Source organism: Microbulbifer sp. ABM4_008, assembly GCF_056311705.1.
The window spans coordinates 117,715-175,385 of the sequence record NZ_CM149970.1 but is presented as its reverse complement, the minus strand read 5'-3'; the positions used below and the strand labels follow the sequence as shown (position 1 = coordinate 175,385).

Here is a 57,671-nt window from a genome sequence, read left to right as displayed (position 1 = left end):
TGCGCCCGCAGAGGTCATGGTAATGTCAGTAACCTGCGCCGGCGCTAATAATTGGGTGGAAGTGCTAGTCAGTGCGCAGTGGAGAATCGGGCCCAGCGCTGCATTTTCTATTACTGCGCCCAGAATGCCCTCAAAGTTGACTCCCTGTCCCTCACGGGTCGAGAGGGCGGCGCCAAATGCATGCCCCCGATCACTCACATGAATACGATCAATCGGGGCGCTATAGGCTTGCAGAGCAGGCCAGAGCCCAAGCTCCGCAAATAACTGCAAGCTGCCTGCGGCAATGGCCGTGGCTCGCGTGTCGAAACTCGGCAACTGAATACTGGCAGCGGCATCCGGCAGTGCTCTCTGCTCCAGGAGCACCACACTGAGTTGAGGACAAAAATGTGACAACATTAATGCCAGGCTGGCTCCCGCCATACCGCCACCGACAATGGCCACATCTACTTTACGCGCCGACTCACCCATCCCAATTCCCCCTTTGATTATTCGGCATTGAAATATTATTGGCCGAACAATCCAACAATCACTTCTAACGGGTCAGTAAGTCCCGCCCGTGAAGCATGGTGTATTCAATATCTTCAATCGCTTTTGGAGCCGCTGCTGAGAGGATCTGAGGCCCTCTATTGGTAAGTGCGACATCATCTTCGATTCGAATCCCGATCCCGCGAAATTCTGCGGGAATACTCTCATCGTCCTCTGGGACATAAATTCCGGGTTCGACCGTCATTACCATTCCGGCTTCCAGCTGGCGCCAGGCTCCATGAATGCGATAATCACCCACATCGTGCACATCCATGCCCAGCCAATGGCCAACCCGGTGCATATAAAACTGCCGATAAGCGCCAGACTCTATCAACCCCTGGGTGTCGCCTCGCAACAGTCCTAAATCGACCAACCCCTGAGTGATTACCTCAACACTGGCAGCGTGGGGATGATCCCAGTGATTGCCCACTGAAACCTGTTCAATCGCCACTTGCTGTGCCGCCAAAACGATCTCATAAAGTGCGCGCTGCGGTCCGCTAAATGAACCATTAACCGGATAGGTGCGAGTAATATCGGCCACATAACCACGGTACTCACACCCCGCATCCACCAGCACCAAGTCCCCATCGCGCAACTGGGCATTATTACTGCAATAGTGCATCACCAACGCATTGCCACCACCCCCAACGATAGTGGGGTAGGCTGTTTCCCGGGCTCCGGAGTCGACAAAGGTATGCAGGAGGGCAGCCTCCAGCTGGTATTCGTAAAGGCCCGGCTGGCATCGGGTCATAGCCCGGCTGTGTGCCTCGGCACTGATTTTCGCCGCCTGCTCCATTAAGCGAATTTCCTGGGCCGACTTAATCAGCCGCATTTCCCGCAACTGGTAATCGAGGTCGACCATTTCCGGTGCACCCCCGGTATTCGGTGCTGCGGTAATCCGCTCCAGGTAATTGCGGAGTCGCTTATCCAAATGGGCGTAGCGGCCCATGGGGAAATAGAGCAGCTCGCGCCCTTCTAGCAGCCCCGGCAAAATATCATCGAGATCACCGATGGGAAATGCATCGTTCAAGCCGCACTGCTGCACCGCGCGCTCCGGCCCCAGGCGCGGGCCATCCCACTTTTCTTTTTCCGCATCGCGCTCGCGACAGAACAACAAGGTTTCTCCCTGTGTTCGTCCCGGCACCAAAACCAGCAGCGCTTCCGGTTCATCAAACCCAGTGAGATACAAAAAATCACTGTCCTGGCGAAACGGAAAATAAGTATCCCGGGAACGCAGTTGCTCCCCAGCAGATGACACGATTGCCAAACTACCTGCGGGCAATTCTGCCATCAGGCGGTTGCGTCGGCGGGCGTACTCAGATCGACTGATTCCCGCTGTGGTTTTCGGGGTCTTAGACATCAGTGAATGGTGGGCTCGCTATTGGAGTCCTTACCCTTTACCTCAGTAAATATATTGAGTACGGCTACGCGCACGTATTCCTGCAGTTCCACCAGTTGCAGCTCAGTCTCCTCACCCTCTTCAACATGCTCGGCATCCAATTGGGCGATGGCACTAATATCTTTTAAAGCTTCATCACTGGTGGGCATCAATTTTTCCCGGGCCCCGCCGACACCAAAGCCGTGCAGGAACCCATCGCACCAATGACCCAGCGCCAGAGCGCGGGAGACAACATCTTCGTCATCGCACAACACCAACTGAAAATCGAAGTTAGAGCCGTCGAGCTGCTTGTGGCTTTCCTCAGTCAGCTGGAAAAAATCCCGATTGAGATCTGCCGGCACCGCCTCCACATCGAGCAATCCGGCCAGCTCATTCTGCCAACGCTGTTTGTCCGGTCGCTCGCCCGCCGCCAAAATGCCACAGATAAAACCGTGCAATTCACTGGGATCAGCCTGCCCCCCAGCTGAGAGAATGGCGTTGGCGAGGAGTTCAAATCGGCTAGCTTCAGAAGTCATGGTTACCGTACAGCTTTTTGTAAATTAGGCTTTTCAATCCGGCCGTCACACTGGTGCCAAACCGGGAATTTGAGGCATTAAGAGACAATTTTGTGATTGTCCGCGCAGGTGCAGCGATTGACCCACCAATACGCCGGCAATATAGTAGCGGAATCCCTCGCAGTCTGTCGTGTTGCGAACTCAGACGTCGACCTCAAATGCAGGAAATATGGATAAGCTGCAAGCGCTAGAAAGCACCGTGGATTCACTCATTGCCCGCTGTCAACAATTGGCGGATGACAATCGTGAATTACGCCGGCAGGAAGCCGACTGGCTGCGTGAACGCCAGCGCCTGATAAAAAATAACGAGGCCGCCCGCTCGCGGGTAGAAGCTATGATTAACCGTCTTAAGGGGCTAACGCAAGATACCTGATGTCTGAAACCGCATCACCCTCCGAAACTGTAACTGTTTCTATTCTCGATAAAGAGTACCGTGTCGCCTGCGCGGAAAGCGAGCGTGCCGGACTACAGGCTTCGGCACACCTGCTACACGAACGCATGTCCCGCATCCGCGCAACAGGTACTGTCATCGGCTTAGAGCGTATCGCCGTAATGGCAGCGCTTAATATTGCCCACGAGCTTATCCAGGCGAAAGCTGAGCTCAGCTCCATTCCCCTGCAAGAGGAAATGTTGGAGCGACTTACTGATAAGGTGCAAAGTGCACTGGGCGAAATAGACTCGGAAGAAAAACTTCAGGAGTAAGGTGACAAGAAGCCACTTTCTGCTACCGGTCACTTCATTTAAATTTCTGGTTAACAGCCCCCCGCTCTACAAGTTATAATTGGTTCATACCCTGGGGTGTTGGCCAGCAGACTATGTCCTTGAGCCGATAATCTTACCCCGGTGGTTTCCAGCGGGTGCTGGTGAGCAAGTCCGCCTTGTAGCGGAAAGCCTTATGTACTCCGGATCCCACCACCTTGAACCTTACGGTTCAAGGCTCCGTCTACAGCCGCACACTCGGGGTACCCTATTTCTTCACGCTCTTCTCTTCCCACAATGACTGAAACCAAAACGCAACTGCGCCGCCGTATGCGCGCGGGGCGACGGGAACTCAGCGCCTATCAACAGCGTTTGCATGGCCGTGCAGCCATCACTCTCCTGAGCCGTATCCCACAAATGAATCGAGCAGCTCATGTCGGTATCTATTGGCCGACTGATGGCGAGCTGGATGTCCGCTACCTGCTGCAACGTTTTCCACAAAAACATTTTTATTTGCCACAGCTGCCGGCAGAACCACACCCCCACCTCCGGTTCAGGCGTTGGCAAGGCGAACCCCTGGCTTTTCGCAATCGCTATCGCATTCCGGAGCCTGTGCGCACAACTTACCGCGCTCCCAAGCTCCTGGATCTTGTTTTGGTTCCTCTGGTCGCCTTCGACCCCAGCGGAGCGCGCTTGGGTATGGGGGCCGGTTTCTACGATCGGACTTTTGAGCGCAAACAGTTATTACCAGGCACTGGACCACAACTTATCGGCGCGGCGCACCATCTACAATGTGTGGATAACCTGCCCACAGACAATTGGGATATTCCACTGGATATGGTGGTTACAGAGCAAAGGATTTACCGCTGCCGCTAAAAAGTGGATAGTGGAGCACAAAAAAAGCCGGACACCTAAATGTCCGGCTTTTTTTGTGTTTGCTCGTGGGCAGAGCGCCCCCCCGGCATCAGCCTAACGGGTAACCACTCCCTGTTGCAGAGCAGCCGGCGGTTCAGCTTCGGAAGAAAATACCTCAGATAAACCACTGGTACTCAACAGAACGCCCGCGACAAAGACAACCACAGCGATTGTCAGCGCATCGGCTTTCATTGGGACCATCCTGTACGATAATTTTGTTTTTATATGCGTTTCGCCCCGCTTATGACCAGAGCCACAGCAAAAGTTCCACGCGAATAGACAATACTCAAGAAGCGGCGTAATAGTAACCGTTTATTGGATATTTTATGAGTTTTTTGTCTCAAAATTAGACAAGCAAGTTCGACAAAACAGGATTTGCAGTCTATACACGTTTCGATAAATGAGACGTCTTTCTCAGGTATCGGGAAGCGATGGTTTAAGCGCCCAAAAATAACCGATAAGCCGGATTCTGTGTTTCATCCCAAAAACGAAATTGAAGCTGGTGTAATAGTGTCTGTAGTTCGTCCCTCGCTGCCGGCTCCACCTGCAATCCCACAAGAACACGCCCATAAGCTGCCCCGTGATTGCGATAGTGAAACAGCGTTATATTCCAACGCCCGGCGAGATGCTCGAGGAACTTGCGCAAGGCCCCCGGGCGCTCGGGAAATTCAAAGCGGTAAATGACTTCGTCGGGCAAGCCCGGCACTCTACCTCCCACTAAATGGCGAATATGCAGTTTCGCCATTTCGTTATCGGTAAGATCGGTAACCTGATAATCTTTGGACTCAAGCTGACTGACCAATTGGCTGCGGTCTTCCTCAGATACCACCTGCAAACCCACAAAGATATGCGCTTCGTTATCACTGGCAAAACGATAGTTAAACTCAGTAATTGAGCGGTCCCCTAAATCCCGGCAGAACTGCAGGTAACTTCCCGGTTGCTCAGCAATTTTTACTGCGAGGACCGCCTCGCGCTTTTCACCGATCTCAGTGCGCTCACTAATGTAGCGCAGGCGATCAAAATTAATATTGGCTCCACTGCACACTGTGGCGAAGGTGCCATTGCGATTGTCGTTTTGCTCCAGATATTTCTTCAGCCCCGCCAAACCGACGGCCCCGGCCGGCTCAGCGATAGAGCGTGTATCTTCGAATATATCCTTAATGGCCGCACAGATTTCATCGGTACTAACAGTGATAACCCCATCCACGGTTTCGCGCAGAACCCGGAAGGTCTCCTCACCGATTTGTGCAACGGCAACACCATCGGCAAACAAGCCCACCTCCGCTAGCCGAGCGCGCTCGCCGGCTTTCAGCGCGGCCTCCAGACAGGCAGCATCCTGCGGCTCTACACCGTAGACTTTGGTTTCCGGACGTACATATTTGATATAGGCGGCCATACCCGCAGCTAAACCACCCCCTCCGACCGGAATAAACACCGCGTCCAGGTTACCCGAGTGCTGTCGCAGCATCTCCATAGCCACGGTGCCCTGGCCGGCGATTACATCGGGGTCATCGTAGGGGTGGATAAATACCAGCCCCCGCTCTTCAACCAGCTCGCGAGCCCTCGCCGCCGCTTCATCAAAAGTATCCCCATGTAGCACGACTTCGGCACCGCGCATGCGCACAGCACTCACCTTAATTTGCGGGGTGGTTTTGGGCATCACTATAGTGGCGCGCACTCCCATTTGGGCAGCGCTCAGGGCAAGCCCCTGGGCATGGTTACCCGCCGATGCAGCAATCACTCCCCGGGCCCGCTCCTCGGCGGGCAACTGCAGGAGCTTGTTGTATGCCCCTCGAATCTTGAAGGAAAACACCGGCTGCAGATCTTCGCGCTTCAACAGAATCCGGTTGTTAAACCGATGGGAGAGTTGGCGCATTTGCTCCAATGGCGTCTCGGTAGCGACATCGTAAATACGTGCGTCTAAAATGCGCTTGATATAGGACTTGGGCATGACGTGTTTGACGGCCGTAGCGGTTAATTACTGTGCGCGACTCAGCGTAGACTAATAGCAGGGTTACAAAGGCCCTGTGTGAAGCGCAGCACCGGCATGACAGTCTAAGCCTTGAGAAGCACATTTGCCACAAAAAACAACCAGACGCGCTTTTTTTTATCGTCAGATACAAATTAAGGCGAAATAATTGCAAAGGAAACTATCCAGAGTATGACCCAGGATGAATTGAAACAGGCGACAGCTCGCGCCGCTATCGACTATATCGCCCCGCGCCTGGAGGACAATTCCATTGTCGGCGTAGGTACCGGTTCCACAGCTAACTTCTTTATCGATTACCTGGCGGAGATCAAAGGTACCTTTGACGGTACTGTGGCCAGTTCTGAAGCCTCCGCACAGCGACTCAAATCCCACGGCATTCCCGTTTATGAGCTTAATGCCGTCGACAGCATCCAGTTCTATGTGGATGGTGCCGATGAAGTGAATCCGGCCCTTGAAATGATCAAAGGTGGTGGTGCTGCATTGACTAGAGAAAAAATCGTGGCGGCCTGCTCTGAAGAATTTATCTGCATTGCCGATGAGAGCAAGTGGGTAAAAGTCCTGGGAGAGTTTCCCCTACCGGTTGAAGTTATCCCCATGGCACGCTCGCTGGTTGCCCGGGAGCTGGTTAAACTGGGCGGTGATCCGGTTTATCGTCAAGGTGTGATCACAGATAATGGCAATGCCATTCTCGATGTATACAATCTGCGTATCGAACACCCCACTGTCCTTGAAGAAACCATCAATAACATTACCGGTGTGGTGACCAACGGTATCTTTGCCAAGCGCTCCGCCGATATTTTACTGCTTGGCACCAGTGCCGGAGTGAAGACCATTACCGTTTAAACATGTCGTAAATAGTTATGCACAAAAAAAATAAAAAATGCGGACTGCTGGTTTTGCTCAGTGCTGTTGCACTGAGCAGCGGCTGTGCAACCGCACCTCCAAGTAATCTCGACAACGTCTGCTCTATTTTCCAGGAAAAAAAGAAGTGGTACGGCGAAGCAAAAGACGCGGAGGAAAAATGGGGCTCTCCAATTGCAGTGATGATGGCAATCATGCACCAGGAATCCCGTTTTGTGCATGATGCCAAGCCCCCGCGCACCAAGATCCTGGGCTTTATCCCCGGCCCGAGGCCTTCCGATGCCTACGGTTATCCCCAGGCTCTGGGGACCACTTGGCGCCACTACCAAAGGTCTTCCTTTAACTACGGTGCCGATCGGGATGATTTTGGCGACGCCATCGATTTTATCGGCTGGTATAACAACACCAGTGCACGCCAGTGCCAGATACGCGCCAATGACACCTACAGCCTTTACCTCGCCTACCACGAGGGGCACGGTGGTTTTAATCGGCGCACTTTCCAGAATAAAGCCTGGCTAAAGAATGTATCCCACAAGGTATCTGCCAGGGCGCAAAAATATCAGCAACAACTCAATAGCTGCGAACAGTCGCTGAAAAAACGCAAGAAATTTCTCTGGATTTTCTAGCTGATCACAACGACCGTTAGTCGCAAGGCCCACCTCGGTTTAAATCCGGTGCAGTTTTCCTGCATTATGAGCGGCGACAGCCGCTCGCTAAATTTTATGACCTCACAACCACTCCAGGAAAAATTCTCCTTGCTGGCGGAAAAAGGCGCTACAAGGCGCCAGAAACTGACTACGCTGAAGACTAATAGCTACCCGCTTTAGACTTGGTACAGGTCACTAAAGCTCCGCCACAAGCATAAATTTACAGCCCCAACGTGACGCTGGGTGCTCCCTCTGAGAAGCAAAAGCGTCCTTATACTTTTTGGAGTGCCCGATGAAGCTCTTTTTGAAATACCTGGCTGTATTGGCAATATCACTCAGCGTGCCGATGACCTTCGCACAACCTGCTACCAGCCAAACAACCGCCCCCAAAGCTTCGTTTAGCGAACCGCAGCTCAAGCAATTTGCCAACGCCTATCGCTCTATCGTGATGCTGAGTCGAGAATACGCTCCCAAACTGAAAGCGGCTGCCGATATCAAGGAAGCGGAAGCGATCAACAAAGAAGCACAGGGAAAAATGATCGCCGCAATTGAAAAAGCCGGCCTTTCCAAAACCAAATACCAGGAAATTGCCAACAGCATTAAATCGAATCCCGCCCTACTGGAGAAAGTGAACAAAATTCTTCAGCAAAGCCATGCGCCACAGCAGTAATCCAACTTTGTGAGTGGCGCTCTGATCAGCTCATTGCGTCACTCAAATCCAGCTTTACATCTAACACCTGGCAAATAATCGGCAAATTGGTTTTCACCCAATTCTTGTCAAAAGACCCCCAATCACGCAGCAGGTAGTAGCCGTCATTGTGGCGCACGCCCTCCTGAATGAACTCTACAACTGTGCCATGCCCCGGCAATCCTTTCGCAATAATGTCCTGCACCGTACGGCGAGGCCATCCAGTTGCCTCCTCCAAAGTAGGATTATTGGGACGCGGAATATGCTCGATCAGGTAAGCAATCAACATTCGCCGGCAGATGGTCGGGTTTAACAGACTTGCAACAGACGTCGGTGACATTTGACCAGTCCTTCACTAACGGAATTTTTCCTATTGTTGACGAATATGACTTACAGGTCGAGGAAATAGTGATTCACTATCGCTATCAAACTTTAAAAGAACTGTCAGTCCACAGAGGAACAAGCATAGAAAATTGTTGAGAGCAAAACTGGGATTTTCAGTCGTTAACGCAAAAAATACACATTAAAAGACAGAAATAGACAACTTTTATTCCATAAGCCCATCAAGTTCGAAACTGTCACCACTAATAAAAGCACAGGCAGTTGCATATAAATTAAGCAGAAGCCTGACTTTCTCTCTCTGTTTGCGCATAATCCATACCGTAATACAGCAGCAGACAGAAAATAATTGTGAGGCTGAAAGAGTGGACAATGAAAACCCCAAACTCCGCGAAGCGGGGCTAGGTATTCCCGCCGCTGCGGTAAAGGCCCATCTGGTTGGTGCACAAGCGACCGGACTGGATTGCCAACAACTACTCATCGATAGCGGAATCGCCCCCGCCCAGCTAGATGATCCCGATAGCCGCGTTGGCCGGGAGCAGATGGCCAACTTGTTACGCCTTGAGTGGGATTTTCTGAACGATGAGTCAGGAGGATTCCTGGCGCGCCCTTGGCTGCCGGGCACTTTTGCCATGATGGGGCACGCTTGTATCACCTGTCCCAACCTGCGCCGAGCTCTGCTTCGCTCTAGCCGCTTTATCAGCATGGTGAGTGACGACTTGCACATCAAGCTGGTCGAGGACGGTGAAGAAGCTCGACTGATCATTCACCACACCAATGAAAAAAAATTGCCCAACCAAATTTTCGTCGAATCTATCGCGGTAATCTGGTTGCGCTTTTTTAGCTGGCTGATCGACCGTACCATTTTATTAGAGCGCGTTCTTCTGGCGTTTCCCCCGCCCGACTACAACGAAGACTACAGCGATATGTTCCCTTGCAGGCACTACTTTAACCAAGGTGAAACCTGCCTGGTATTTAACACTCGCTATTTGCAAATGCCCCTGGTACGCGATGAGCAACAGCTGGCAGACTTCCTGTCCCGCGCCCCCGAGTGCCTGTTGACCCAATACAAATCCGACCACAGTTTCACCGGTCGTATTCGCCGTATGCTGCAACAGCAAAACAGTATCGAAAATCTGTCACTGGATGATGTCGCCGCACGTTTATACACATCTCCACAGACGCTGCGCCGCCGCCTCAAAGAGGAGGGCAACAGCTGGCAGGATATTAAAGACTCTGTTCGGCGGGATATGGCGGTTTACCAGTTGAAGCAGCAGGAAACTGCTGTAGCTGAAATTGCCGAGCGCCTGGGCTTTTCCGAACCCAGCGCTTTTAATCGCGCATTTAAAAAGTGGACGGGGCTAGCCCCCGGAGCTTACAGGGATAAATTCCGTAGTTAAGGCGACACTAAAAATCCCGGTCAAAAGACCGGGATTTTTTATAAATGAAATCTACCTTGGAAAATATCCTTCAAAGGGATTCCCGTATCCCGGCTACTCCTGAGAGTTTGTCACTACCCGGATACTAACTCGCTCAACATTAAGGGCTTTTTGGTCCCTCTTCTCTGACATGTCTTCCGGGACAAGCTTAGCCGAGCCCATTCCTGTTGCAGTGATACGATTTGCCGCTATCCCCTTCTTCAATAGAAGTTCTTTCACTACATCCGCGCGTTCTTGGGAAATTTCCTGCTCTGCAATTTCATTGCCCTCACCTTTAACATGCCCTTCAATCGCAATGGTTAAGTTGGGGTTGTCTTGCATGATTTTTGCCAGAGCATCGATATCCTCAGCTGCAGGGTTGGTGATTTTTGCGGTTCCCTTTTCAAAGTTCACCCGCATGGGGAATTCCCGGTCGGGATTGTCTGAAAAGCTCTTGAGATAATCACGTAAATTACTGGAAAAGTTATCGGGGCCCAGTTGCGCTTCCTCTTCCGCTTTCTCAAGGGGGGAATCCCCTACCGGCTGTGAAGCGGACTCCATAAAGCTCGCTTCCTGGGAGGTCATGGAAGGATTACTTTCTGAATTTTCCTTTTTTCCTTTCAACATACACATATTCAATGCGTAGAGAACCACAAGTACCAACAGCAAAGGAAAAAACCAGCTACTGAAACTAACCGGTTTACGTTTTTCTTCGGGCCCCTGAATTGCTGTAGCCCGAGGTTCCTGGGGTTTGGCGTGGCCATGGGTAACCAGAGCGTCTCCCAACTTCCCAAAATCTGGAACGTCGATTGCTTGAAGAAGGTTATCCGGTATATACCCCTGTAAATGCTCCCGCTGCCCAATCAGGAATGAAGCCAAGTCGGAAACATCCATTTTTTGAGCTTTGGCCTGGCTTTGCATCAACGAAGTAACTATCGGTGCGGATACACTCAATAGATCTCCGCCCTCTTTCCCCAAATTATTCGCTGCAACTTCCAGGACCTCTTTTTTACGGCTGCTGAAAATTTTTTCCAGCATTTTCTCACCGATGTCTGTAATTGACTTCAACTTTTCTGGTGAGGAAATAGCGGTGGCGAATTTAGACAAATCCAGCGCTTCACTTTCAGAAATTAAATTAAATAAATAACCCATTCCTGTTTTACTACTGGCCCTGTTCAACATACCAGCCAGTATGTAAGCAACGCCTGAGCAGAGTGCAGCTTCACCTTGCCCTGCCGGCAAATTCAAAGCCTTTGTCAGCGCATCAATACCCCCGGAGCCCAATTGGCCGGTAGCCATATCCAAAACATTATCCGCCATAGCCAAACCTCGCTCACCACCTCAGGGACCGTCAAAGTACATTTATTTGTCCGGGGTCACCCGTGTGTTACCCATTCAAATTTTTCTCAGCTGCCCTGAATCACCCATTACCCTGCCTGACATGGAATTCCTCCAGCCGCAAAGATAATTTAAGTGCCAATTTACCGTGCCAAAATTTCAATAGATTTAGGCGCCTTACTTGAGTGTACGGCAGTACCTCCACATGGTTAGGTTAATTTGGAATAAATAAAAAGATATTTGACTAGGAATTTTTCGGTAGTACCTGGAAGCTGAGTCATCTTCCGTGGCAATTTTTATCATTGAACCCAAGCTGCACCGCACTATGGTAATAAGCGAAACCATAAAATAAAAAGAGGCTAAAACCGTGCCAACCGAAGCCTACATCTACGATGCTATCCGCACCCCGCGGGGCAGAGGCAAATCCAGCGGTGCCCTTCACGAAGTCAAACCTATCACCCTGCTTTCAGATCTCCTGAAAGAATTACAGACCCGCAATAGATTCGACACTGCCAAAGTGGACGATATCGTTATGGGCTGTGTTACACCGATCGGAGATCAGGGTGCCGATATCGCAAAAGTTGCAGCTTTAGCTGCCAATTGGGACTGGGATATCGGTGGCGTAACTCTGAATCGCTTCTGTGCCTCCGGTGCCGAAGCGGTCAATCTCGCCGCTACCAAAGTTCGCTCCGGGTGGGAGCATCTGGTAGTGGCCGGAGGTGTAGAGTCCATGTCGCGGGTGCCCATGGGCAGCGATGGCGGCGCCTGGGCGATGGACCCACGCACAGCAATAGATACTGGATTTGCACCCCAGGGCATTGGCGCGGACTTGATCGCTACACTCGGCGGATTTTCCCGCGAGGATGTGGATAACTTTGCGCTGGACTCTCAGCACAAGGCGGCAGCCGCCTGGAAGCGCGGTGCTTTCGAAAAATCTGTGATTCCCGTACGCGACCAAAATGGCCTGACCATTCTCGATCACGACCAGCTGGTGCGCCCAGATGCGTCCATAGAGGCCCTGGCACAACTCAAGCCGTCCTTTGCCGGGATGGGTGACCTGTGCTTCGACAGCATTGCCATATCCCGTTACCCACAGGTCGAATCAATCAACCATGTTCACACTGCGGGAAATTCCTCAGGCATCGTCGATGGCGCAGCCGCCCTGCTGATCGGCAGTGAACAGGCCGGGCGGGATCTGGGGCTCAGCCCCCGCGCCCGTATTGTCTCCGCTGCGGTGGTGGGCACTGAGCCTACTATCATGCTCACAGGCCCCGCGCCCGCCACTCGCAAAGCCCTGAAGGCCGCAGGCCTGACGGTGCAGGATATTGACCTCTTTGAGGTGAATGAAGCCTTCGCGGCAGTGGTGATGCGTTTCCAACACGAGTTAGACGTGGACCCACAAAAACTCAACGTTAACGGCGGCTCAATCGCTATGGGCCACCCCCTCGGCGCGACCGGTGCAATGCTGATCGGCACAGTACTGGATGAGCTGGAACAACGGCAACTTCGCTACGGCCTGGTCACACTATGTGTGGGCGGCGGTATGGGTGTAGCAACCATTATCGAAAGAGTTTAGGGGGCAGACTATGAAATCCATTCGCCTGGAAAAAGACGATCACAATATTGTCCACCTGATCATGGACAACCCCAATGCCTCAGCCAATGTGATGGACCGGGATTTTACCGAGTCACTGAGCGCAGCGGTTGAACAACTCAAGCAGCAAGAATTTTCTGGAATTATTGTTCGCTCCACAAAAAATACCTTTTTTGCCGGCGGCGACCTCAAATCTTTATTTGCGGCAAAAATTGAAGAAGCTAAACCTTTCTTCGAATCTTGCGAATCAATGAAAGCCAACCTGCGCTGGTTGGAAACCCAGGGTAAACCCGTCGTTGCTGCGATTAATGGCACAGCTTTGGGCGGTGGCTGGGAAATTGCCCTCAGCTGCCATCAGCGTATTGTTATCGATAGCACCGCAATAAAACTGGGATTGCCTGAAGTCACATTAGGCTTACTACCTGGTGGTGGCGGCTGTGTACGTATGCCCCGCCTTTTAGGCATCCAGGAGTCTCTACCCTACTTACTGGAAGGAAAACAGGTGAGGCCGCAACAGGCTCTCAAAGCCGGTCTGGTACATCAGCTCGTTACCAGTGAAAATGAATTACTAGAGAAGGCTGTCACTTATATTCGAGAGAATAGTGAGCAACCTGTTGCTCAGCCTTGGGATCAACCGGATTACCGGATGCCGGGAGGGGACGCAAAGAACCCTAAAAATGCGCAGTTACTGATGATCGCCCCAGCAATGCTGGAGAAAAAAACCAAGGGATGTCTGCCGGCGCCAGAGTCGATAATGGCAACCGTTGTCGAAGGGTCAAGGGTCGACTTCGAAACTGCTACGCGAATTGAATCCCGACATTTTGTAGGCCTCGCTTGCGGGCAGGTTGCCAAAAACATGATCGGTACTTTCTGGTTTGCACTCAATGAGGTCAAAGCCGGAGCATCACTGCCCGCCGCCGCCCGCGATCATAAAACGTCGCCCATGCAAAAAATTGGCATACTCGGCGCCGGCATGATGGGCTCAGCCATTGCCTACGCCTGTGCCAGTAAAGGTGTTGATGTCGTATTAAAAGATGTATCCATGGAAGGTGCCTTAGCCGGCAAACAATATGCAGAGAAATCCCTGCAAAAACGCTTACAGCGGGGTCGCATTACCGAGGACAAGGTCAATCAGATCCTCTCCCGTATCACGCCCACAGACAGCAATACCGACCTGGCTGATTGTGAGTTGGTGATAGAAGCAGTTTTCGAAGACCGGGAACTCAAGCGTAAAGTTACCCAGGAAGCCGAAGCACAGCTGCCGAAAAATGCAGTATTTGCCTCCAACACTTCGACACTGCCGATCACTGGGCTCGCTCAAGCTTCCGACCGTCCCCAGCAATTTATCGGTCTACATTTCTTCTCCCCTGCCGACAAGATGCCACTGGTGGAAATTATCTGTGGGGAGCAAACCAGTGATGAGACTCTCGCCCAAGCCTTCGCCTTTGTATTGCAGATTGGCAAGACTCCTATCGTTGTTAACGACAGCCGTGGCTTCTTCACCTCAAGGGTATTCGGCTGCTTTACCAATGAAGGTATCGGCATGCTCAGCGAAGGGGTTAATCCCGCCACCATTGAAAATGCCGCAGCCCTAGCTGGCTTCCCAGTCGGCCCTCTAGCTGTTAGTGACGAGGTCTCCCTAACGCTGATGAGCCGGATACGCCAGCAGACCATCAATGACCTGCAAAAAGAGGGTAAACCCGCCCCCACGCATCCCGCCGACGGAGTGATCGACCGAATGCTTGAAGTTGGTCGCGCTGGTAAGGCCGCAGGTGGCGGCTTCTATACTTACCCTGAGGGCGGGAAAAAGCACTTATGGAGTGGCCTTGAGAAGGAGTTCCCCGCCAAAGAGGCACTGCCGATAGAAGATGTGAAGGAACGGCTGCTGTTTATTATGGCTCTGGAGACACTTCGCTGTTATCAAGAGGATGTGCTACGCAGCGTACGCGATGCCAATATTGGCTCTATCTTCGGTATCGGCTTCCCACCCTGGACCGGTGGTGCATTGCAATACATCAGCCAGTTTGGCCTGAAAGCGTTTACCCAACGCGCCCAGCAACTGGCTGATGCCTATGGAGATCGATTTGCCCCGCCAGCAATTTTGCTGGATCTGGCAGAGTCAGGAAAAGCTCTGGCGGACAACCCTTAACCCAGGGGTTTGAGCGATGTAAACAGGCTTTTAAAGTCTTGCTGTTTACATCGCCAATCAAAACACTGGTTCAATTTTTCAGTAATAAAATGCGGTGGTGTAAGGATGGTACCAAGAACTGTTTACAACGAAGATCACGAACAGTTTCGAGAAACTTTACGTAAATTTTTAGAAAATGAAGCTGTACCCTACCACCATCAGTGGGAAAAAGATGGTCAGATAGATCGTAAACTGTGGAATAAAGCTGGAGAAATGGGCTTTCTGTGTCCGCAAGTTGACGAAAAGTATGGTGGCTTGGGGCTGGACTATGGCTACAACTCCATTATTGATGAGGAGGTGGCCCGAGCGGGACTTTCCGGTATTGGCTGGGGCCTGCACTCCAATATCGCCGTGCCCTACATTATTAATTACGGTACAGAAGAACAGAAGAAAAAATACCTACCTAAATGCATTAGCGGGGAAATGATTACCGCGATTGCTATGTCGGAACCCGGTGCCGGGTCGGATCTCCAGGGGGTGAGAACTACAGCCGTACGCAAGGGAGATCATTACCTGTTAAATGGTTCCAAGATTTTTATTACCAATGGGCAACAAGCAGATCTGGTTATCGTAGTAGCCAAAACTGACCCTCACGAAGGGGCCTCTGGAGTCAGTTTATTCCTTGTAGAGGCAGCTAGCCCAGGATTCAAGAAAGGTAGTAATCTGGAAAAAATAGGCATGAAGGCACAGGATACTTCAGAGCTATTTTTTGATGATGTCAGAGTTCCTGTGGATAACCTTCTCGGAGGAGAGGGGCAAGGATTTATTTATTTAATGCAGGAATTGCCCCAGGAACGATTGAGTGTAGCAATTTATGCAATAGCTAATGCAGAAGCAGCCCTGCAATGGACTATTGATTATGTGCGGGACCGCAAGGCTTTCGGTAAACCTATTGCTGCCTTTCAAAATACGCAATTCAAACTGGCTGAACTGGACAGTGAGTTAACCGCTCTTCGGGTATTTATCGATCGCTGCTTGGAGCTTCACTATAAAAAGAAACTCGACGTTGCAACTGCAGCGAAAGCCAAGTTATTGAGTACAGATTTCCAATGCAAACTTTTGGATGAATGTGTTCAGTTACATGGCGGCTATGGCTATATGTGGGAATACCCCATCGCCCGGTCTTGGGCCGATGCTCGTGTAGCACGTATTTATGCCGGAACCAATGAAATTATGAAATTAATTATTTCCCGGGACCTCCTGCGCGATGACTAAATTAAAGTGCTAGATTGAAATTCCTGTTCTCAATTAAAATAATGAAATAAAAAGTGAAACAGCAAACGAAGAATCATTGCGCCCCTCTTGAGGGGCTTAAAGTACTCGACTTTTCTACCCTACTTCCCGGTCCCTATGCCACTATGCTATTGGCGGACTTGGGCGCCGAAGTACTAAGAATCGAGTCTCCCACACGCCCAGATTTACTACGGGGCTTTCCGCCTTTAGTCGATGACACGGCTTCCCTATCCGCCGCCCACGCAACCATTAACCGCAACAAACGCTCCCTGGCGATCGATCTTAAAAATCCAAAGGCGCAAGTGGTGATTCACCGATTGCTTCAGCAATACGATATTGTGATCGAGCAATTCCGCCCGGGAGTGATGGATAGGCTGGGCCTTGGCCACCAAAGCTTAAGCCAACAGCGCGCAGACATTATTTACTGTTCGATTACCGGATATGGACAGACTGGACCATTAAAGCAACGTGCCGGGCACGATATCAATTATCTCGCACTATCTGGCCTGGCCAGCTATTCCGGCAACCGTGACCATGGCCCCTGCCTGAGCGGCACACAGATAGCAGACATCGCCGGCGGTTCACACCATGCGGTTATGTCGATACTGGCTGCGGTATATCATCGTCAGAGAACCGGTGAAGGCAGTTATATCGATATCAGTATGACGGACTGTAGTTTCGCGTTAAACGCAATTAGTGGGGCCAATGCACTGGCTTTAAATACCGATCCCAAGCTGGAATCCGAGCTGCTAAACGGTGGAAGTTATTATGATTATTATCGCACGGCAGATAACCGCTATCTTTCTGTGGGAAGTTTAGAGCCACAATTTGCTGAGCAATTTTTAACAAAAATAGGCCGAAAGGAGTGGCTGACTCGCATTGTCCAAGACGGACAACAAGAAACACTTAAGAAAGATATTGCAGAAATTATTGCCACAAAAAGCCAGAAAGAATGGATTGATATATTTCAGGATATTGATGCGTGTATTGAACCCGTACTTAATTTTAAAGAAGCTGCTGATAGCGATCTTATCCAATCCAGAGAGATGATCTGTTCTGTGAATGGAGATATTAAACAGATCAACACACCCTTTAGATTTAACGGCCAAAAGCCCCACTTATTTAACCGAGGGGCAGCTCTGGGAGAGCACAATCACGCTGTGCTGGGTGAGCTCGGCTTTAGCGCTGAAGAAATTGAAGAGCTTTGCGAGGTTCAGGGTGTCACTCATTAATCACCTTGAACAGGGTTGCTAGAGCAGTGATAGCTGCCTCTAGCTGCCACCCCCGCCACAGCCCCCACCACAACTGCTTCCAAAATCTGAAGAGGAGCCACCACCCCAAATTCCAGAGAAGGCACTGCCGGAAGTTCCGCCTTGACAGCTCGCGGCACAACCAATATGACTGGCACAGTGATCCGCAGCGGGACTATTTCTCGATCGACAGTTTAGCGAATAATGAAATCCATCTTTAATCCCCAACTTTTTATCAATTGAGAAAACCAGAGGTAACGACTTTGGCTTGGATGGACTTATACCACTTCGAGCACAAGCAATTCGCCACACCCTCTTAATCCCCTCACTAGCTGTATCCTTATCTGGCAAAACTTCATTGGGTGTGTGGTGCAGAAAATGTCCAAAAGCTTTATTACAAAAATTGCGATACATCTGTGTGCTTAATATAAATTCATGCCAAGCGACATCAAGCACTTGAGATGGCATAGCGACCATTTGTCTACCAGCCGTTTGACAGATAATAAAATATTCCCTTAACCCATCGAGTACCATGCCCAGCTGCTTGTCGCTGAGATGAGGGTAATTTTTCTTCACTCTTTGTTTGAGAGACGGATGGAATTGATAGTCTCTTAAAAATCGTTCCCGCTGTGATTTTCGGTAAAAGAAAAAAAGCATAGTACTTACGATCAATAGACAAATTGCTATAAAACCTTCAAATACCATAGTAACCCCCGCTTTTAAACACTTATTACTCTAAATCAAGTCGTAAAAATGCATCATCTCAATGTAATATCAGTAATACTCTTATACCTCTCTATTTTAAGAGTTGAGAGTACCAAGTGAGTGCTTATAGGTTGGGACTTGAAGTATTTTTGAATCTTTATTAAGCTAACACTTAACAACTTTTCTTTTTGGAGCTATCTACGCCAATGAATTAAGCCTTGCACACACTGGAGATAAACCGGTTTCTTAAGAGGCCATCAATTCCCGTGCAAGTGGCGTACTCCATTCTCTACAACTTTCTCTCAAGATCATGGTATTGCGCCACCCATTCCGACTACCGGAGGGTGACATGCAGAGCATTTGTTCTATAAAAAATCTTTACTTAAACGTCCCTGAGAAATCTCTATTTAAGGGGATCCATCTTGACTTCCCTCCGGGATTTACTGGCTTAGTGGGAAATAATGGCAGTGGAAAGTCGACTTTTTTAGAGGCTTTGATTGGGAAACTAAAGCCTGAACAGGGAAGTATTACTTGGTATACGGACTACCTTAAAGTGGATCAAGTGAGCAGCAATTCCAACAAGCGAATTGTAGATTTATTCGACCCTACGGGCCTCTATGACTGTTTTTCACGTATTGAGTCTGGCAATCAGAGTGAGGAAGATCTGATACGTGTCTCAGATTCATGGGAGCTACCTACAATTTGGCAACAGCATTTATACAGCGCCGGAATAAACCTCACGTTAGACACTCCTATCGGCAATCTTAGCGGTGGTGAAAGAGTCCGACTGGCTTTAATCAATGCCTTCTCTCATAAAAAACACTACCTGCTACTGGATGAGCCTAGTAATCACCTAGATTCAGACGGTAGAAAATGGTTACAGCAGAAAATTAGAAACCATTCTGCCGGAATCCTAATGGTCAGTCATGACCGAAGCTTACTCCAACAAGCTGACACGATAGTGGAACTAGATTCAGGAAAACTACGCACATATGGTGGTAACTATTCACACTACAAGAAAGAAAAAGAGATACAGAGACAGTCTGTAGAAAAGAAAATTGAAAGCACCAAAAAGAATATAGAAAGCCTAAACAAACTTAAGAAAAGTTCTGCTGAAAAAACTACAACCAGAAAAAACCAGGGTAAGAAATTAAAAGGTTCCCAATGTAAATCGCTACTAGATGCGAAAAAAGATCGTGCAGGGCAAAGTTTAGGCAAGCTGACTAGAAACCTGGATCGTCAGCACCATAAGTTAAAGCTAGATTTAGAAAGTTGCCAAAAGGACTATAAGAGTCATAAGCTCCCAAATATGCAACTTAGCAAAACAGGGCTAACGGGTGGTATTCGTCTGCATGTTGAGGATCTCAAACTGCCCTACGGTATTCAGAGTGATCCCATATCACTTACCATGCACAGTGGCGATCGCTGGCATATTTGTGGCGCCAATGGTAGCGGAAAGACAACGCTACTAAAGATCATTGCTGGTCGAGTTAAACCTCGCAGCGGTTTGTGTAAAACTTTTGGCAGCTGTTTTTATCTGGATCAGAACCTGAGTCAACTAAATGGAAATCTATCTGCCTTGGAAACTTTATCCCGCCTGCACCCTGATAAAGATACCAACTTCTGGCGCACTGCCCTAGCCACAATGAATATTCGAGGTGATTCTGCACTTCGCTCTACCAATACGTTAAGTGGAGGGGAGCGACTAAAGGTTGCTTTACTTGCCGCTACTCGTGGCACTGAGGCACCAGACCTGCTACTACTGGACGAACCGGACAATCACTTGGATCTGGAGTCGCGTATAGCGCTAGAAACTGCGCTGGTAGAATACCCTGGAACATTTTTATTGATCTCCCATGACTCTACTTTTATAGAAAATGTGGGAGTGAATAGAAGGGTCTATCTATAGGCATATTAAGATCTAAATAAAGGAAGTGAGATGTGAAAACGCTGCGCGTGCTATTAGGAGATCAATTGAACCAAAAACACTCCTGGTTTAGAGGTAACCAGGAGGATAAGATCTACTTTATGGCTGAAATGCGCCAAGAGACCGATTACGTTGTTCACCACATCCAAAAAATCGTTGCCTTTTTTGAAGCTATGCAGATTTTCTCAGAGTGGCTTAAAAATAGGGGCTGCAATGTCATCTACTATCGAATAGACGATAAAAACAACAAACAAAACCTTACAAAAAATATCGAAGATATTATTAGAAAGCACAAAATTGAAAAATTTGAGTACCAACTTCCCGATGAGTACCGACTAGATCAGCAGCTGCTACAACTAGAAAAGAGATTATCAATAGAATTTCAAGCCTACGACACTGAGCATTTTTTAACCACCCGAAAAGAGCTGGCAAACTTCTTCCAGGGGAAAAAATCTCTACTTATGGAAAGCTTCTACCATTATATGCGGAAGAAGCATGACATTCTGATGAACAATGGAAAACCTGAAGGGGGAAAGTGGAATTTCGACCAAAGCAATAGAAAAAAATGGAATGGAAAGCTGGGCAAACCCAAGCAGGGAAAAATAACAAGTAATGTCACTTCAACTTTATCCCGTATAAAAAAGTCTGGAGTTAAGAGTATTGGAGAGATTGATCCAGAGGATTTTATATGGCCAACCAGCAGGGAGGAATCTATAAAACTACTTCGTCATTTTTGTAAACATCTACTTGCTCATTTTGGCGATTTTCAGGACGCAATGGATCCAGATGAAGCCTTTCTTTATCACAGCCGAATTAGCTTCTCCCTAAATAGTAAACTCATATCTCCAAAAGAGGCTATCGATACAGCGATAAAATCTTGGGAAGATGGAAAAATTTCAATAGGACTTAACCAGATTGAAGGTTTTGTACGCCAAATATTGGGCTGGCGAGAATATATGCGCGGTGTCTACTGGATGTCTATGCCCAGTTATGAGCATCAGAATAAGTTGAAGAATAAAAATAATTTACCAGATTTTTTCTGGGATGCCAAAACATCCATGAACTGCCTTCACAACACCATCAGAAATAGCTTGGAAAATGCCTATGCTCACCATATCCAAAGGCTTATGATTACCGGTAATTTTGCGCTATTAACACAAACTGACCCTGACCAGGTGGAAAGTTGGTATCTCGGTATTTACATAGATGCTATTCAGTGGGTTGAGATGCCTAACACCCGGGGAATGAGCCAGTTCGCCGATGGTGGGCTGGTTGCAACAAAGCCCTATATTAGTAGTGGCTCCTATATCAACAAAATGAGTAACTATTGCAGCGACTGTATTTATGACGTCAAACAACGAACTGGAGAAAAGGCCTGCCCATTTAACAGCCTCTACTGGAATTTCTTAATTGAAAAAAGAAAAATACTAGAGGGCAATCATAGAATGACAATGATGTTCAGCCTTTTGGATAAGCTTGAGAAGAGTGAAGTGACAGCAATAAAAAAAAGGGCAAAGCAATTTATGACAAAGAAATCGTAATCTCTATATAGATCATAAAATCCTTTATCGAAGGCTTCCTTAATCATTACTAAACTAAGCCAATACTCGCCTCAATAGACTCTGGTCATGAAGACTGCAATCATTACCCTCGATTTTATCAACGATATTTGTCATCCAAAGGGAAAAATATCAGCGGCGGCCCCAAGAGTCTATAAGAATAGAGTTATTGAGAACACCAATAAACTCCTTACGTGGGGAAGAGCACGACGTCATCTTATTTGCCATATCAGGGTCGCTTTTTCCACCGACTACAGGGAAGCTTCCTCTAACTCTCCTCTCTTCAGCTATATCAAAGATATAGGCGCCCTCCGTCAGAAAAGCTGGGGCACTGCTTTTGTTGATGAACTCAATATTACTGATAGCGATATATCTATTTATAAGAGGCGTGTCAGTGGCTTCTATGGGACCGAACTCCCAGTACTTATTACTAGCCACAATATAGAAAGGATTGTTCTCTGTGGGGTATCAACACAAAATACAGTCGAACTGACAGCCAGGGAAGCTCACGATAGAGACTTTTCAGTATTCATTGCCTCAGATGCCTGTGAATCTGCCACGGAAAACAATAAACAGAATAGCCTGGACTTCCTCACAAAGATAGCCAGTGTAAAAACTGTCGATGAGATTATTGCTAGTGAGGGCGCTAGTAAATCATGAATACCCGCATTTCCAATAGAGAATTTGCCCTAAGTGTCATTACCGCAATTCTGGCGGCCAGCTGTATGTCGCTAACCGGACTATTTGGTAAAGAACTAACTACTTTTAGCTCCTTATCCCTGGTGGTCTTTATTCGTTTCTTTGCCCCATTTTTACTCCTAACCTGGATTTGCCTCGTTGTTTTCGATGAAAACCCTGTGACTCATCGAATAGATAGGATTGATGGTGCAAGGGCGTTATTCACTTGTCTCGCTCAGTATTGCCTGTTTTATTATTTGTCCAAAGGCTCTCTACTTGTCGCCGCCCTTCTATTTTCAACGTCAGGTTTATTTCTCCCTTTTATTACCCGGTTTGCCAAAAAGGATCCGATAAAAAAGAAGACACTAGCGGCCTGTTTAATCAGCTTTATCGGCGTTGCTTTTATATTGAAGCCAACTGCTGGCTTTGATAGCTATATGATAGTGGGCCTGCTATCGGGCTTCTTTGGAGCTTGTTCACAGTTTGTAATGCACCACTCTTCAAAGAAGCAAAATACGATATCTTCAACCACCAAGATGTTCGGCCTATCCAGCCTCTATATGCTTGCTATTTTATTGATTGAAGGAAATCTTGGGGAGCTTACAAAAGTCGCGGTATCTCTATCGGACTCGGTAAGTTTTGTGATTGTGATTATTGCTTTTAGCCTGTCGACAATCAGCAATCAATCCTTACGCACTAAAGCCTATCGTCGGGTAAACAGACCTGCCAGCTTATCTCCCTATTTATATACAAGCCTGATTTTCTCCGGCATATTGGATTGGTTGGTCTATAACACACTCCCAACCTGGAATACTTATGCCGGCAGCTTACTGATAGTAATAGGAGGTATTATTCAGGCAATCAGAACTCAACCCCAGATTAAGGCATCGCATTCTTAGCAAGGATAAGGGAGGGCTAGGAATAGCCGGAGAAACCCAGCCCTACAGATTCAACTATCTGCAGGGCCCAGACGATTACTTGAACATCAGTTCAGGATTAACCATCGTTTTCATTTCCAGAACGTTGCCATTTGGATCTTCGATAAAAAAGGTTTCCTGTTCGTATTCATTGCCGACAAAGCGACGGTAAGGCTTGTCCAGGTATTCCAGCCCGGCAGCTTCGATACGGCCTTTTAGTGCCTGAAACTCATCTTCCGGCAGGTGAATGCCAAAATGAGGAACAGCCACTTCTCCCATATCCACCTTGTGGCGAACATTGGGGAGCTTCTCCTCACTCTGGTGCAGGGTGAGTTCGTTACCCCAAAAGTCGATATCTACCCAGCGACCTTCTTCACTGTTGCCGGTCTTGCAGCCTAAGACATCGCAATAGAATTTCTTGGCGGTTTCCAGGTCCCCTGCCGGAATCGCAAGGTGCAAACAATTCGATTTCATATAGCCTCCAGCCTTTGCTAGCTCCTCATAGAGATCAAAAATTGATTGACTGACATCTGCTAGTCATTAGCCCTTCAACCCTCCCCCCTAACAGCATTAACATTTACTTTGCCGTCGGAGCCACCCAAAGGATACAAATAAGATCAAGTGATCCCGTTAATTATTTAAATAAAAGTGGCCGCTTTACGCGCTGGCAACTTATACCGGGAATATTCCTAATATTAGGGCCCATAGCTTTAGCTAAAGAGCCCGAACTCAGGGAGTATACAGATGCATATCATCGCACCCCACCCCGAAATGGAATATCCTCCTAGCCTAGGAGTACACTTTAACATATATATTTCAATCTCTAATATCGAACCCGCGGAGAAACTTCTTAGTTATTGAACGTACTCCTCGACACTTCAGCGCCAAATCCTTATAGTGCGGCCCCCACATCACGCCTCCTATTTTGGCGAAACTGGCTTACCAGAGCCCATTTGTAATCCTCAGGAATACGCTCTTGATCTCCACCGCGAATATCACCATGCAGTTTGGTGCCCAACCACTGTTTGAAAACATTTCTGTAAAGTTCGGCAATGGCAACCGATATGGCCTTATCGGGGCCAATGGATGTGGAAAGTCAACCTTTATGAAGATCCTGAGTGGTGCCTTGGCGCCCTCGGCCGGCAACGTATCCATTGAGCCTGGATGCACCTTGGGTACTTTGAGCCAAGACCAGTTTGCATTTGAAGAGTACACCGTCGTCGATGCGGTCATCATGGGAGATGTCCGCCTGTGGGAAATTAAACAGGAACGTGACCGCATATACTCGCTACCGGAAATGAGCGAAGAAGACGGCATGCGCGTAGCCGAGCTTGAAGTCCAATTTGCTGAGCTGGATGGATATAGTGCAGAGAGCCGTGCGGGAGAAATCCTGCTTGAAGCTGGCATCGACGAATCCCTGCATTTTGGCCTGATGAAACAGGTAGCTCCCGGCTGGAAATTGCGTGTATTACTCGCCCAAGCGCTATTTGCCGACCCGGATATTTTATTGTTGGATGAGCCGACCAATAACCTGGACATCCACACCATCAAGTGGTTGGCAGATGTACTGAATCAACGCAAAAGCACAATGGTCATCATTTCCCACGATCGCCACTTCCTTAACTCTGTCTGCACCCATATGGCCGACATAGATTATGGTGAATTACGGGTTTTCCCCGGCAATTATGAGGACTTTGTTGCGGCCTCCACGCTAATACAAGAACAACTTCACGCAGAGAATGCCAAGAAAAGTGCCGAACTGGACGAGCTACAGAGCTTTGTGAACCGCTTTTCTGCCAATGCATCCAAAGCCAAGCAAGCCAGCTCCCGCGCGAAGAAGATGGAAAAAATCAAGCTGGACGAAATCAAACCCTCCAGTCGGGTCAGCCCTTATATTACGTTTAACCAGTGTAAAAAATTGCACCGTCAGGCGCTGACTCTTGAGGGGCTTACCCATGGTTTTGACAGTGAAACGCTATTTCAAGGTGGCGAAATGCTGCTGGAAGCCGGTGCGCGCCTGGCAATTATCGGTGAGAACGGCGTTGGTAAAACAACCTTCCTGCGCTGTCTTGTCAATGAGATCCAAGCAAACAGCGGAGTCGTCAAGTGGTCAGAAAATGCCGCTATCGGCTACTGTCCGCAAGACAGTAGTGCAGATTTTGATGGTGACCTGACAATATTTGAGTGGATGTCCCAATGGCGCACCCCCAAGCACGATGATCTGGCCGTGCGGGGTATTCTGGGCCGACTATTATTTACCGCAGATGATGCCAATAAAAAGGCAAAGGTCTGCTCTGGCGGCGAGAAAAATCGCCTGCTGTTTGGCAAGCTAATGATGATGGACACCAATGTGCTCATCATGGATGAGCCAACCAACCACTTGGACATGGAAGCCATCGAAGCCCTAAACAAGGCACTGGAGAAATATGAGGGCACACTTATTTTTGTGAGTCACGATCGTCAGTTTGTCTCATCCCTGGCAACCCGAGTTATTGAAATCAAAGATCAAGCACTGATTGATTTTCAAGGCACTTACGAGGAATACCTGGCGCACCAGTCAAGTACAGAACAACAGGTAGCCTGATTCCAAACTCGAACCGGAAAAGACATACTGGGGCGATAACAATACTCGCCCCAGGTCTCAAAAGCTGCAAAGTGTAACCAATCACCACCAGATAATACGGGGCTCGGTAGGCATCACCTGCGCCCCCCCTAAAGTCGCCCCCCGCTACTGCAATCCCATCCAGACTCCTTCATGGGCCAATTTCCTACGAACTAGCAAAAAAACCAAACAGCCAAATAATTTTTATACAGGTTAAAAGTCGATTTACTTTTTCCAACCATCACCATCGACCTCAGGCCGATGCCTGCCTATATAAGGAAAGCGCTCAGAAGATACATTTAAACCATCCTTATTCTGCTACCAAGCGGATGACTTCCTGTGTCATCAAAGTTAAACAACATCTATTATCGCGAACCCTAAAAGCACCAAAAGTATTCATGTTGCCTGTGCAAGCACCACTGGGGAGCAGATGCCGACTTTCTGGACTATTTACCTAATTTGCCCCTGCAATGTAGCGATTCCCTACTATCAAACCAATTAAACAATACTTTTTTGCTACACCGACCCATCGCTAACCAATAAATGAGTATCTCGTTTTCCCCAAGCGTGATTTTTTGGTGCAGAGTTACTTAAAAAGCTCGGAAAAAAGCGTAAATGCCGAGAAAAAACACTGGAAAACAGGGGTTAAGTTCTGGTACATTCCGCGACTATTTTTTAACCAACTGCCGATTTTCTCATCGGCCGCCAGTGCGAAATTCGCCTGTCGCTGTAACAGAGGTAATAGAATGAAACCAACCAAGCCCCTGCTACTGCTGGCCTCTAGCCTGTTGTGCGTAGCTGCCCAAGCTGAGATGACCTGGAGTGACAACAGCCTGAGCCTTCTTTACGGCCGCGATTACGAGGTTAACTACAGCCTCAACACGGATGACTCTGAAAGATCCGTAGTAACTTTCGAGCACGCCAGTGGCCACAGCTGGGGTGACCTCTTTATTTTTGCCGACTACCTGGACTCGGAAGATGGCTCCAATGAGCTGTATAGTGAGATCTCTCCCCGCCTGAGCTTAGGCAAGCTCAGCGGCAGTGAGCTGGCTTTCGGACCGGTTACCGATGTGCTTGTCGCCACAACTGTGGAGATAGGCAATATGGATGACCCGGATCACCTGACGGCCACAGGCCCCCACTTCACCAATTTCCTGACAGGTGTGGGCTTTGATCTCGCGGTACCCGGCTTCTCCTTTGTACAGGCGAATGTTTACCATCGCGATAACGATGACAAGGCCAGCAACGAGCAGCTGACCCTGGTTTGGGCCATGCCTTTTACCCTGGGTGATGCCAGCTTTGTCTACGACGGGTTTATCGATTGGACCAGCGCTTCTGAAGATGCCAATCCAAGCACAAACTTTACCTCCCAGCTGAAATGGGATGCCGGCGCCTCTTGGGGTGAACCCAAGACCCTGTACGCGGGTATTGAGTACGTACACTGGAACGACAAGTTCGGAATTGTCGGTGTCGATTTCGACGAACGCAACGTTAACCTGCTAGTAAAGTACCACTTCTGATATGAAACCCACTGATATCCAAACATCGGCGACCCCAGGGTCCGACATCCCGCAGGTGGGAGGCAATGCCTCATTCCTGGAGAAGTTGTTCAAGCTCTCAGAGCGCCAGACGAATGTTCGCCGGGAAGTGATTGCCGGCGTTACCACATTCCTGACGATGGCCTACATCATTTTTGTGAACCCCAATATCCTGGCTGCAGCAGGTATGGATAAGGGCGCTGTGTTTATGGCGACCTGTCTTGCAGCCGCTATTGGCTGCCTGATTATGGGGCTCTACGCCAACTACCCCATCGCATTGGCGCCAGGTATGGGCCTCAATGCCTTCTTCGCCTACGTTGTCGTCGGTGAAATGGGCTACAGCTGGCAAGTAGCCCTGGGTGCGGTGTTTATATCAGGGGTAATCTTCCTGCTGCTCAGTATCTTCAAGCTGCGAGAGTGGATTATCGATAGTATCCCCCTCTCCCTGCGACAATCCCTGGCAGCGGGTATCGGCCTGTTCCTGGCGATCATTGCCCTGAAGAGTGCCGGTATCGTTGTGGCCAGCCCCGCTACTCTGGTAACCCTGGGCGACCTCAAGTCAATTGAGGCGATCCTGGCAGCACTGGGCTTCTTTATTATTGTGGCGCTGTCCTACCGCCGTATGCTGGGCTCAGTGATGATCGGTATCCTTGCGGTAACCGTCATCGCCCTGGCAATTGGTAAGGTAGAGTTCACCGGTCTGGTATCCGCACCTCCCAGCCTGGCACCGACTTACCTGGAGCTGGATATCGCTGGCGCCTTCGAAGTAGGCATGATCAGCGTGATCTTTGCCTTCCTGTTTGTTGACCTGTTCGACACCGCAGGCACCCTGTTAAGCGTTTCTGATCGCGCCAAACTGCTGGATAAAGATGGCAAGTTGCCTGGAATGGGCAAGGCCCTGATGGCCGACAGCTCCGCATCTGTCGTTGGTTCTGTGCTGGGCTCCTCCACTACTACCTGTTATGTAGAGAGTACTGCAGGTATAACCGCCGGTGGTCGCACAGGCCTGACCGCTGTGGTTTGCGCCGGGCTATTCCTGTTGGCGACCTTCTTCTCGCCCCTAATCGGTATGATTCCGGCCTATGCAACCGCAGGTGCTCTGCTGTATGTTGGCGTCCTGATGACTTCCGGTATGTCATCTATTGATTGGGATGACATTACCGAGGCCGCACCGGCAGTAATCGCCGCAGTGATGATGCCTTTGTCGTTCTCGATCGCGCACGGAATCGCCCTGGGCTTTATTTCCTACGCAGTTATTAAAACGCTGAGCGGACGTAGCAAAGACGTCAGCATCAGTGTCTACGTGTTAGCGGCACTCTTTGTTGCCAAGTTTGCCTTTTTCTGAGGGGTACATTGATGAAAAAGCACTTTATTAGCGCACAGCAGCTCCTGATAGACTCTTATGCTCTCGCCGAGCAAATCTATAAGGACGGCTTTCGCCCAAACTATATTGTCGGTGTTTGGCGCGGTGGCGCTCCTGTGGGCATCGCTGTACAAGAGCTGCTGCACGTGATGGGAGTGGATGCAGACCATATCGCTATCCGCACTTCCTCCTATCTCGGTATCGGTGAGCGCGATAAGAAAGTGCGCGTGCATGGCCTGAACTACCTGATCAAGCGCCTGGAGTCCCACGACTCCCTGTTGATCGTGGACGATGTGCACGACTCTGGCCTGAGTATTGAGCAAACTATCGAAGACCTGCGCGCTGCCTGTAAGAAGAACACGCCGGAGATTCGTATCGCGACCCCTTACTACAAGCCGAAGAACAACAAGGCCAAGCGCGAGCCGGATTACTTTATCCACAAGACCGAAGAGTGGTTGGTATTCCCCCACGAGATCGACGGTCTGTCCCGGCAGGAGATTCTGGAGAACAAACCAGAACTCGCCCCCTATGTGGACAGAATCGCCACTGCTGTTTAATCAGCAATATTACCGGGGGCTAATGCCCCCGGTTCTCTTTTCCTCTCATCTCCCTCTCTCCCTCAGGCCATTCCGGCAAACCCTCCCCCGGCACTCAACTCCTGCCATAGGCAATACTTCAATACTCTATTAATAAATCCCACTTATGAAACTAAAGTTAGTGAGAATCAATTTATAAAGTAGAAAAGTTGGTCCAAAATTAATGCGATAAGGCCAAATGTCGGAAAATAAAAATGAACGACAAATCAGCGGGACTTAGTAAATCGCAGCTCGATGCTTACTGGATGCCTTTTACCGGGAATCGCCAATTCAAAAGAGATCCCCGTATTATTACCTCAGCCAGCGGCTGCTATTACCTAAGTGCTGATGGCCGCCCCATATTCGATGGTCTCTCTGGCTTGTGGACCTGTGGTGCCGGACACAACCGCCCGGAGATAATTGACTCCATTACCCGGCAAGCAGCCCTTCTGGATTACGCCCCCGCTTTCCAATATGGCCACCCGGGAGCCTTCCAACTAGCGGAGCGTGTCAGCCAGATGATGCCCATGGGGCTCAATCGTATTTTCTTTACAAACTCCGGCTCTGAATCCGCAGAAACCTCTCTAAAAATAGCTAGAGCCTACTGGCAGAAGATGGGCGCTCCAGGGAAAACAAAATTCATCGGACGCGTGAAAGGCTATCACGGAGTTAATTTTGGCGGTCTTAGTGTGGGCGGTATTAGTGCTAATCGAGCAATCTTTGGCTCATCTTTAGATTCTGACCACCTTCGCCACACCCTTTTACCCCACAACCGCTTTGCTAAAGGACAGCCTGAACAGGGAAGTTTCCTGGCAGACGAGTTGCTGGAACTTATCAAACTGCACGGTTCTGAAAACATTGCCGCTGTTATTGTCGAGCCCGTAGCGGGGTCTGCAGGGGTATTGCCCCCACCAAAAGGCTATCTCCATCGCCTTAGGGAAATATGTACTCAATACGACATATTGCTGATATTTGATGAAGTCATTACCGCTTTCGGACGCATGGGGAAAGCCACCGGAGCAGAGTTTTTTGGAGTGACCCCGGATATGCTCAATACAGCCAAACAGCTTACAAATGGCGCTGTTCCCATGGGCGCTGTGGCTGTGCGTCAAGATATCTACGAGATATTCATGGAAAATGGAGGACCTCAATACCAACTGGAGCTTCCCCACGGCTATACCTACTCTGGGCACCCACTAGCCTGCGCAGCGGCATTGGCGACACTGGATATTTTAAAGAAAGAAAATTTATTTGAGCGATCTGCGGAGCTTGCCCATATCCTGGAAGACCATATCCATCAACTCAATGGATTACCGTTAATAGAAGATATTCGTAATTGTGGACTCGCCGCAGGCCTGACAATCGAATCAGCTCCGGATGAGCCATTACTCAGGCCTTACTTAATTGCTATGAAGATGTGGGAAAAAGGCTTTTATATTCGCTACGGCGGCGACACACTGCAAATCGGCGTCCCATTTATAGCACAGGCAGAGGAGATTGACGGAGTTATCAACGCATTAGCAGAATCAATTACTGAGGTCGCAAACGGCCAGTAGCCAGAACCTATTCCTTCTCACTCTGTATAAAAGATTCCCCCTCCTGATACGGAAATTTATATCGCCACCTAGCTATCTTTAATGATACAAAGTAAATCGCAAATAGTAATTCAATAACTCTATATTAAAAATAGCACCATGAACTAATATATTCGCCTTACAAATGTATTACTAAAGTACAAAGTGGTTATAGCGATTCTATGTGGTATTTTATTAAGTTCCTGTGAGCAAAGAACTACTAAGCAAGAAATAAGCTCACCAGCAAAGAAAATTTCATCTCCTATTAGAACCACAGCCCCAGGACTTTCAGAATCTTATGCTGACATTCGTCGTCAGCAAATTGCTGAAGTGGACTATCGGCTGAGCATCAATCTGGATAGTCAAGCTAAGAACTTCTCCGGAATTATGCACGCAGATATCAATTTTAGAAAAATACTTGAACAGCCGCTCACTATCGATTTTTCCGGTGGTGCGGTTGATTCAATCCAGGTCGATGGAAGATCTGTTCCATTTGAGTACAACAACTACTTTATTTCTATTGATTATCAAAACCTACCGGAAAAATCCCACACGATTACGGTGAATTATCAACACCCGTACTCTAACAATGGCTCAGGATTACATCACTTTAAAGACCCCAAAGATGAAAAGGTCTATTTATATACGGACTTTGAACCTTATGATGCCAATCGCCTATTCCCACATTTTGACCAACCCAATTTGAAAGCACGCTACACCCTGGATGTAAAGGCTCCAAAAGACTGGGTAGTAGTTAGCGCGGAAAGAGAGGAGAGAGGAGAAGAGAAAAGAAAATCAAACCACTGGTTTTTTCCTCAAACCAAGAAATTCTCATCTTACATATTCTCTTTACATGCAGGTCCTTACCACATCTGGGAAGACAAGGCAGGAGATATTCCCCTTCGCTTAATGGCAAGACAGAGCCTGGCAAATTACGTAAAAACAGAAGACTGGTTTACCTTCACCAAACAATCCTTTGAGTTCTTTCAGCCCTACTTTGAAATTGATTATCCATTTAAAAAATATGATCAAATACTAGTACCTGATTTTAACGCCGGCGCTATGGAAAATGTTGGGGCTGTAACATTTAACGATTCTTACATATCCCGAGGAAAAAAGACCCAGGCCCAGCGGATGCGCCTCGCCAATGTTATTGCCCATGAGCTGGCCCATCAATGGTTTGGTAATTTGGTCACCATGAATTGGTGGGATGACCTTTGGCTCAATGAGAGTTTTGCCACTTATATGGCCAATCTGGCTCTAGCCGAAAATAGCGAATTCACTACCGCTTGGGAGAACTATTATTTAGGCGCCAAGCAATGGGCTTACCACACTGATCAACGCCCCACTACCCACGCTATTCAACTACCAGTCAACAATACTGACGAAGCCTTTGCCAATTTTGATGGAATTACTTATGGCAAAGGCGGCTCAGTACTCAAGCAATTGCCCTACTATTTGGGCAAAGAAGAATTTCGCAAAGGCGTCAGTAATTACTTAAAGGCTTTGTCTTATAACAATTCAACCCTCAATGACTTTATCAACCACCTGGGCAAAGCTGCGGATAAAGATCTTAATTCCTGGCAGCAACAGTGGCTTTACCAGGCCGGCCTCAACACAATTTAGGCCAGTTTCCAGTGCCAGGGCATCTTTTCTATACTCCTCTGAGTATTGTTTACGAGCGTTTTTGGTTGGTTTATTTGATCTTGTCTAGAGCACCTCTGCTGCATAGTTTATCGCATAAGAGTGTGTCCGTCGTTGGTGGGTAGGATCAGGTCGTTAGTGAGGATGAACAATTTCTTTAAATAACATTACCTTCCGGATGGACCATTTGGCTGCTATATAATATCAGGGATTTTCATAACAAACTTAATAAGTTATCGAAATAAATGGAGCCAATTTATTTAAAATCGATACTTTTAAAGAAGATTCAGACCTGCCAGAATCTTTACATATTGACCCCTGAGTGAAATTTTATCTACATGGATTTGTAGTAATTAGTTCTAGATTTTTTCTGTTATTTTTTTATTTGAGCTTTGATTAATGTTTACAGCTATCCATATCACTACAAGAACGTGAGTGAAAACTTATGAAAAGTACAGCAATGCATCTTACCTCAGTGACGATTTTAATTGGCACATTAGCCGTCCCCATAGTTGCCAGTGCCGTTAGCTGTGGCGACGTTATCACAACCTCGGAAACTCTCACAGAAGACCTATCCTGTGATTCAACTATTTTTAACCCATCTCTTACTATTGAGGGACCTTCGGGCCGCCTTGATATGGGTGGTTACACTTTAATGTGTGTAAACGCGACAGGTGATGGGATACTTTTAACGGGTACTGCAGCCAGGCTCAGCAATGGTGATATTCAGGAGTGTTTTGACTCCATACAGATAGAGGGTACTGGAAGCCATAGAGTATCTACAATCAATATAATTGACTCAGATGATGATGCCATTGTTATCAATAGTAGCTTCAATACAGTAACCGATACCTCCTCTTTCAATACCGATGATGATGGAATAGATATTGGATCCAGTTCAAATTCCAACATAATCACTAATAATATTATTGATACGGTTGATGATGAAGGTATCGAACTTGATGGAGATGGTAACTTTATTTCTGGTAATGAAATACTAAATACTGAAGATGGGATTGATCTTGATGGATCATTTAATGTCGTTGTTTTAAATACAATAGATTCTAATGACGAAGCAGGGATTGAGCTTAGGAGTGAATTTACTACAGTCGTCAATAATTCTATAAACAATAATAACGTGGGTATAGAAATATACGATGCTGACAATAATACTATTACTGGCAATGAAGCTAGTGACAATACATCTTATGGCATCTATCTGCTCGACTTAAATGCTACTCAAAATGTAATTGTGTCGAATACAGCAATTGATAATGGTATTTTTGATTTATTTTCACCTCTGGATCTAGACTGCAGTAGTAGTAACGTATGGGCGGGAAATATTTTTGTTACTTCAGATCCAGCCTGCTTGGATTAATTAAAGTTTGGGCATAGTGAGTGATCGCTCTGCTCAAACTCTAATTCTCCACTTTTTAACGAATGCATTAATTAATACATAGCCTCTGGCGGTAGTGTTCAGAATTCTGTATCACTTCTTTACTATTAACCCGGAGGCCCAATAGTTCATCTATGCTGCATATTAAATTTCCTTATGCTTAGAGTAGGAAACTACGCGCGCAGGCTTCTTCTGTAGCGTTCTCATGTGAGAAAGTAGTTTTTTCTAACTTTTTTTGAATTGTATTGGAATCCCACTATATACACCCCCTTTAAGATCGAAGTTCAAATACTCATCTGGGTTCAATTCAGGTGAATACGATGACAAATAAAATTTTTCTATCTCATCCTCATGCTCTGACAGCCAAGCTTTAATCACTCGGGCATGATGTACCCTAAGGTTATCTAGAATGAGGTAAACCTTTCTGCCTGCGGTTTTAATTAATCGCTTAAGAAAGCCAATTAATCTGTCGGCATTCATGCTTCCTTCGTAAATTTGAAAGCGCACTGTCCCTTGATTTGTAATCGCTAAGATCATGTTGAGTGAAGCTCGCTTTGCGGTTAACTTCACAATGGGTGGTTTTCCTTTTGGCGCATAGCCGCGTTCATGCTGACAATCACTGCGAATGTCCGTTTCATCACCCCAGTAAATTTCTGCACCTTCCTTTTTGGCACGTTGTTTAATATATGGATAGTCTTCTTCCATCCATTTTTTAACTACTTTGGGGTTTTGCTCATAGGCGCGTATGGCGGGCTTCTGAGGTGTAAAATCCCAGCGCTTCAGATAATCACCGACCGTTCGAATTGACATTTTTATGCCAAACTCACGTTCGATTAGCTCCATGAAAGTCTTACAAGTCCACAGAGCATAGTTAAGTTTGAGCTGTTCAGCTACGATTTTTTTGAAGCTGCTTTTCTTGCTCTGCCGTTAGGCTGCGATTCACCACTTTCAAATAGCCGCGCTTTTAAGCGGCTAATGCCTCGAATCCGTCAAATTTGTAAGCCTTAATCCAATTTTGCACAGCACGGCTGGAAACATCCAGTGTTCTTGCAATTTCTACTGTAGGCTCCGATTTCTTCCAAAGCTTTACCGCAGTTCGACGTTTCTCCTCCTGAGCGGAAGCGAGTAATCTTCATGCATCAATAATATTCATTCGAACATTATACAGAACTATAAGGTCGCCGAGCTAGTGAAAGAAAAACCACAACTTAAGCCCACATTGGTAAAAGCATTAAAAAATCATCGCTACTCCGGTGAACGCTGTATCAATATCGGGAAGCGATTACTCTAAATCTTCTTTAAACTAGCTATTAATGTTGAACTAAGTGCAATATCCAGCCCTTAGTTCCCCTTGCCAGGCTTTTGGCAGGGTATTACGCGTAATAAAACGGTGCAAAAATTATATATTTTATCTCAATGCCCCCTAATAAAGCATATCTATTGCACCAGCCAACTTATACTTATCCTTCTCTAAAAATCTTGTTACAGTGACATTTCAAAGCCTAAAAAATTAACGGGCGTTCCTGCTTAAGCCATTATTTTAAAAAGAAAGACAATCAAATAAAGATGTATATATCAGTACAATTAGACGATCTGTCCGACGGTTCCATTAACAATCTTCTCGAAACTCATCTACGGGAAATGTACCGACATTCCCCACCTGGAAGCGTTCACGCACTAAATCCTGATGAGTTAAATGACCCCATGATTACCTTTTGGGGGGCAAGAATTGATGGAGTTTTGGCCGGATGTGCTGCTCTAAAAGAGATCGACCCTAACTTGGGTGAAATAAAATCCATGAAAACTCATCCTCTGTTTCTGCGCAAAGGCGTTGCCCGCGCCTTGATAGAAAGAATATTGGAGGAGGCAAAGCAGCGTAAATATAAAGAGATAAAGCTGGAGACAGGCCGCACTGAAGCTTTTGCTCCCGCAATCGCTCTCTATCGCCATTATGGATTTGACGATTGCGACCCTTTCAGTCACTATAAAAATGACCCTTTTAGCCTATTTTTAGGTAAAAAATTATAATCAATAGGTATTCTTTATCAGTCAGTGTGAGAGTGTTTGTTACTATGACGCTATCCAGAAGATCCTTTATTAAATATTCCAGCTTAGCTTCCCTTACTTTTGGTGGAGTCAATCTAACCGCTAAAGAGGCTATTTCCAGTCTATCTATATCAAGTCTTCCCAGCCTGGAAATGCCTTTACAGGAGATTTACCCCGCAGTCTTTTCTGGCGAGATCTATGTAGCAGGGGGATTTATCCCATCGGATACAGCAGTTTTCTTCGGTCTCTCTCCAACTAAACAAACACATATCTTTTCTCCGCGGGAACAAAACTGGAGGCCAGGGCCCAATTTACCTGAGTCAAGACATCACCTCGGCATGGCCAGTAACTCCAACAGTCTATATGGCATAGGTGGATTTTTTGGCGATTCGGATAGCGCTTGGCAAGCCCGAAATACCGTTTATAAACTTTCCAGCGAATATAAGCATTGGATAGAAACCAGCCCTCTCCCCCGGCCCTTGGCTGAATCTATTTACACCAATATTGGGGAGAACATCCATGTCATTGGCGGTAAGGCCCCCAACGAACAGTCTAAAAATAGAGATACCAATTCTCATTATGTGCTTACAAGAGGAGATCATTGGGAGCAAGCAGCACCAGCCAGTATCAAGCGAAACTCCGCAGGTGGGGTAACTTTAAATAACAGAATTTATGTTGTTGGTGGCCGCCAGGTTAGCGACAATGGTCGCAAGGCCGGGAATCTAACTTATGCCGAAGTTTATGACCCCAGCCTGGATAAATGGGAAAAGATCCGCCCCCTTCCCCAAGCTGTTGCCGGGCTCACAGCAACCCCATTAAATAATAAATTAATAGTTACCGGCGGTGAGGCATTTGGCCCCAATGGCAACTGGAAGACTGGTACAGCATTTAACAATATTTGGATTTACGATCCAGTCACAGATGATTGGAACAATCAGGGTCAGTTGCCCCAGGCACGGCACGGTCACGGAGCAGTAGCCCTAGGAGAAAGCCTCTACTTGATTGGTGGAGCCTCTAAAGTTGGGCCGCAAGAAACTCTCGCCTCCGCAATACAGCTGCGCTGGAGCTAAAGGGCAATCAATAAAAACCCACAATGCCTCTGGCTTGCAGAGGCCCACTGATGGGATGCATTAATTAATCGGGAGCAATGCCGCCATCAATATCTGTATAGTTCTGATGGCGCTCAACTCCTAAATATCCAATATATCTATCCCGTATCTCACGCACATAATTAACTGGCTCCCTGCCGCGCACGTAACCAAAACGACTATCGCGATAGTATTCAGGCTGGGACAACAGCAACATGGCCTCTTCAACATGGCCAAACCACTGGTTAGGGTCCCACTTCAGTCGTCGGGCTAACGTCCTGGCATCCCTGACATGGCCGTGACCCGCATTATATGCAGCCAGGGTAAAATAGATCTTCTGCTCTAGGGGTATATTTTCAGGAAAACGTTTATCCAACCACCCCAGATAAGATACACCTGCGCGGATACCGTTTTCAGGATCATACAAATTGTTAACTCCCATCTGTCGTGCAGTCCGAGGTAATACCTGCATCAAGCCCTGAGCACCGGCAAAGGAGCGAGCTTGGGGGTTAAATTGACTCTCCTGATACATCTGCGCAACCACCATACGCCAATCCCGATCGGTAGCCTCAGTATATTTCTTTACTATGGGATCAAAGGGCGATAGTTCATCAGTGCTGCGCAGGCGCTGCCCTTGATGTTGTAGGATACGCTTTTGCTCCTTGAAATATTTATTGTAAGTAACGTTAAAGAACAGGTCCCGATTGTGCTTGTTCAGAAAGTTATTCAGTTGTTCCAGTAATACCGGTTGGCCAGTTCGAACGGCCCAGGCGATATCTCGCTCCCCTGGCAACTCCCCCACTACAGTAAAGTCATCCCGGTAAGTGCTTTCAATGGCGGCCAAGTGTGAGTCAACTACGGTATAGGGAAAAATACCCCTGGCTACTGCATCAATAAGAAACTCACTGGTAGCGCTTTTTAGACGATGGATCTGTAGCGGCACCATATCTTGCCCGTGCTGCTTTTCCATTATTTTGACCAGACTCTCGTGATAGCTCGTGGTGGGATTAACCACTACTGTTTGCCCAGAAAGCAGGTTCTCTGGAAGGGGCAGCTCTTTATCAGGCACATTTGATTTTGCGGCTACTACCTGTTCCGTAACTGTCATATAAGGCTTGGAAAATACCAATCCCTGCTGGCGGCGAGCCTCGGTAACAGTTAGGGATGCAGCAATCATGTCTCCCATTCCATCATTCAATGCCTCGACCAAATCCTGGTCTTTATCGGGCACAACCATGCTCAGACGTAATTTATGGTCACGGGCAAACTTCCTTAGCAGATCGTAATCAAACCCCATCAACTCACCGCGCCAGATAAAGTAGGAAGCGGGGTGATTGCGAGTAAGCACCCTTAAAGTTCCGCTCTCCTTTATCGCCTGCCAATCTCTCAGTGGCTGCTCTCGGTTCTGACTGGCCAATACCAATTCTGCTGTAAAGAACTCATTCAACTCACGCCTCAAAGCGATAGCATTTTTGCGTACAGCCCAAGCGATAGGCCTGCGGGAATCGAGTTCTGTGGTGGCTGTGAGTTGAGGGTAATCAGTTAGAAGTACATCGGCCAAATTACTATCAATAATTGTTGCGGGATATTCACCCGCTGCTACAGCCGCGATAAGCTCGCTGGTTGCAACCGGCTTATCGAGGTAAGTGATTCTGTAATTTTCCGTATCGGCTCGCTGCTCCAGGGTTTCAGCAAATGCACTGCCCCGCCGCAGCACGACTTGTAAGGGCACAGCCTCTTCCACCTCGAACTCTTTATGAGTAATTAGCAACTCATCAACATATTGTAATGGGCGGGTAAAACCCAGTAATAACTTGCGTTCTTCGGTGCGGGAAAAATTGGTGGCGATTACATCCCCACGTCCATCAATAACCGCCGGAATTAAATCGGAAAAGTTATCTACGTAAACCCACTGAGGCTTTAATCCGCGGCTACGAGCAAAATTTTCCGCAAGTTTTCGCCACTCTGTTGCAGGTAGTCCTTCTCGTGGTAAGGCGCTCTCCTGGGGGCCCCTTGGGGCCAACAGGCGCAATACACCTCTCTCTAACAGGGCTGGCAAATCTCCTTGCTCTACATAATTTTCAAACTGTGGCTTTGCGGGCTGTTTATTCTGCGGCGTTGGTATCGGTTGTTGGGGAGATTCCGTTAAAACCTTTGAGTTTTCTACAACAGGATCTCTATTACTTTCGCATGCGGCAAGCAGCAATATTAAGACAAATAGCGGAAATATAACGAAAAACCGTTTTCTGCTCACAGTGCACCCTTTCTTATTCTATGAGAAGCATTACCCTTAACGCGCACGCTATGCTTCACAATATGGAATTGCCGCTGTTACAGAAATCGTACCAGTTTGCTGGGAAATTATCCCCTAAAAAAAAGCCCGGCAAAGTCAATTGCCGGGCAAATATACGTTGGCGAATGTCGGATGTCTCTTACACAGAGTGACAAGCCTTTTTTATTCAGTGAGCGCTCTTATGGTTGCTATGATGACTTGGGTTTGCCCTTCAGCTCTGCCAACCTCATTTTTATTTCTTTGTTCTGCTCCTCGTCTGGGAGCTCGAACATCAGCGGCTTCGCCACTCGGGCAAAATACTCCGCATCTTTCTTTTGGTAGAGCTCTTCTGCCAGCCACTGGGCAATATGCAGCTCACGGGGGGCACGCTTGTAAGCCTGCTCCAGCTTTTCCAGATATTCCTCTCGGGGGTAATCCAGCATCTCCATAGCCATCGCCAGGCCAAACCAGTGAGATGCATTTTTCGGTTCTTCCTTCACCAGGAAGTCGAACTCCTCCCGCGCCATTTTCAGGCTGCGAAGATCCCGCTTACTACCGGGCGCCACCGCCTGCTGATTAACCGTTAACCAGGCATGGGCACTCAAGTACCATAGCTGGCCCCGGTCCTTAGTAGGGACACTGGCCAAAAGGTGGCTAGCCTGGGGGAAATTACCCAATCGCAGATCGGCACTCGCTTTAATCGCAGCCAACTCAGTACTGTAAATACCCGTGCTGTAGGCATACTCAATCAACTCATCCAAGGCCAGCAGGTTGTAACCGGACTGGGCGATAAATCCAGCCAGGATACTCACCGACTCTCTTTTGCTGAGGCGTTTAATCGTAGGGCTGGCCTCTTTAAAGTCCGCGGGGATAGCGCCACTAAAATGTTCAAAGCTATCCGCCTTATAAGTGGCGACATAGGCCTTTTCGATTTCTTTCACCGACATCCCCAGCGCTTCTTCCAGGGCAAGTACTGGGTCGGCACCATCGTTATAGGCTTTGACGAAATTATCGAAATTATCCTGCTTGCCGCTTTTCATCATCAACCAGTGAGACAGAATCCAACCTCCGGCATAGACATCTGCCTTTTCGTCCGCATCGGTGTTGTACACCGTCGCGCGCAACAGGTCTTCCAGCGGCATAAGCCCGGTATACATCAGGGTCATGGCCCGTTCGCTGGGAATGGAGCCAATTTCGTAGGTGCCTTTTTCCGGGAATGACATGGTTGCCATAAATTCAGCAAACCCCTCGCTATACCAATAGGGGTAGTGGGTGGTGTTGCCGTTATAGCTCAGAAAATGGGTGTATTCGTGGAACAGGAATTCGCGCGCTTTGAGCTGCCTCTCAACGCTGCGACCATCCAGGTTTACCAGGGCATAGTTACCCTCCGCAGAGGTATCGAACAAACCGTTAGTCATATCCGCCAGCTCAACACCCACCAGGTTTGCATAGGTGTCCCGGTCTGCGGCCGCATAAATAGTTAATCGTTCACTTTTTGGATCTGCATCGAGTAGCTCCAAGGCCACTGCGCGATAGCGCTCCAGGTCTGCTACCAGACTTTTGACTGCGTTGGGATCACCATCGGTAATCACGCGAAAATTATCACTGTCGACTTCATACCAGGTCACCTCCCCCAAGCTGCGCGGCGCGGCGTAGGCTGAAGCGATAAATCCGAAACAAAGTACTAATAGAACAACTGAACGAGAAACCATAGTTCGGGCCACCGAGTCATTGTTGCTGAAGCCCTCCCTAGCTGATTAGCGAAGACGACACAGTACCGGTTTTCACTGATCAAAAAAAGATCAATTTGATCACAAAACGGCTTTTCGCCTATTTTTGTGTGACCGGAAAGACACAAAATAGATAGATGTTCACAAATAGTTTTCTGCAGCAGATTGCGACATGAAGCGAGACAAACGTCTCAAATTTAGCCCTGTTTACGTACAAAACTAGGATGAACTCCTATAGTACGGGGTCGACCAAGGAGGGAATCCTGGTCAAAAAAATAATAATGATTTCATCAGATGAGAGAAAACTAATGAATACCAAGCCACTACTGGCGCTGCTTGGCGGCGCCCTAATGTCTGCTCATGCCTGGTCGGCACCGGAATATATCGCCGACGTGGATATTACTTCTTTTGACGGTACGGTCCTGGATGCGAACTTATTTATCCCGGAGACGCCTGCACCAGCAGACGGTTACCCCACCGTTATTTTTACCAACAGCTGGGGGCTGGAGAAGCACCAGTACCACTTCCAGGCCAAAGAGCTGGCAGAAAACGGCTACCTGGTGCTCAGCTACTCCACCCGGGGATTTGGGCACTCGGGAGGACTTGTTGACGTCGCAGGGGATAACAGCCTTAACGATGTGGGAGTCCTGATCGACTGGCTGGAAACCAATTACCCGGTGGGCAAGCTGGGTATGGCCGGAATTTCCTACGGCGGTGGAATTTCACTACTGAGTGCCGCTAAGCACCCTCGCGTCGATGCAGTAGCTGCGCTATCCGGTTGGGCAGATGTAGTAGAAGCTTTGTACCCCAATGAAACCGTCAACCTGGTATGGGGCACGCTGCTTGTTACTACGGCCTTCCAGAAAGAGGCCGAACTCGAGCAGGTATGGAGCAACCTGCGCGACGGCGAAAATATGGAACAGGTAATTAATTTCGGTGCTGAGCGCTCCGCAATGAGTTACGTGGACGAAATCAATCAAAACGGCACAGCGGTATTGCTCTCAAACAATTTCGCCGACTACCTGTTTAAGCCGAATAGCATGACCGATTTCTACTCCCTGCTCGAAGGGCCCAAGAAACTCATGCTAAACCCCGGCACCCACGCGATTACCGAGACTCTTACCGGTAACAATGGCCATATCTGGTCCACCAGTTTCCGCTGGTTCGACCACCACCTTAAAGGCGAGGACAACGGGATCGACACCGAACCCAAGGTGGATATGACTGTGCGTATCAGCAATGAGCTGGAGCAATTCGAGGACTACCCGGTAACAGACGAAAGCACCACCTGGTACCTGCAGCCACGCTTTACCATGTTTAACAATGCAAAAATGGAGAGCGACAAGTACGACGGTTGGAGCTGGAGTAATGAATTCCACGGCGGCTCAGATACCTTTGCAGGCACCGGTATCCCGCTGGTTTCCGATGCACTGGAAGGCTTCGGTATCCCCGTTTACGCGCCCATGATCGCTATCAACGGCTACTACGCCATCGAGTACAAATCACCGATTCAGTGGGAAACCCTGAAGATTCGCGGCGAACCCAAACTCGAAATGTGGGTGGAACCCAGCAAAAAAGAAGTGCAACTCAACGTGCACCTCTACGATGTGGGTCCGTTGGGATTGGGGCGTCTGATAACTCACGCCCCCATTACCCTGCATTCAGACAAGTCTGGGCAAAAACAAAAGTTCGAAATGGACTTTTTCACCACCAGCTACGATGTCCCGGTTGGCCACCGTGTAGTATTGGCCATCGATACTCAGGGTTATATCTACCAGAAGCCGGAAAATACCAATTACACCATCACAGTGCCCTACAGCAGCAGCAAGGTCTCTAGCCTGACCGTACCGCACCTGTAGGTCTCCCCACAGAAACCCGGCATCCACTGCCGGGTTTCCTCCCACCTTCCCCTCAGCCCAACTATTTGCATCGCGTAATTTTTCTCCAAAGCGGTACAATCAGCCTTTTGGCTGAGTGCTCCCCCTACCATGAAAAAGAACATCCCGCTCGCCCTGCTAACTGCGGCCCTGCTCTCAGTAGCAGGTTGTAACCCCGCAGAAAAAGCATCGGAACCAGCAAAAACCAATACTGCCCAGGAAGTCGAGGCTAAAGGCCTCGATTTTGATAAGGCTCCCGAAGGGCGCCTGCCCGAGGGCACCACCCCCTTGGATTACCAGCTGGAACTGGTGCTGGACCCGCGCAAAGACTCCTTCACTGGCAAGGTGGATATCGATATCCAGCTGGCGGCAGGTGCCCGACATATTTGGCTGCATGGCAAAAACCTGGATGTGCGCGAAGTCTACGCACAGCTCGATGACGGCCGCCAGATTCCGGCCGAATACCGGGAAGTACTGGACAGTGGTGTTGCCGCAGTAGAGTTTGCGGAGAAGATCGATGCGGGCAGTTTCAAACTGCACATCGACTACAGTGCTGCATTTGATCGCAACCTGGCCGGGCTTTTTAAGGTCGAGGAACGGGGCGATGCCTATGCCCTGGCAAAATCTGAATCGATCCAGGCCCGCAAGTATTTACCCGGCTTCGACGAGCCAGGCCTGAAGGCCCCCTTTACTGTCAGCCTGACAATACCCGAAGGCTACGCAGCGATTAGCAATGGGCCCGAGCTGAAGCGCGAAGCGGCAGGTGACGGCATGGAGAAAGTCATTTTCGCCACCACACCACCGATGTCCACCTATTTACTGTCCCTATCAGTTGGCCCATTTGACCAAGTTGAGCGCCCAGCCATACCGCCGAGCAAGTACCGCAAAGACCCCATACCCCTGCGCGGCTTCGCCCGTAAAGGTCGCGGTGAGGATATGAACTACATCCTCGATATCACCCCCAAAATGGTGGAGACCTTCGAGACCCAGCTGCAACGCCCCTACCCATTCAAGAAGCTGGACATTATTGCCGCCCCCCAGTGGCCCAGTGGCGCTACTGAGTTGTCTGCGGCAATTACTTATCGCGAACAGCGTATCCTGGTGGGCGACAACCCCGCTCCCGGCACCCGCCTGGCTCTCGTAGAAGTTCATGCGCACGAAATTGCCCATATGTGGTTTGGCAATCAGGTCACCCCTCCCTGGTGGGACGACCTGTGGCTGAAAGAAGGTTTCGCTACCTGGGGGGAGGCGCTGGCCCTCACCATTATGGAACCTGAAGAGGGGCACGACCTCAACGCAGCGACTTATGCGATCGGCGCCATGCAGCTGGACTCCCTGGCCAGCACCCGCGCCATTCGTGAGCCCATCGCGGACAACAACAATATTCGCAACGCCTACGATTCGATCACTTACTCGAAGAGCCTGGGCGTTATCCACATGGTGGACACCTATTTCGGAGCGGAAAACTTCCGCCCGGCACTGGGGCGCTACCTGGAAACCTTCTCCGACAGCGTGGCCGACTCACCACCCTTCTACAAAGTGATCGGCCAGGAAACCAACACCCCGGAACTGACCGAGACTTTCCGCAGTTTTGTCGAGCAAAAAGGGGTTCCACAACTGGATATCTCCATGGACTGCAATAGCGACGGCAAGGCCTCGCTAGTGGTTCAGCAGAGCCGCTACAAGCCACTCGGCTCCCCTATCGCCGACGCCAGCGATAAATGGAGCATCCCCTTCTGCTTCAGCACCGATAGCGGCGTGCAGCAGTGCCAGATCCTGACTGAGGCAAGGGAAACCCTGGAGATTACCGGCGGTGCCTGCCCAAATTGGGTAATGCCCAATGCTCAGGGCAGCGGCTACTACCGCTGGAACCTTCCCAAGACGCAGTGGCAGGCACTGATTAAACAATTTGCCCTGTTCTCTGCCACTGAGCAGCTGTCCATTATCGACAGCGCCTTCTCAGCTTTCGAGGCCGGCAATCTCACTGCGGCACCACTGCTGGAAGTAGTGCGCAAATCCGCAGTGGCGGACAAGCGCCAGGTGATCACCATGCCACTGCGCTACCTGCAGAAGTACCGGGATAATTACCTGGGTGAATCCCAGCGCTCTGCATTCCTAAATTTTGCCCAGAACCTGTACCTGCCGATACTAAATCGCAGCGCCAATAGCAGTGATAGCGACCAGCAGATGCTGCACAGCGACCTGCTAACCTTTATGGCGCAAGTTGCAGAAGATCCTGACTCGCGCAAGCAGTTACAGGAAATGGCAACCGCCTTTACCGGCTTTAAACAGGAACGGGATGCGAAGGCGTTAAGCTCTGACCTATACCAGGCAGCCCTGAGTGTGGCAGTACAGGATGCAGGGGAAGATTTCCTCGCACACCTGATCAAAGTCCGCGCCGAGCTGGATGATCCCCGCTTTGAAAATGCCAGTGCCAATGCCATCGGCACCAGCAACAATCCCAAGCAAGTGGAAACCATTCAAGCATTAGCGCTCAGCAACGAAATGGGGCCGAGAGAATCATTTGGCCTGATCCATTACGCCCTGGCCCAACCCAGGGTTCAGGAACAGCACTGGGAGTGGCTGCAACAGAACTTTGACAAGGTGGTAGATAAGATTCCGGCCCAGATCCGCCGCCGCACCCCATCACTTGCCGCTGCCTTCTGCGATAAACAGCACCTGGGCGAACTGCAACAACTCTTTGCCCAGCAAGGTGATTTAGCCCCCGGATACCAGCGCAGCCTCGCGCAAGCCGAGGAGCGAATCCAGCTGTGTATGGCACTGGAGAAAAAAGGCAAAGCGTTAATGGGGGCATTGCCGAAGGCAGTCAATCTCGCTGCTAAATAATAAAAAACAGAAGCTGTTATTTAAATAGCAATTCGAAAAGGCCGGTATTACCAAGTAATACCGGCCTTTTTTATTACTGAGCGTATTGGAGTTAAACGGTTATGAAGAAGCGGATTTATTGTGTTTGCGCAGTCGGAAAGATAACCAGATCAATGGCAGCCCCAAAATAATCGCATAGGCACCGATTACCCAGAGCAACGCCAAAGCACCAGCCCCGGGGCTGACTAAAATCGCAACTCCGAAAATCACCGAGAGAACACCAATGGCGATCAGCAGCCACTCGTTATCAATTTCCTTGCGCAGACGAACAGCACCGACAATCTCAAAGATACCCCGCACCAGGGCCCAGGCACCGATAAAAACGACCAACACTAAAGCGGTAACCTGCGGGAAAATAAAAGTCACAATTCCTGCGGCCAAACTGATCAGCCCCGAGACAATCAACCACCACAGTGGAGTGGACTTATGCCGCCCCATCACCGCTGCAACCAGGGAAAAAATACCATCCAGGAAAGCGTAAACCCCAAAAAGCAGCACCAGGGTCAACAGGGACAATCCCGGCCAGACAAAAGTCAGCACGCCAAAAATCACCGCGACAATACCGCGCAGAAGGAGTAGCCACCAGTTTGCAGACAACACCTGCAAAATAGGTCCGGTCGCCAGGGGAGGAGTGTCAGCGGGCATAGAAAAGTCCCCAGGTTGAGTAACTTTCCATATTGAAGAGTCCCTTACCATCAGGGAATTGAATTTTTCCCCGGCGGTTTTTAAAGGCAGCCTACGAGCGCGGCCAGGCAGTCGACTCTGCAAAGACTGTGACCGCGCCGCAGGCCACTATTTTCAGTGTAGCTCTAAACGACAATAGGGAAGTTATGCAAACTGCCCTGCGGGTCATGAAAGGAGAGGAAGGGAGAAAACTAATAAGGCAGGAAGGAGAGAATACACGGCGCGTCTCGAGAGAAGTGTATTCTTTCCTTCTGGCACAAGAGTAATTTGGAGAGAACGGCAGCCCAAACGGGCTGCCGCAATAGCATAATCAGGCCAGAGCGCCGATCACGCCACGCAGTTTATCCACAACAGCATCGATCTCGTGCTTCTCGATAATCAACGGTGGGGACATACACAGGGCATCGCCAATACCACGGGCCATCACTCCAGCTTCCCAGGCCATACCAGAGACTTTAGCTCCGTATTTCCCTTTCAGATCCTGCGGCGCGCGCAACTCAATAGCGCCGACCAAACCGTAATTGCGCACATCGATCACATTGTCCAGGTCAGCCAGGCTGTGTAGGGCATTTTCCCAGTGCTGGCCAATTTCACCGGCAGCGCGGGTCAACAGGCCTTCGCGCTCGTAAATATCCAGAGTCGCCATACCCGCCGCACAGGCAACCGGATGTGCTGAGTAGGTATAACCGTGGAAGAATTCCACCGCACCATCGGGAGCCGCATTCATCACGGTTTTATAAATTTCGTCGCTGACAAATACCGCACTCAGGGGCACTGTGGCATTGGTAATCCCCTTCGCGGAGGTGATCATATCCGGGGTTACGCCGAACTCGGTGGAGGCAAATGCAGAACCGGTACGGCCCCAGCCAGAGATGACTTCATCAAAAATCAGCAGTAGGTCGTGCTTATCACAGATTTCCCGCAGGCGTTGCAGGTAGCCTTTGGGAGGCAATACCACACCGCCGGCACCGGCAAATGGCTCAACAATCACAGCGGCAATCTGGTCGGCACCGTGGAAAGCTACCAGTCTCTCCAGGTCTTCAGCCAACTCAATACCGTGCTCCGGCAGGCCACGACTGAATGCATTGCGCTCGATATCCAGGGTGTGGCGCATATGGTTGGCTTTCACCGGCTGGCCAAAACCCTGGTAGTTAGGAGGAATACCGCCCACAGAAATACCGCCGAAGTTTACCCCGTGATAACCCTTCTCACGGCCGATAAACATAGTGCGAGTGCCCTTGCCGCGTACACGCTGGTATTGCAGGGCAATTTTCAGGGCGCTCTCAACTGCCTCGGAACCGGAATTACCGAAGAACACATGGTCCAGGCCATCGGGAGTGTGCTTTACCAGACGCTCGGAATACTCAAAACCCAACTCGTGACCAAAATTAAAAATAGAGCTGTAGTCGAGTGTTTTTGCCTGTTGGTAAATTGCCTCTGCAATTTCAGAACGGCAGTGACCCGCATTGCTGCACCACAAACCCGCAGTCGCATCAATAACCTGGCGACCGCCTTTCTCCGTGAGATAAATCCCCTCGGCGTGCTCTACAATTCTCGGTGCAGACTTAAAGGTGCGGTTGGGGGTAAACGGCATCCAGAAAGCATCGGTTTGCATCTCAGACATAGTATTAATCTCCGCAAGTTCCCTGAAGTTTCAAACTCTTAAGTAGGGGAGCCACAGGCTCCCGAAAATCTGTTCGAGCGCTTGTCACCTAGGACAAGCGCAGGCCAGTTGTGTTCAGACCGGGACTCAGGCCCCGAAACAGCAATATTTGGTCTCGTAAAATTCGGCCATACCCTCGACACCGCCCTCGCGGCCAATGCCGGACTCTTTAACACCACCGAAGGGTGCCACAGTGGTGGAGAAAACCCCGGTGTTACAGGCAATCATGCCGTAGTCGAGCGCCTCTACCACACGATTGGCACGGCGAATGTTTTCACTCATCACGTAAGCCGCCAAGCCGTAGGGCGTTTCATTGGCACGGCAAACCACATCTTCCTCATCGGAAAACTTCTGTATCGCCGCCAGAGGGCCAAAAATTTCCTCCTGAGCGATACGCATGGTATCGGTAACTCCAGTGAGGATGGTTGGCGCAAAAAAGTTATCGCCATTGGCCAGCTGCTCACCACCAATTTCAATTTTTGCTCCGGCCGCAACCGCGTCCTGTACCAGTCCCTGAACCCGGTCTACAGCCCTGCGGAAGATCATCGGACCCATATTGACCCCTTCCTCGGTAGCGTGGCCGATCTTCAGGGCGGCAACCTGCTCGCGCAGCTTTTCCACAAACTCATCGTGCACGGATTCGTGCACGTAAATACGGTTGGTGGCCACGCACACCTGGCCCGCATTGCGGAATTTGGTCGCCATACAGGCGCTGACTGCGGTATCCATATCCGCATCGTCAAATACGATAAACGGCGCGTTGCCGCCGAGCTCCATGGACATTTTTTTCACGGTGCTGGCGCACTGGGACATCAACAGCTTGCCCACAGCAGTGGAGCCGGTGAATGTGAATTTGGCCACACGGGGATCTTGGGTCAGAACCTTGCCAATGCCCGGGGAATCACTGCCGGTAACCACGTTGATAGTCCCCTTGGGCAGGCCCGCTTCTTCTGCTAACTGGCACAGCGCCAGGGCCGATAACGGGGTCTCCAGGGCAGGTTTAATCACCACAGTACAGCCCGCCGCCAGTGCCGGACCCGCCTTGCGGGTGATCATGGCGTTGGGGAAGTTCCAGGGAGTAATACAGGACACCACACCCACCGGCTGGCGGATGGTATTCAGGCGCATGGCCGGGTTGTGGGTCGGGATCGTCTGGCCGTAGGCCCGGCGGCACTCTTCCGCGAACCACTCAATAAAGGAAGCCCCGTAGATAATCTCACCTTTCGCTTCCGCTACCGGCTTGCCCTGCTCCAGGCTAAGGATCATTGCCAGGTCATCGCTGTTATCCACGATCAGCTGGTACCAGCGCTTGAGAACCGAAGCTCTCTCACCGGCTGTACGGCGGCTCCAAGCGGGGAAGGCTTCACTGGCAGCCGCCACCGCCGCCTCGGCATCCTCTGCGGTACCGTCGGCCACACGGCCTAGCAACTCGCCATTTGCCGGGTCACATACATCTACAGTGGCGGTAGCGTCACGCCATTCGCCCGCTATATAGTTCTGAAATTTCAACAGGTCCGAATTTGCAAGTTTCACAGGGAAATTCCTAGTAAATAGATGTTATTAGTAGTATGCGGCGATTCTGGCCGCAGCTGACTGAGGAGAATAGTAGTATTTTTCCAACTAAAGTTTATATTTATCAAACTTTAATCAAATCCGCAGCCCGCAGCGCCGGAAACAACCTGGAAGTGCAGCTATGAGCAAAACCAAAAACGCCCTGGGAGGCCGCCTCAGCGATATGGATTTGCGCCTGCTGCGCGTCTTCCGCGAGGTTGTGCACGCCGGAGGCATCACCCCTGCCGAAGTCACCCTGAATATCAGCCGCTCCACGATCAGTGTGCATATCTCCGACCTGGAGACACGGCTGGGTATGCAATTGTGCTTGCGCTCCCGAGGCAGGGCCGACTTCAAACTGACCCCGGAGGGGGAGGCCTTGTATCGGGCTATTTTGGAGCTCGATGGACACCTGGATACCTTCAAAAGCCAGGTCAATGCAATCCAATCCCAACTCACCGGTACCCTGCGCCTGGTAATGCCCGACGATGTATTGGAAATACCGCAATTGAACTTGCCCGGAACTATCGCCCAACTGCGTGAGAAGGCCTCACAACTACACCTGGAAGTACAACTGGCCGCCCCTCAGGAACTCGAGTTGGAAATCCTCGCAGGCCGCGCTGATATCGGTATCAACCCCTTGCACTCACGTCGGCCGGGGCTGGAATACCAACCCCTGTTCTATCACCAGTCGATACTCTATTGCAGTAACAGCCACCCCTGTGCCCAGGTGTCAGCTATTGATGAGGAGCTGCTCACCCAGCAGGAGTTAGCTGCGCCCAGCCATACTGTTCTCTCTGGTGCGGCGCACCTGTATCGGCTGTTTCCCAAGCGATCCACAGCCAACCATATGGCGGCCAGGTTAGCGATGATACTTTCTGGATGCTTTGTGGGTTTCCTACCGGAATACCTGGCCCGCAGATATGTCAGGGAAGGAACCCTGCTCCCCCTGCTTCCGGAGAAGTTTCACTACCGAATACAAAATGCTGTCACCTTCAAGAAAAGTGCAACAACTCATCCCGCTGTGCAGCTTTTTTTGGAAGCCTTGCAAATCAATAGACAGATATAGCCACTGCTGTTTATCCCTAATGATACTGAAATAATCGAGCCAAGAATCCAGCAAATAGAGAGATAAGCATTTTAAAAATTACCAACTACTTATGATCGATCCTCTATTGTGGAAATTGTCATAATAATTAAATAAATTCAAACATAAAAACACAACCAAAAAGCAAATCATCTGTAACTTAATGCGCCACAGTGGTAATCTCCTCCTCCAATAGAATTACAGGGATAACCCGTGATAGATTTTAAAAACTCACCAGTATTTAAACTCAAGCCTATAGATATCTCTGAATCCAGGGATGACTTTAATAAGTTCCTGATCGAGGGGGAGTTTATTTTTGCAGGTTTTAAAACTATTCGCGATCAGGTAGTTTTCACCAACAAACGCATTATTGCCGCCAATGTTCAGGGTATCACGGGCTCAAAAGTAGACTACACCTCTTTGCCTTTCAGCAAGATCCAGGCATTCTCTGTTGAGACCGCTGGCACTTTTGATCTGGACTGTGAAATAGAAATTTATTTAAGCGAGATCGGTAAGGTAAGGTTCGAAATAAGAGGTTCTTTCGATCTTATTCAGTTCAACAAATATATTAGCCAATACATATTGGACTGATATCAACCCTTAGTAAATATACAAAATAACTGGGGCTCAGCAGCCCCCACAACTTTATTAATCAACCCGATAGTAGAGAGGGATGTCCATGTCGCAAATCTGGTTAGAAAGCCTAATTACTGAAAATGCACAACAAGGCTTTGAACTTGCAATGAAACTATCCAGGATGGGAGTTAAATACACCCAGCCTTCAGATGAAGTACGGGGTAAGCTGAGGTCCGCCTATGAGGAAAATGCAGACAGCCTGATCGCCTCCTCTCAGGTTGTTGCCATTAATTTCCAAACCGTTGCAGCAGCCAATAATTACTGGCGCAGCTAAAGGGTTAAGAATGCGTTATCTTTATAGAACGGGTAACGCATTCTAGATCTGAAAACACTCAAACAATTTCCCTTCATCTCCTCCTCAATAATTTATGATCTTTTAGTACTACAAACACTCTGATTCTGTACTAAAAATTAGCCATCACTATAGGTAGCTGCGAGATCGTCATATTCACTGTTGACGCTCTCGACCTTATTGATATTTATAAACATCGAGATACTGTCTTTGGCACAAGATGGATTAACTCAACGACCAGTAATATTGCGCCTCAAATGGGAAGGTGGAAGAGATGGAATACAATGACGATGAAAAGTACTTAATTCAACTTTGGGAAACCCATACCGAGGCCGAATTCGATCTAAAAGATGCCGATGCCGCAATTGCTACCATGACCGAAAATCCCGTATTAATTCATGTACCGGTTAATACCGGCGCAACGGGAAAAGAACCCCTGCGAAAATTTTATAGGGAAATATTTATTCCTCAAATGCCAGCAGATATAAATTTACAGCTTCTTTCCCGCACCGTGGGCAAAGACAGCTTAGTAGATGAGTTTATTCTTCATTTTACCCATTCTATTCGTATGGATTGGTTCGCACCTGGTATCGAAGCAACAGGGAAGAAGCTTTCAGTCCCCCATGTGGGAATAATTAGCTTCTCCAATAGAAAAATCAGCTCTGAGCATATTTACTGGGACCAAGCGACTGTCTTGGATCAATTGGGTATATTGCAGTCAGGTCTACCGGTAACAGGAAGTAGTCAATGTCATCGCTTGCTAAATAGTAATGCTCCGGCAAATGAGCTGATACCGTAAATTTTATACCCAATGGGTAAAATCCAAGCCAACGCCCAGACTGACCAAATGGTCACGCTCAGGCTGAGGAAAGTATCCATAACTGAATCTAAAATGTGAGGACTTGCGTCTAACTACTGTAATTTAAATAAATGATATAGCGATTAGGATTTGCGGTAACATCAGTAGATTACCGTTTTCACTAATATATTTTACCGAATTGGTAGGGGTAGTTATGCGAACACTTGGAAATTTCCTCTGGTTTATCCTTGGCGGTGTCTTTATGGGACTCTGCTGGTGGTTTTGCTCGCTGATTGCCTTTATCAGTATTATTGGTATTCCCTGGGGAAGAGCCTGCTTTGTAATCGGCAAATTTTCCTTTTTCCCTTTCGGCAAGGAGGCAATTTCCCGAGAAGAACTCACCCTGCGCGGTGATATTGGGACAAGCGGCTTTGGTTTAGTCGGAAATATTATCTGGTTCCTATTGGCTGGTATCTGGCTTGCTATTGGCCACCTTCTGCATGCTATTGCCTGTTTTATTACCATTATTGGTATACCTTTTGGTTTACAGCACCTTAAGCTTGCGGCAATTTCACTCTCTCCGATAGGAAAGACTATTGTCAGCAAGGAAGTAGCCCATTCCGCTAAAATGCGTAATGCAGATGTTGAAGTGACCAGATTAAGAAGTGGTACTTAAGTAAACATACATTAACAATGATACCGTACCAACTTGGGGTTATTACTAAAATAGCCCTGAGTTCTCAAGTCCCACCGCAATAAATTAATAAAAAATTTTTCAGATCAGAAAAATCACTTTATTTATCTTGTTATAAGCAGGCATTACCAATTTAAAGCATTCAATTTTGAGCTGTTTTATCGCTGTCAAATTCAAACTTATTCATTTCGTGTAGTACTTAGCCAAACTATAGAAGCTAAATAATAAAATAAGGATATTAAATGAAAAACCTAACACGACAAATCACTGGCTCAATTATGCTTTCTTTGGGACTTATTGGTCTAAGTGCCTATGCAGAGCCAGTAGAAACTACAGAACCCGCACAAGTTATGCTTTTTGGTAGCTTTCACTTTAGCCACTTCAGCAAACCCAGTAAAGATGTGGTGAAAACACAAGTTATTGATGTTTATACCGAAGAAAGTCAAAGGTATTTGGAGGACCTATCCTCACGGATTGCCGCCGACTCGCCAACACATGTTCTTCTGGAATGTCACACCAATGAAGAAAGTAAAATAAATCAGCGCTTTGCCAAATATGTCAAGGGTGAACACAAGCTAAATAGAGGAGAAAGCGAACAGCTGGGATTCAGAGTAGCCAAGAAGGCCGGCCTGCCTAAAGTCATCTGCTATGATGCTAGCCAAGATCTCCCCTATGGCGAACTTTTATCCTATCTAGAAAGTAATTCGCCCGAGCGAAAAGAAATAACTGATGAATTTTTAAAGGCTTGGGGCATTCGATTTAATGAGATGCATGCCTCACTGTCATTGGAGGAAATTCTGGACAAGCACAATGACCCCGCTGAAGATAAAATAAACGTAGGCTCCTATATAATGCTCAATGACGTTGGCCAAGGTGATAACTTTATAGGGGCCGATCTATCCTCCAAATGGTGGTCCAGAAACTTCCGTATGTATGCCAATATCCAATCCGTCGCCCAACCGGGTACCAAAGTTTTCGTTCTAGGTGGACAGGGGCATAGCTCTATAATGAGACCGATGCTCGAATTGGATGATAAACGTGAAACCTGGGATGTCCGCAGTTATTTCTAAAGAAGGCTCAACACCAAAGTCAGCCCCTTAGGGGGAGGAGCCCTGCCACTGGTTTTATAGATAGAGTAGAACTTTATCTACACCCCAAAGGCAGGGCGCTATGGATATCTATAAGACCTTATTATTCGGTATTCTTTTCAGTCTAATACCACCGTGTACAGCTGAAGAACCCCCTAAAGAAGTACAGGTATCGGCAGGAAAGCTTGAAACACTGTCCTCCCTGACACAGGAAGGACTTGCTGAGCGCCCAATTCATGTATGGCTGCCTGATCAATATCCTACACAGAAACCCTATGCCGTCCTTTATATGCACGATGGACAGATGCTGTTCGACAGTAAAACCACCTGGAATGGTCAGGAGTGGGGCATGGATGAAGTCGCCTCTCGGTTAATAGCAGAAAAGAAGGTACGTCCCTTCATAGTTGTCGCTATCGATAACATTGAGACACTTCGCCACGGTGACTACTTCCCCCAGAAAGCTCGGAGTTTTTTGCCTAAAGAAGCTTCACAGGTCCAACATCCATTTAACCAAGCCGAATTGCGCGGGGATCTTTACTTACAATTTTTGGTGACCAAGGTTAAACCCTATATTGATAGTCATTACGCTGTGAGTGGTGATCCCAGCGACACCTTTATTGCCGGCGCGAGTATGGGGGGATTAATATCACTCTATGCGGTCACAGAGTACCCCGAAGTGTTCTCTACGGCTGCAGCTATATCCACCCATTGGCCAGGGATTAACCCCGACGACAAACTACCGATAGCTAAGGCTATTCGCGACTATCTAGAGGCAAATTTACCTAAGCCTGGAAGTCACCGATTTTATTTTGACCATGGTACAGAAACCCTGGATGCTTATTACCCACCTCTGCAACGGGCTGTGGATAAAATCATGCGCCAGAAAGGGTATTCCTATTTAAATTGGCAAACCCAAGTATTTGAGGGTCATGCCCATGATGAGAAATCATGGAATTCTAGACTCGATGAAATATTAATATTTATATTTGGAAACCCTCAAACAGACGCTTGAATTACTTTTTTATTTCAGATGCCGGCGTCTATATAAATAAAAGACATAGTTGCCGGCATTCCAACTTATCCCTTAAGACTACTTTGCTACTTTGTGGCATCCAACAATAGTTCTGCAACTATACTTCTCTATCAAGCTCCCAATAGTTTTTGGCAGACAAATAACTATTGCGATTGAAGCTTTTCCTAACGCATCACTTCTCCTGCGACAAGAATGAAACGTAAAAGCCGAACTGTTCTTTTAATACCTGGAATTTTTGATCGAGGAACCTCCTTACTTAGAATGCAGCACGAATTAGCTGCCGAAAATTATGACGTACACTATATCCACCTACGCTACAACTCCGGCTGGCATGGTATGGAACACCTTTCGTCCCAGCTTTTCGCAAAATTGGAGCACATCGTAGATAAAGAAACTACCTGTACCCTGGTGGGATTCAGCATGGGAGGGATAATCGCTCGGTATTATTTACAAGCCCTTAATGGTTTGGAGCGGGTGCATAAATTTATATCAATTTCCTCTCCCCATCATGGTAGTTACTGGGCAAACTTTCTTCCTTACAAAGGTGGGAAACAATTGCGGATCGGCAGTGATTTTTTACGCGCGTTGAACTTAGGCATTCAAAAATTGGAGGTTACCGAACCGGCTTCAATCTGGACACCCTATGACATAACCATTATGCCCCATAGTAGTGCTATCCTGGGCTTGGGAACATCCTACGAAGTTCCAGTGATACTACATCGAATGATGCCGCTAAGTAGCAAGGTAATTTCATTACTAAAACGGGAAATTAAATCAGGATTGGATTAAGAAGCTCACTGACAGAAACTAGCTTTAATTTTATGAGTTTAACGAGAAGTAAGGCATGGACAGCCCAGAAGAAAAAACTTCGATTACAGATAAGGCAATTCACAACTACTATCGAAAATTTGAAAGCCTGATTGCCTTAATTTTGACTTTTATTATTGTTGTAATCGTAATAGTCGCGATCAGTCGATTGGGATATTCTGTATACAATATGTTACTGGTGGGCATGCAGGACCCTCTGGACCACAAGGTATTTCAAACAATATTTGGCGAAATTATTACTTTACTGATTGCACTGGAATTTAGCCATACACTTCAATATGTAGTTACACGTCAACAGAGTATTATTCAAACCAAAGTTGTCGTACTTATTGCTATTCTGGCTTTATCCAGAAAATTTATTATTTTAGATCTGGATAAGGTCAATGCTGGCGAGCTTTTGGGGTTATCTACAGCCACTCTCGCACTGGGCCTTACTTACTTAATATTGAAGCTTAAAAATAGTAACTAAGGGTACTTTTGTAAACCAGACAGTAATCCAGGGTGGAGGAACACCTCCACCCTCTCACTATTTTAACTATCCTCACGTAGAGCGTGATGTAACTTTACCGGTGGGGTCTTACGGGCTTTCTTACTGCGCATGCGCAAATTGAGGAACTCCACAGCCATTGAAAACGCCATGGCAAAGTAGATATATCCCTTAGGTACATGGACATCAAACCCTTCAACCACCAGAGTTAAGCCCACCATAATTAAGAAGGATAGTGCCAGCATTTTCACGGTAGGATGACGATCAACAAAATCCCCGATTGGTTTAGCTGCTACCAACATAACGATTACCGCCAGAATAATCGCTATTGCCATGATTGAGATCTCGTCGACCAATCCCACAGCGGTAATTACAGAATCCAAGGAAAAGACAATATCCAATAGTGCAATTTGTAGTAGCACCATCCAAAATCCCGCACTGCCGAGCGAGGATGCACTCTCCTCTTCACCCTCGAGACTATTGTGAATTTCATGGGTAGCTTTAGCGATTAGGAACAGCCCTCCGCCAACCAAAATAATATCGCGACCTGAAATTTCCATGCCATAGATGCTAAATAGTGGCTCGACCAAGCCCATAATCCATACAATAGAGAAAAGCAGAACCAACCGGGTCACCATTGCCAGGGTAAGACCAATAAAGCGCGCGGGCTCTCTCTGTTTTGGAGGCAACCGTCCAACCAAAATGGAGATAAAGATAATATTATCGATGCCCAGCACTATCTCCAGCGCCGCCAACGTGGCCAATGCTATCCAGGCCTCAGGGCTGGCTATCCACTCAAACATACGATCTAATC

The 57,671-nt window shown here is 48.4% G+C and carries 50 protein-coding genes, 1 other RNA gene and 2 pseudogenes (1 of these 53 running past the window's edge); 36 read left to right on the top strand and 17 right to left on the bottom strand.

From position 1 onward, the window contains the following. The 3 genes from ACYX4J_RS00800 to ACYX4J_RS00790 form a co-directional block, all read right to left on the bottom strand. Nucleotides 1-468, bottom strand: the 5' end (the start) of a protein-coding gene (locus ACYX4J_RS00800) for an FAD-dependent monooxygenase (RefSeq protein WP_476177661.1). Its footprint begins 771 nt before the window's first position; only the first 468 of its 1,239 coding nucleotides appear in the window; its start codon is at nucleotides 466-468; its stop codon lies beyond the left edge, outside the window. A 64-nt stretch (nucleotides 469-532) separates the two neighbouring features. Next, nucleotides 533-1,885: an aminopeptidase P N-terminal domain-containing protein gene (locus ACYX4J_RS00795; RefSeq protein ID WP_476177660.1), complete on the bottom strand. Its 1,353-nt coding sequence runs from the start codon at nucleotides 1,883-1,885 to the stop codon at nucleotides 533-535. Beyond that, nucleotides 1,885-2,439, bottom strand: coding sequence for a UPF0149 family protein (locus ACYX4J_RS00790; RefSeq protein WP_413663604.1), 555 nt, complete (start codon nucleotides 2,437-2,439; stop codon nucleotides 1,885-1,887). The genes ACYX4J_RS00795 and ACYX4J_RS00790 overlap by 1 nt, the downstream gene beginning before the upstream one ends. 169 nt (nucleotides 2,440-2,608) lie before the next feature. On the opposite strand from ACYX4J_RS00790, the gene ACYX4J_RS00785 reads away from it, so the two are divergent. The 4 genes from ACYX4J_RS00785 (at nucleotide 2,609) to ACYX4J_RS00770 (ending at nucleotide 4,053) form a co-directional block, all read left to right on the top strand. Continuing rightward, the gene (locus tag ACYX4J_RS00785) at nucleotides 2,609-2,851 is read left to right on the top strand and encodes a TIGR02449 family protein (protein WP_444918431.1); all 243 of its coding nucleotides are present in this window, start codon (nucleotides 2,609-2,611) and stop codon (nucleotides 2,849-2,851) included. Beyond that, complete coding sequence (locus ACYX4J_RS00780) at nucleotides 2,851-3,180, top strand: cell division protein ZapA (protein WP_413663605.1); 330 nt, start codon at nucleotides 2,851-2,853, stop codon at nucleotides 3,178-3,180. Before ACYX4J_RS00785 ends, ACYX4J_RS00780 begins: the two co-directional genes overlap by 1 nt. Before the next feature lie 85 nt (nucleotides 3,181-3,265). After that, nucleotides 3,266-3,446, top strand: a non-coding RNA gene (ssrS, locus tag ACYX4J_RS00775) — 6S RNA. Between the two features lie 28 nt (nucleotides 3,447-3,474). Then, complete coding sequence (locus tag ACYX4J_RS00770; RefSeq protein ID WP_444907015.1) at nucleotides 3,475-4,053, top strand: 5-formyltetrahydrofolate cyclo-ligase; 579 nt, start codon at nucleotides 3,475-3,477, stop codon at nucleotides 4,051-4,053. A gap of 93 nt (nucleotides 4,054-4,146) precedes the next feature. On the opposite strand, the gene ACYX4J_RS00765 is transcribed toward ACYX4J_RS00770, so the two are convergent. Together ACYX4J_RS00765 and ilvA are read right to left on the bottom strand one after the other, a co-directional pair. Then, nucleotides 4,147-4,284, bottom strand: coding sequence for a hypothetical protein (locus tag ACYX4J_RS00765; RefSeq protein ID WP_192879435.1), 138 nt, complete (start codon nucleotides 4,282-4,284; stop codon nucleotides 4,147-4,149). Between the two features lie 244 nt (nucleotides 4,285-4,528). Then, nucleotides 4,529-6,046, bottom strand: a pseudogene (gene ilvA / locus ACYX4J_RS00760) (threonine ammonia-lyase, biosynthetic); the annotation flags it as partial. Between the two features lie 207 nt (nucleotides 6,047-6,253). On the opposite strand from ilvA, the gene rpiA reads away from it, so the two are divergent. From rpiA to ACYX4J_RS00745, 3 genes are all read left to right on the top strand, one after another. Then, a complete protein-coding gene (rpiA, locus tag ACYX4J_RS00755; protein ID WP_282930934.1) occupies nucleotides 6,254-6,925 on the top strand; it encodes a ribose-5-phosphate isomerase RpiA in 672 nt (223 codons plus the stop codon). Nucleotides 6,926-6,942: 17 nt separating this feature from the next. Further along, the gene (locus ACYX4J_RS00750) at nucleotides 6,943-7,569 is read left to right on the top strand and encodes a transglycosylase SLT domain-containing protein (protein ID WP_282930933.1); all 627 of its coding nucleotides are present in this window, start codon (nucleotides 6,943-6,945) and stop codon (nucleotides 7,567-7,569) included. A 313-nt stretch (nucleotides 7,570-7,882) separates the two neighbouring features. Continuing rightward, nucleotides 7,883-8,260, top strand: coding sequence for a DUF4168 domain-containing protein (locus ACYX4J_RS00745; RefSeq protein WP_282930932.1), 378 nt, complete (start codon nucleotides 7,883-7,885; stop codon nucleotides 8,258-8,260). Between the two features lie 25 nt (nucleotides 8,261-8,285). Here the strand turns inward: ACYX4J_RS00745 and ACYX4J_RS00740 are convergent, their stop codons facing one another. Beyond that, nucleotides 8,286-8,618: a helix-turn-helix domain-containing protein gene (locus ACYX4J_RS00740; RefSeq protein WP_413663608.1), complete on the bottom strand. Its 333-nt coding sequence runs from the start codon at nucleotides 8,616-8,618 to the stop codon at nucleotides 8,286-8,288. A gap of 364 nt (nucleotides 8,619-8,982) precedes the next feature. Between ACYX4J_RS00740 and ACYX4J_RS00735 the strand changes: the two genes are divergently transcribed. After that, nucleotides 8,983-10,017: an AraC family transcriptional regulator gene (locus ACYX4J_RS00735; RefSeq protein ID WP_282930930.1), complete on the top strand. Its 1,035-nt coding sequence runs from the start codon at nucleotides 8,983-8,985 to the stop codon at nucleotides 10,015-10,017. Between the two features lie 93 nt (nucleotides 10,018-10,110). Here ACYX4J_RS00735 and ACYX4J_RS00730 read toward each other — a convergent pair whose 3' ends face one another. Beyond that, on the bottom strand, nucleotides 10,111-11,355 hold the full coding sequence (locus ACYX4J_RS00730; protein WP_444907014.1) for an OmpA family protein: 1,245 nt from the start codon (nucleotides 11,353-11,355) through the stop codon (nucleotides 10,111-10,113). A 385-nt stretch (nucleotides 11,356-11,740) separates the two neighbouring features. Here ACYX4J_RS00730 and ACYX4J_RS00725 point away from each other — a divergent pair, with 385 nt between their 5' ends. The 4 genes from ACYX4J_RS00725 to ACYX4J_RS00710 all read left to right on the top strand — a co-directional run bounded on the left by ACYX4J_RS00725 (nucleotide 11,741) and on the right by ACYX4J_RS00710 (nucleotide 17,620). Next, a complete protein-coding gene (locus tag ACYX4J_RS00725; protein ID WP_413663610.1) occupies nucleotides 11,741-12,949 on the top strand; it encodes an acetyl-CoA C-acetyltransferase in 1,209 nt (402 codons plus the stop codon). 10 nt (nucleotides 12,950-12,959) lie between these two features. Beyond that, entirely contained in the window at nucleotides 12,960-15,116 is a 2,157-nt protein-coding gene (locus ACYX4J_RS00720) for a 3-hydroxyacyl-CoA dehydrogenase NAD-binding domain-containing protein (RefSeq protein ID WP_444907012.1), read from the top strand. Between the two features lie 105 nt (nucleotides 15,117-15,221). Beyond that, nucleotides 15,222-16,370: an acyl-CoA dehydrogenase family protein gene (locus tag ACYX4J_RS00715; RefSeq protein ID WP_476177659.1), complete on the top strand. Its 1,149-nt coding sequence runs from the start codon at nucleotides 15,222-15,224 to the stop codon at nucleotides 16,368-16,370. Between the two features lie 53 nt (nucleotides 16,371-16,423). Further along, nucleotides 16,424-17,620 carry a CaiB/BaiF CoA transferase family protein gene (locus tag ACYX4J_RS00710; protein WP_445359107.1) on the top strand — a complete coding sequence of 399 codons (1,197 nt, stop codon included), beginning with the start codon at nucleotides 16,424-16,426 and terminating at the stop codon, nucleotides 17,618-17,620. A 39-nt stretch (nucleotides 17,621-17,659) separates the two neighbouring features. On the opposite strand, the gene ACYX4J_RS00705 is transcribed toward ACYX4J_RS00710, so the two are convergent. Beyond that, nucleotides 17,660-18,214 (bottom strand): glycine-rich domain-containing protein, encoded by a 555-nt coding sequence (locus tag ACYX4J_RS00705; RefSeq protein ID WP_476177658.1) that lies wholly within the window; start codon nucleotides 18,212-18,214, stop codon nucleotides 17,660-17,662. Nucleotides 18,215-18,692: 478 nt separating this feature from the next. Between ACYX4J_RS00705 and ACYX4J_RS00700 the strand changes: the two genes are divergently transcribed. From ACYX4J_RS00700 to ACYX4J_RS00685, 4 genes are all read left to right on the top strand, one after another. Beyond that, complete coding sequence (locus ACYX4J_RS00700; protein WP_476177657.1) at nucleotides 18,693-20,252, top strand: ABC-F family ATP-binding cassette domain-containing protein; 1,560 nt, start codon at nucleotides 18,693-18,695, stop codon at nucleotides 20,250-20,252. Nucleotides 20,253-20,284: 32 nt separating this feature from the next. Next, a complete protein-coding gene (locus tag ACYX4J_RS00695) occupies nucleotides 20,285-21,811 on the top strand; it encodes a cryptochrome/photolyase family protein (RefSeq protein ID WP_476177656.1) in 1,527 nt (508 codons plus the stop codon). Between the two features lie 87 nt (nucleotides 21,812-21,898). Continuing rightward, a complete protein-coding gene (locus ACYX4J_RS00690) occupies nucleotides 21,899-22,489 on the top strand; it encodes a cysteine hydrolase family protein (protein WP_476177655.1) in 591 nt (196 codons plus the stop codon). Next, entirely contained in the window at nucleotides 22,486-23,406 is a 921-nt protein-coding gene (locus ACYX4J_RS00685; protein WP_476177654.1) for a DMT family transporter, read from the top strand. The genes ACYX4J_RS00690 and ACYX4J_RS00685 overlap by 4 nt, the downstream gene beginning before the upstream one ends. 75 nt (nucleotides 23,407-23,481) lie before the next feature. On the opposite strand, the gene ACYX4J_RS00680 is transcribed toward ACYX4J_RS00685, so the two are convergent. Next, the gene (locus ACYX4J_RS00680; RefSeq protein ID WP_282930918.1) at nucleotides 23,482-23,898 is read right to left on the bottom strand and encodes a VOC family protein; all 417 of its coding nucleotides are present in this window, start codon (nucleotides 23,896-23,898) and stop codon (nucleotides 23,482-23,484) included. Nucleotides 23,899-24,400: 502 nt separating this feature from the next. On the opposite strand from ACYX4J_RS00680, the gene ACYX4J_RS00675 reads away from it, so the two are divergent. The 7 genes from ACYX4J_RS00675 to ACYX4J_RS00645 all read left to right on the top strand — a co-directional run bounded on the left by ACYX4J_RS00675 (nucleotide 24,401) and on the right by ACYX4J_RS00645 (nucleotide 34,098). Beyond that, nucleotides 24,401-26,008 carry an ABC-F family ATPase gene (locus ACYX4J_RS00675; RefSeq protein WP_476177653.1) on the top strand — a complete coding sequence of 536 codons (1,608 nt, stop codon included), beginning with the start codon at nucleotides 24,401-24,403 and terminating at the stop codon, nucleotides 26,006-26,008. A gap of 764 nt (nucleotides 26,009-26,772) precedes the next feature. Beyond that, nucleotides 26,773-27,546, top strand: coding sequence for an outer membrane protein OmpK (locus ACYX4J_RS00670; protein WP_476177652.1), 774 nt, complete (start codon nucleotides 26,773-26,775; stop codon nucleotides 27,544-27,546). A 1-nt stretch (nucleotide 27,547) separates the two neighbouring features. Beyond that, nucleotides 27,548-28,909: an NCS2 family permease gene (locus ACYX4J_RS00665; RefSeq protein WP_413663622.1), complete on the top strand. Its 1,362-nt coding sequence runs from the start codon at nucleotides 27,548-27,550 to the stop codon at nucleotides 28,907-28,909. 11 nt (nucleotides 28,910-28,920) lie between these two features. Next, nucleotides 28,921-29,484: a phosphoribosyltransferase gene (locus ACYX4J_RS00660; RefSeq protein WP_413663623.1), complete on the top strand. Its 564-nt coding sequence runs from the start codon at nucleotides 28,921-28,923 to the stop codon at nucleotides 29,482-29,484. Between the two features lie 233 nt (nucleotides 29,485-29,717). After that, nucleotides 29,718-31,058: an omega-aminotransferase AptA gene (gene aptA / locus ACYX4J_RS00655; protein ID WP_444934391.1), complete on the top strand. Its 1,341-nt coding sequence runs from the start codon at nucleotides 29,718-29,720 to the stop codon at nucleotides 31,056-31,058. 183 nt (nucleotides 31,059-31,241) lie between these two features. Beyond that, the gene (locus ACYX4J_RS00650; RefSeq protein ID WP_476177651.1) at nucleotides 31,242-32,702 is read left to right on the top strand and encodes a M1 family metallopeptidase; all 1,461 of its coding nucleotides are present in this window, start codon (nucleotides 31,242-31,244) and stop codon (nucleotides 32,700-32,702) included. 463 nt (nucleotides 32,703-33,165) lie between these two features. Then, complete coding sequence (locus ACYX4J_RS00645) at nucleotides 33,166-34,098, top strand: NosD domain-containing protein (protein ID WP_476177650.1); 933 nt, start codon at nucleotides 33,166-33,168, stop codon at nucleotides 34,096-34,098. Nucleotides 34,099-34,341: 243 nt separating this feature from the next. Here the strand turns inward: ACYX4J_RS00645 and ACYX4J_RS00640 are convergent, their stop codons facing one another. Together ACYX4J_RS00640 and ACYX4J_RS00635 are read right to left on the bottom strand one after the other, a co-directional pair. Beyond that, nucleotides 34,342-35,013 (bottom strand): IS630 family transposase, encoded by a 672-nt coding sequence (locus ACYX4J_RS00640; protein WP_444916185.1) that lies wholly within the window; start codon nucleotides 35,011-35,013, stop codon nucleotides 34,342-34,344. Between the two features lie 67 nt (nucleotides 35,014-35,080). Continuing rightward, nucleotides 35,081-35,224, bottom strand: a pseudogene (locus tag ACYX4J_RS00635) (helix-turn-helix domain-containing protein); the annotation flags it as partial. Nucleotides 35,225-35,682: 458 nt separating this feature from the next. Between ACYX4J_RS00635 and ACYX4J_RS00630 the strand changes: the two are divergent. Further along, complete coding sequence (locus ACYX4J_RS00630) at nucleotides 35,683-36,144, top strand: GNAT family N-acetyltransferase (protein WP_444934394.1); 462 nt, start codon at nucleotides 35,683-35,685, stop codon at nucleotides 36,142-36,144. 44 nt (nucleotides 36,145-36,188) lie between these two features. After that, on the top strand, nucleotides 36,189-37,232 hold the full coding sequence (locus tag ACYX4J_RS00625) for a Kelch repeat-containing protein (protein ID WP_476177649.1): 1,044 nt from the start codon (nucleotides 36,189-36,191) through the stop codon (nucleotides 37,230-37,232). Between the two features lie 64 nt (nucleotides 37,233-37,296). On the opposite strand, the gene ACYX4J_RS00620 is transcribed toward ACYX4J_RS00625, so the two are convergent. Both ACYX4J_RS00620 and ACYX4J_RS00615 read right to left on the bottom strand, forming a co-directional pair. Further along, complete coding sequence (locus ACYX4J_RS00620) at nucleotides 37,297-39,504, bottom strand: transporter substrate-binding domain-containing protein (protein ID WP_476177648.1); 2,208 nt, start codon at nucleotides 39,502-39,504, stop codon at nucleotides 37,297-37,299. Between the two features lie 227 nt (nucleotides 39,505-39,731). Further along, complete coding sequence (locus ACYX4J_RS00615) at nucleotides 39,732-41,234, bottom strand: hypothetical protein (RefSeq protein WP_476177647.1); 1,503 nt, start codon at nucleotides 41,232-41,234, stop codon at nucleotides 39,732-39,734. Nucleotides 41,235-41,560: 326 nt separating this feature from the next. On the opposite strand from ACYX4J_RS00615, the gene ACYX4J_RS00610 reads away from it, so the two are divergent. Continuing rightward, nucleotides 41,561-43,111, top strand: a complete 1,551-nt coding sequence (locus ACYX4J_RS00610; protein ID WP_476177646.1) for a CocE/NonD family hydrolase — start codon at nucleotides 41,561-41,563, stop codon at nucleotides 43,109-43,111. 129 nt (nucleotides 43,112-43,240) lie between these two features. Continuing rightward, nucleotides 43,241-45,976: a M1 family metallopeptidase gene (locus ACYX4J_RS00605; RefSeq protein WP_476177645.1), complete on the top strand. Its 2,736-nt coding sequence runs from the start codon at nucleotides 43,241-43,243 to the stop codon at nucleotides 45,974-45,976. A gap of 99 nt (nucleotides 45,977-46,075) precedes the next feature. On the opposite strand, the gene ACYX4J_RS00600 is transcribed toward ACYX4J_RS00605, so the two are convergent. From ACYX4J_RS00600 to ACYX4J_RS00590, 3 genes are all read right to left on the bottom strand, one after another. Next, the gene (locus ACYX4J_RS00600) at nucleotides 46,076-46,660 is read right to left on the bottom strand and encodes an HdeD family acid-resistance protein (RefSeq protein WP_476177644.1); all 585 of its coding nucleotides are present in this window, start codon (nucleotides 46,658-46,660) and stop codon (nucleotides 46,076-46,078) included. Nucleotides 46,661-47,009: 349 nt separating this feature from the next. Beyond that, nucleotides 47,010-48,323 (bottom strand): omega-aminotransferase AptA, encoded by a 1,314-nt coding sequence (gene aptA / locus ACYX4J_RS00595; protein WP_282930904.1) that lies wholly within the window; start codon nucleotides 48,321-48,323, stop codon nucleotides 47,010-47,012. 126 nt (nucleotides 48,324-48,449) lie between these two features. Then, a complete protein-coding gene (locus ACYX4J_RS00590; RefSeq protein WP_476177643.1) occupies nucleotides 48,450-49,895 on the bottom strand; it encodes an NAD-dependent succinate-semialdehyde dehydrogenase in 1,446 nt (481 codons plus the stop codon). Between the two features lie 160 nt (nucleotides 49,896-50,055). On the opposite strand from ACYX4J_RS00590, the gene ACYX4J_RS00585 reads away from it, so the two are divergent. The 9 genes from ACYX4J_RS00585 to ACYX4J_RS00545 all read left to right on the top strand — a co-directional run bounded on the left by ACYX4J_RS00585 (nucleotide 50,056) and on the right by ACYX4J_RS00545 (nucleotide 56,839). Beyond that, complete coding sequence (locus ACYX4J_RS00585) at nucleotides 50,056-50,982, top strand: LysR family transcriptional regulator (RefSeq protein ID WP_476177642.1); 927 nt, start codon at nucleotides 50,056-50,058, stop codon at nucleotides 50,980-50,982. Nucleotides 50,983-51,213: 231 nt separating this feature from the next. Beyond that, on the top strand, nucleotides 51,214-51,591 hold the full coding sequence (locus ACYX4J_RS00580) for a PH domain-containing protein (protein WP_444895831.1): 378 nt from the start codon (nucleotides 51,214-51,216) through the stop codon (nucleotides 51,589-51,591). 88 nt (nucleotides 51,592-51,679) lie between these two features. Beyond that, nucleotides 51,680-51,910, top strand: coding sequence for a hexameric tyrosine-coordinated heme protein (locus ACYX4J_RS00575; protein WP_444906993.1), 231 nt, complete (start codon nucleotides 51,680-51,682; stop codon nucleotides 51,908-51,910). 292 nt (nucleotides 51,911-52,202) lie between these two features. After that, nucleotides 52,203-52,727 (top strand): nuclear transport factor 2 family protein, encoded by a 525-nt coding sequence (locus ACYX4J_RS00570; protein ID WP_444906992.1) that lies wholly within the window; start codon nucleotides 52,203-52,205, stop codon nucleotides 52,725-52,727. Between the two features lie 214 nt (nucleotides 52,728-52,941). Then, nucleotides 52,942-53,403 carry a YccF domain-containing protein gene (locus ACYX4J_RS00565; protein WP_444911708.1) on the top strand — a complete coding sequence of 154 codons (462 nt, stop codon included), beginning with the start codon at nucleotides 52,942-52,944 and terminating at the stop codon, nucleotides 53,401-53,403. A 260-nt stretch (nucleotides 53,404-53,663) separates the two neighbouring features. Then, nucleotides 53,664-54,491 carry a DUF5694 domain-containing protein gene (locus tag ACYX4J_RS00560; RefSeq protein ID WP_476177641.1) on the top strand — a complete coding sequence of 276 codons (828 nt, stop codon included), beginning with the start codon at nucleotides 53,664-53,666 and terminating at the stop codon, nucleotides 54,489-54,491. Nucleotides 54,492-54,591: 100 nt separating this feature from the next. Further along, nucleotides 54,592-55,521 (top strand): alpha/beta hydrolase, encoded by a 930-nt coding sequence (locus tag ACYX4J_RS00555; RefSeq protein WP_476177640.1) that lies wholly within the window; start codon nucleotides 54,592-54,594, stop codon nucleotides 55,519-55,521. Between the two features lie 213 nt (nucleotides 55,522-55,734). Beyond that, complete coding sequence (locus tag ACYX4J_RS00550; RefSeq protein ID WP_445359130.1) at nucleotides 55,735-56,331, top strand: lipase family alpha/beta hydrolase; 597 nt, start codon at nucleotides 55,735-55,737, stop codon at nucleotides 56,329-56,331. Nucleotides 56,332-56,386: 55 nt separating this feature from the next. Continuing rightward, entirely contained in the window at nucleotides 56,387-56,839 is a 453-nt protein-coding gene (locus ACYX4J_RS00545) for a phosphate-starvation-inducible PsiE family protein (RefSeq protein WP_282930894.1), read from the top strand. A gap of 62 nt (nucleotides 56,840-56,901) precedes the next feature. Here the strand turns inward: ACYX4J_RS00545 and ACYX4J_RS00540 are convergent, their stop codons facing one another. Further along, entirely contained in the window at nucleotides 56,902-57,660 is a 759-nt protein-coding gene (locus ACYX4J_RS00540; RefSeq protein WP_445362709.1) for a TerC family protein, read from the bottom strand. Nucleotides 57,661-57,671 lie beyond the last annotated feature (11 nt).

Coding starts and splice junctions, on each gene's coding strand:
- ACYX4J_RS00795 (WP_476177660.1), bottom strand. CDS start 1,885: ATGTCTAAGACCCCGAAAACCACAGCGGGAATCAGTCGATCTGAGTAC.
- ACYX4J_RS00790 (WP_413663604.1), bottom strand. CDS start 2,439: ATGACTTCTGAAGCTAGCCGATTTGAACTCCTCGCCAACGCCATTCTC.
- ACYX4J_RS00780 (WP_413663605.1), top strand. CDS start 2,851: ATGTCTGAAACCGCATCACCCTCCGAAACTGTAACTGTTTCTATTCTC.
- ACYX4J_RS00770 (WP_444907015.1), top strand. CDS start 3,475: ATGACTGAAACCAAAACGCAACTGCGCCGCCGTATGCGCGCGGGGCGA.
- ACYX4J_RS00765 (WP_192879435.1), bottom strand. CDS start 4,284: ATGAAAGCCGATGCGCTGACAATCGCTGTGGTTGTCTTTGTCGCGGGC.
- rpiA (WP_282930934.1), top strand. CDS start 6,254: ATGACCCAGGATGAATTGAAACAGGCGACAGCTCGCGCCGCTATCGAC.
- ACYX4J_RS00750 (WP_282930933.1), top strand. CDS start 6,943: ATGCACAAAAAAAATAAAAAATGCGGACTGCTGGTTTTGCTCAGTGCT.
- ACYX4J_RS00745 (WP_282930932.1), top strand. CDS start 7,883: ATGAAGCTCTTTTTGAAATACCTGGCTGTATTGGCAATATCACTCAGC.
- ACYX4J_RS00740 (WP_413663608.1), bottom strand. CDS start 8,618: ATGTCACCGACGTCTGTTGCAAGTCTGTTAAACCCGACCATCTGCCGG.
- ACYX4J_RS00730 (WP_444907014.1), bottom strand. CDS start 11,355: ATGGCGGATAATGTTTTGGATATGGCTACCGGCCAATTGGGCTCCGGG.
- ACYX4J_RS00720 (WP_444907012.1), top strand. CDS start 12,960: ATGAAATCCATTCGCCTGGAAAAAGACGATCACAATATTGTCCACCTG.
- ACYX4J_RS00715 (WP_476177659.1), top strand. CDS start 15,222: ATGGTACCAAGAACTGTTTACAACGAAGATCACGAACAGTTTCGAGAA.
- ACYX4J_RS00700 (WP_476177657.1), top strand. CDS start 18,693: ATGCAGAGCATTTGTTCTATAAAAAATCTTTACTTAAACGTCCCTGAG.
- ACYX4J_RS00690 (WP_476177655.1), top strand. CDS start 21,899: ATGAAGACTGCAATCATTACCCTCGATTTTATCAACGATATTTGTCAT.
- ACYX4J_RS00685 (WP_476177654.1), top strand. CDS start 22,486: ATGAATACCCGCATTTCCAATAGAGAATTTGCCCTAAGTGTCATTACC.
- ACYX4J_RS00680 (WP_282930918.1), bottom strand. CDS start 23,898: ATGAAATCGAATTGTTTGCACCTTGCGATTCCGGCAGGGGACCTGGAA.
- ACYX4J_RS00670 (WP_476177652.1), top strand. CDS start 26,773: ATGAAACCAACCAAGCCCCTGCTACTGCTGGCCTCTAGCCTGTTGTGC.
- ACYX4J_RS00665 (WP_413663622.1), top strand. CDS start 27,548: ATGAAACCCACTGATATCCAAACATCGGCGACCCCAGGGTCCGACATC.
- ACYX4J_RS00660 (WP_413663623.1), top strand. CDS start 28,921: ATGAAAAAGCACTTTATTAGCGCACAGCAGCTCCTGATAGACTCTTAT.
- aptA (WP_444934391.1), top strand. CDS start 29,718: ATGAACGACAAATCAGCGGGACTTAGTAAATCGCAGCTCGATGCTTAC.
- ACYX4J_RS00645 (WP_476177650.1), top strand. CDS start 33,166: ATGAAAAGTACAGCAATGCATCTTACCTCAGTGACGATTTTAATTGGC.
- ACYX4J_RS00630 (WP_444934394.1), top strand. CDS start 35,683: ATGTATATATCAGTACAATTAGACGATCTGTCCGACGGTTCCATTAAC.
- ACYX4J_RS00625 (WP_476177649.1), top strand. CDS start 36,189: ATGACGCTATCCAGAAGATCCTTTATTAAATATTCCAGCTTAGCTTCC.
- ACYX4J_RS00615 (WP_476177647.1), bottom strand. CDS start 41,234: ATGGTTTCTCGTTCAGTTGTTCTATTAGTACTTTGTTTCGGATTTATC.
- ACYX4J_RS00610 (WP_476177646.1), top strand. CDS start 41,561: ATGAATACCAAGCCACTACTGGCGCTGCTTGGCGGCGCCCTAATGTCT.
- ACYX4J_RS00605 (WP_476177645.1), top strand. CDS start 43,241: ATGAAAAAGAACATCCCGCTCGCCCTGCTAACTGCGGCCCTGCTCTCA.
- ACYX4J_RS00600 (WP_476177644.1), bottom strand. CDS start 46,660: ATGCCCGCTGACACTCCTCCCCTGGCGACCGGACCTATTTTGCAGGTG.
- aptA (WP_282930904.1), bottom strand. CDS start 48,323: ATGTCTGAGATGCAAACCGATGCTTTCTGGATGCCGTTTACCCCCAAC.
- ACYX4J_RS00585 (WP_476177642.1), top strand. CDS start 50,056: ATGAGCAAAACCAAAAACGCCCTGGGAGGCCGCCTCAGCGATATGGAT.
- ACYX4J_RS00575 (WP_444906993.1), top strand. CDS start 51,680: ATGTCGCAAATCTGGTTAGAAAGCCTAATTACTGAAAATGCACAACAA.
- ACYX4J_RS00570 (WP_444906992.1), top strand. CDS start 52,203: ATGGAATACAATGACGATGAAAAGTACTTAATTCAACTTTGGGAAACC.
- ACYX4J_RS00565 (WP_444911708.1), top strand. CDS start 52,942: ATGCGAACACTTGGAAATTTCCTCTGGTTTATCCTTGGCGGTGTCTTT.
- ACYX4J_RS00560 (WP_476177641.1), top strand. CDS start 53,664: ATGAAAAACCTAACACGACAAATCACTGGCTCAATTATGCTTTCTTTG.
- ACYX4J_RS00555 (WP_476177640.1), top strand. CDS start 54,592: ATGGATATCTATAAGACCTTATTATTCGGTATTCTTTTCAGTCTAATA.
- ACYX4J_RS00550 (WP_445359130.1), top strand. CDS start 55,735: ATGAAACGTAAAAGCCGAACTGTTCTTTTAATACCTGGAATTTTTGAT.
- ACYX4J_RS00545 (WP_282930894.1), top strand. CDS start 56,387: ATGGACAGCCCAGAAGAAAAAACTTCGATTACAGATAAGGCAATTCAC.
- ACYX4J_RS00540 (WP_445362709.1), bottom strand. CDS start 57,660: ATGTTTGAGTGGATAGCCAGCCCTGAGGCCTGGATAGCATTGGCCACG.